Raw genomic sequence first — 57,671 nt, forward strand, 5'->3', positions numbered from 1 at the left:
TGCCGATCCCGGGGCCGGCCGAGCTGCGCGCCTGGGCAGCGGCCACCGGCCCGGCCACTCCGCTCATCCTGTTCGTCGCGTACTCGCTGCTCACCGTGATCCCGATCCCGCGGACGGTGTTCAACCTCGCGGCCGGCCTGCTGGTCGGCACCGCGGCCGGGATCGCGATCGGGCTCGTCGCCACCACCATCGCGGCCGGCCTGTCGTTCGGGCTGGCCCGGCTGCTCGGCCGGGACCTCATCACCCGGCACCTGCACCGCACGTCGGTGCGGGCGGTCAACGACCGGCTCTCCGACGGTGGCGTCCTGGCCATCACGTCGCTGCGACTCATACCCGTAGTGCCCTTCGCGCCCTTCAGTTACCTCTGCGGGGTGTCGTCCGTACGGCTGACCCCGTATCTGGCGGGTACGCTGCTGGGAAGCGTGCCCGGCACCGTCGCGGTGGTCGTGCTCGGGGACGTCTTGACCGGCGACACGCCGCCCGCGCTGCTCGCCTGTTACGGCGTCTTCGCGCTGGCCGGGGCGATCGGGCTGGTCAGGGTGTTCCGGAAACGGGCGCCGGTGGAGCCGGTACCCGAACCGGAGCCCGCCGGTCCGGCTGGCTGACGCGAACAGCACACGGCCGCCCGCTACACTCGATCGGGTGCGCGAAGCGGGTACGCGCTGAGCAGGGTCACCATCACCGGGAATTTCGTCAGGAGCAGTCGCCATCGACACCGGTCAGCTGATCGCGGGGCACTACCGCCTCGTCGAGCACGTCGGAAGCGGTGCCATGGGAGTCGTGTGGCGCGCGACCGACGTGCGCCTCGAGCGCACCGTGGCGATCAAGCAGATCCTGCCCCAGCCGGGCGTCTCCGAGACCGAGCGCGACAACATGCGCCAGCGCGCCATGCGCGAGGCGAAGAACGCCGCCCGGTTCCAGCACCCGAACGCCATCGTGGTGTTCGACATCGCCGAGCACAACGGCGACCCGTGCCTGGTCATGGAGTACCTCAACGGGCCGAGCCTCTCCACGATCCTCTCCGAGGAGGGCACGCTGCCCCTCGGCCGGATCGCGCGGATCGGCGAGCAGGTGGCGTCGGCGCTGGTCGCCGCGCACCGCGCCGGGATCGTCCACCGCGACGTCAAGCCCGGCAACATCCTCATCGACGAGACCGGCACCGCGAAGATCACCGACTTCGGCATCTCGCGCGCGGCCGGCGACATGACGCTGACGGCGACCGGCCTGATCGGCGGCACGCCCGCCTACCTGGCGCCCGAGCTGGCGCGCGGCGCCGACCCGGTGCCCAGCTCCGACGTCTTCGCCCTCGGCGCGACCCTCTACCAGGCCATCGAGGGCACCACGCCCTACGGCAACACGACCAACCAGCTCGCACTGCTCTACGCGGCCGCGAACGGCCAGATCAACCCGCCGGTGCAGGCGGGCGGGGCCACTGCGCTGCTGATGAGCCTGCTGCGCAGCGAACCGGGCGAGCGCCCGTCCATGGCCGAGGCCCGCGAACGGCTGGCCGCGCTGGCCCGGACCGAGCCGGGCGGCATGTCGGCGTCACCGCCGCTGCTCTCGGGTGGCGGGGGCCGCAGGCCCGCCGCTCCCCCCGCGGACAGCGGCGACCGTCCGCCGTGGCAGCGCTCCGACCAGCAGCAGCAGGCTCCGCCGTCACCGCCGGTCGGCACGCCGGTGCCCGCGGGCAAGGCGCCGTCGAACCCGCCGCGCCCGACCGCCGCGTTCATGCCGATGCGGTCCGCGGCCGCGCCGCCGAACACCCCGCCCAGGCCGGTGCCCGCGGCTTCGGCGCCGTCGGCCAGGGCGCCCCAGTACTCGTCGGGCACGGCCAAGCCGGACAACAAGCGCAAGTACGCGATCTTCGCCGGCGCGGGTGCCGCGGTCGTCGTGGTCGCCGTGATCATCTTCCTGATGGTCAACTCCGGCAGCGGCGGCACGGGCGGCGACCAGACCGCGCAGTCCCCGGGCGCGCCGACCAGCGCACCCGGCACCGCGCCGAAGAGCACCGGCGCCCCGAGCGCCACGGACGCCCCCGCCGGTCTGGGCAAGACCGCGCCGGAAGGCAAGATCAGCGACTACGGCGCCGCCGGCCGCGCGCTCACCGCGTTCTACGACAGCCCGTCGAGCGGCTGGTCGAAGCTCACCCAGGCCGCGCAGCAGGTGTACGGCGGCGAGCAGGCCTTCACCGACTACTGGTCGAGCAACAAAGCCCCCAACTACAGCACGGCCCGCGCCGACAGCGGCGGCGCCAACTCCGACGGCTCGATCACGATGAACCTGACGGTCAACGGGGTCCGCAGCGGTTACCGGATCGTCACGGTCGGCGGTCAGATGCTCATCGACGCCGACACCAGGCTCCCCGGCTCGGCCTCCCGCTAGTGAGACTTAACGCGCCGCTGGTGGGCTGAGCGGTCCCGATGGCCTACCGTGGTGGTATGGCCGAGAGCGGAGCTTCGCCGCCGGGCGGGAACCCTCGCTTCCACGAGGACCTGGTCGGGCTGGACCCGTTTGACCCGGAGGCGCGCGCGTTCGCCGAGCACCTCGACCGGATCGAACGATCCGGTCCGAACTTCACGATCGAAGCCGCGCTCGACGGCGTCGCCGACTTCGCCGATTCCAGCAACCGCCTCGGTGGCCTGCGCTACTGGGTGTCCGCCCTGATCGTCGTGCTCATCGTCCTGGGAGTGATAGTCGCCGCATGGGACATCGTGGTGCACGCCCTCGCGTGGCTCGCGGCGTAACGTGGATCGGGTGAAAGGTATGAAACCCGTTGTCGGCGCCACCCCTCGCGTCGTGAAGTCCGAGCAGGAATGGCGGGCGGAGCTGGGCCCGGAGGAGTACGCCGTACTCCGCCAGGCCGGCACCGAACGGCCGTTCACCGGCGAGTACACCGACACCAAGACGACCGGCGTCTACGCCTGCCGCGCCTGTGGTGCCGAGCTGTTCCGCAGCGACACGAAGTTCGAGAGCCACTGCGGCTGGCCGTCGTTCTACGACCCGGCCGACTCCGACGCCGTCCTGCTCCGGGAAGACCGGGCCATGGGCATGAAGCGGATCGAGGTGCTCTGCGGCTCCTGCCACAGCCACCTCGGGCACGTCTTCGAAGGCGAGGGGTACGCGACCCCGACCGACCAGCGCTACTGCATCAACTCGATCTCCCTGAAACTGGAACCGCAGGCCTAAATCGCAGTCCTAAATCCTCCTTAAGCCGGCAACCCTCCGCCCTTCCTCGAACGTAGTCTCCGCACACGGACGAGGGAGGGCGGAGTCATGACCGACACGTGGGGCATTCCCGGACCGCTGTTCACGGGCCTCTACCTGGGCCTGCTTCTCATTCCCCTGCTCTACGCGGTGGTGCGCACCAGCCTGCTGGCGCGTGGCCACGCGGGCGGGGCACCCCGGAGCGTCGAAGAGCTGGCCCTGCTGACGGGCGGGCCCGACCGCGTCGGCGAGGTCGTCGTCGCGGGGCTGCTGGAGCGCCAGTTCGTCCGGATGGACGGCACCGGCCGGCTGCACCGCGTCACGGGCCGGCCGGCGGACGAGCTGGGCCGCATCGCGGTCGACCGCGTCGGCAAGACCGGCAGCTCGGTCGACCGGGTGCGCACCGCCCTCTCCCAGCACCGGTCGGTGACCGAGCCGGCGGCCGGGCTGGTCGGCCGCGGCCTGCTCGCCGACACGCGGAAACTGCGGCTGACCTGGACCACCACGTCGATCGCGTACTGGGTGCTGATCGCGCTCGGCATCGCGCGGCTGGTCGCCGGGGCGAGCACCGGCCACGCCGTCGGCTACCTGCTCGGACTGCTCGTGCTGAACGTGGTCGCGGTGGTCGCCGTCACCGTGCGGGCCGCGAACGCGCCCGAGGCGAAGGCCACCGGCGCCGGGCGGATGGCCGTCGAAGAGGCCCGCCGGGCCGGGACGCTGCTCTCCGGCACGACCGGCGCCGTCGCGAGCGGCGGCCTCGCCGCCCACCCGGACAAGGACGTCCGCACGGCCGTCACCCGGGCCACGCACGCCGCCGCCAAGACCTACGAGCGCCGGGCACGCCGCTCGCGCTGGGCGAACGCCGGGGGCGGCGCGGCCGTCGGTTACTACGGCGGCAGTTCCTGCGGTGGGGGCGGCAGCTCCTGCGGCGGCGGTGGCGGTGGCGGCGGGTGTGGTGGCGGCGGTGGCGGCGGGGGCTGCGGCGGTTGAAACGCCGACGCGACCTGCTGCGTCTCACAGCTACGGTAACCGGCATCAACTGAGGGGAGACGGGCGATGGACGACCCGTGGGGCATCTCGGGACCCGATTTCGTGGTCCTCTACATCGCGCTGCTGGGCGCGGTCCTGCTGATCCGGCTCGTCGTGTCCGGCGTCATGGCCGGCCGCGCGATGCGCGCCGACCACGCCCAGCCCGGCCCGACGCCGAGCGTCTACCAGCTCGCGTTCCTGGCCGGCGGCCCGGACCGGGCGACCGACGCGGCGATCGCGGCGCTGGTCGAACGCGGCCAGCTGCGGGTCAACAGCTACCGGCAGATCAGCCAGGCCGGCGCGCGGCCGGTCGAGCCGCTGGAGCAGGCGGTCGCCGACGTCGCGCAGCTGAAGACGACCGCGACGATCCGGGCGAAGGTCCGCGGCTCCGCGGCCATGCGGGCGCTGGAGGACGGCCTCGACCAGCGGGGGCTGCTGACGTCGGCCGCGGCGCGGCGCCAGGCCCGGACGTTCGGCCTGGTCCTGCAGCTGGCCGTGCTCGCGCTCGGCGTGATCCGGCTGCTCAACGGCATCTCGCTGGGCCGGCCGGTCGGTGTCCTGGTGTTCCTGGTGCTGATCGCGGCCGTGCTGACGATCGTGGCCGCGGTCCGGCGGAACAAGGCCGGCATGCGGCAGCCGTCGGCCGCGGGACACCGCCTGCTCGGCCAGGCGCGCGCGGCGGCGTCCGGGCCGGTGCCGGCCGGAGCGCTCGCGGGCGGCGTGCTGCTCGGCGGCGCCGTGGCCGCGGTCGCCCTCGGCGGCCTGGCGATGTACCCGGACGAAGAGCTGAGCGCGGCCTTGATGCCGCCCGCGGGCGCGGTCGGCGGCGGTGGGTCGTCGGGGTCGTCGTGCAGCAGCGGGTCGTCGTGTTCGAGTTCGTCGTCGTGCAGCAGCGGTTCTTCGTGCGGTGGCGGCGGTGGCTGCGGAGGCGGGGGCTGCGGTGGGTGAGCTCGGCATCGGGATCGGCTGGCGGCACGAGCTCGACCTGTCCATCGCCCGGCTCCCGGGCGTGGACTGGGTCGAGGTCGTGGCCGAGAACCTGCACCACGACAACCTCCCGGAGACGCTCGTCGCGTTGCGGGAGCGCGGTCTGCCAGTGCTGCCGCACGCCGTCTCGCTCTCGCTCGGCGGGGCCGAGCCGCTCGACACCGGGCGTGTCCAGCACCTCGCGGAGATCGCGCGGGCGCTGGACGCGCCGCTGGTCAGCGACCACGTCTGCTTCGTGCGCGCGGGCGGGCTCGACTCCGGGCACCTGATGCCGCTCCCCCGCACCCGGGAGGCGCTGGACGTGCTGGTCGCGAACGTGCGGCTCGCGCAGTCCATTGTGGACGTCCCGTTCGCGCTGGAGAACATCGCGGCGGTGCTGGAATGGCCGCACGCCGAGCTCACCGAAGAACAGTTCCTCACTGAGCTCACCGAGCGGACGGACTGCCGGCTGATCATCGACGTCGCCAACCTGTACGCCAACGCCCGCAACATCGGCACCGACCCGGAGGCGTTCCTCGACGGCATCCCGTGGGAGCGCCTGGCGTACGTGCACATGGCGGGCGGCATCGAGCGCGACGGCGTCTACCACGACACGCACGCGCACCCGGTGCTGCCGGAAGTCCTCGCGCTGCTCGAGGAACTCCGCCGCCGGACGGACCCGCCGGGAGTCCTGCTGGAACGCGACGACGACTACCCGAGCGACGCCGAGCTGGCGGCGGAGCTGGCCGCGCTCCGGGCGGCGGTGACGGTGTGAGCCGCGAGGAGCTGGCGGCGCGGCAGGCGGAGCTGCTGCACGCCCTCTTGGCCGGCGGCGAGCCCCCGCCGGGTTTCGACCCTTCGCGGTTGAAGGTGGAGGCGAACGTGTTGCGCCGCAAGCACGGCAAGGTGCTGGCCTACCAGCGCCCGGAGCTGGCGGAGACGCTGGGCGAGCGGTACGGGCCGTTGTTCGCGGAGTTCGCGGCGGGCCGCCCGAAGAAGGCCACGGAGCATTCGCACGCGTACGCGGACGAGTTCGTCACGTGGCTGATCGCGGCGGGCCACCTGCCGAAACCCAAGCGGGGCCTGGTTTCCCGGCTCCGACGCCGCTAGCCGGCGCGCCGGCCGCCGTCGAAACGGCTCAGCCGGGCGGCGGCCGGAGGCCGTCCATCAGCAGGTCCAGCAGGCGACCGGCCTTGGCTTCCTGCTCGGGCCGGGGCGCCACGGTGAAGATGCCGATGAGGGAAGCGGCGATGTCCTCGGCGGTGACGTCGGCGCGGAGGTCGCCCGCCGCGCGGCCGGCGTCGAGGATCGTGGTGATGGCCGTCAGCAGCTCGGTCCGGGTCTGCGCGTGGGCGATCTCGCCGGCGTCGATCATCGCGAGCAGCGTGTCGAGCATGCCGTTCTTGGTCGCGATCCAGTCCCCGAACAGGTCCATCCAGCGCCGCATCGCGGCGGCCGGCGGCAGCGTTCCGGTCAGCTCGCGGGCGCCGGTCGTGAGCCGGCCGACCTGGTCGCGGTAGACCGCGTCGACCAGCGACTCGCGGGTCGGGAAGTGCCGGTAGAGCGTGGCGATGCCGACCCCGGCCTCACGGGCGATCGCCCGCATCGACGGCTCGGCGTCCGCCGTCACGAACACCCGGGTCGCCACCGCGAGCAGCTGGTCACGGTTGCGGGCCGCGTCCGCCCGCGGCACGCGTGTCTCCGCCTCAGCCAAAACGGATCACGCTCCGGTTGTGTTAGGGTCGTCCATGGAAACGGAGCATAGTCCGTTTCACCGCGTTCCCTGACCCGAGGAGACAGACGTCCATGCAAGAACAGAGCAGGGCGGTCCGGCTCGACGCCTTCGGCGGCCCCGAAGTCCTCGACGTCCGTGAGGTTTCCGCTCCGCAGGCCGGCCAGGTCCGCGTGCGGGTCAGCGCGGCCGGCCTGAACCCGATGGACTGGATCATGACCGCCGACGCAGACACCGCCGCCCGGTTCGGCCTGAGCCTGCCGGCCGGGTTCGGCACCGACTACGCGGGCGTGGTCGACCAGGTCGGCGCCGGGGTGACCGGCTTCGCCCCCGGCGACCGGGTGTTCGGGGGCGCGTTGTCCCGCGCGGTCGCCGACTTCGTGGTGATCGAGCCGGCCGGGGCGATCGCGGCGAACGAGGCCCACCACACCCCCGACGGCGTCGACGACCGCACCGCCGCCACCCTCACGATCGCCGGCCGCACGGCCTCCGCCGCCCTCGCCGTGGTCGCCCCGGGCCCGGTCGACACCGTGCTGATCGGCGGCGCGGCGGGCGGGGTCGGGGTGTTCGCCGTCCAGCTGGCCCGGATCGCCGGAGCGCGCGTGATCGGGACGGGATCGGCGTCGTCGGCCGATTTCCTGCGCGATCTCGGCGCCGAGCCGGTCGTCTACGGCGACGGCCTGGCCGACCGGGTCCGGGCCCTCGTGCCCGGCGGCGTCACCGCCGCCATCGACCTGCACGGGACGGAGACGGTGCACGTCGCACGGGATCTCGGCGTGCCGGACGGCCGCATCTGCACCGTCGCCGCGCAGGTCGACGGCGTGTCGGCGGCCAACGGCGCGAACGCCGCTCCCGGCGCCCTGGAAGAGCTCGCCCGCTTGGTCGCGGCGGGCCGGCTCCGGGTGCCTGTCGGGGCGAGCTTCCCGATCGGGCAGATCCGCCGCGCGGCCGAGCTGCAGGCCGGGCGGCACGTGCACGGCAAGGTCGTCATCGACCTCTAGGTCACGGCGTCCAGGTCGGCTTGTCGACACCCGGGGTGCGCGTCCCGAAGTCCCAGTGCGGTTCCGCGCCCGGCAGGCCGCCCGCCATCCGGACCCGGGTCAGCCGGCCGTAGCCGCTGTCGGTCTCCTCCAGCAGGTCGCTGAAGTCCACTTCGGACGACGCAGGATCCTTGCGGCCCAGGGAATCCAGCCAGCGGCCGGTGCCCGCGAGGGACAGCCGGACCCGCCAGGTGCCGCCGTCGGTGACCTGGCGGCGCAGGGCCGTCATGATCGCCGCCGCGGCGAGCCAGCCCGTGCCGTGGTCCAGCGCCTGGACCGGGAGCGGCGACGGCCCTTCCTCGCCCCACGCGATGCCGTTCGACATCTGGACCAGGCTGTCGAACCCGCGCCGCCGGGCCCAGGGGCCTTCCCAGCCGTAGGCGCTCAGGTCGGCGATCACCAGGCCCGGTCGCAGCTCGGCCAGATCCGCGGGGCCGAAGCCGATCCGCTCGAGCGCGCCCGGGCGGAACGACTGCACGAGCACGTCGGCGCGGCTGATCAGCTTCTTGAGCCGCGCGCGGCCGCCTTCGGTGTCGAGGGCGACGAACGCGGATTTCTTGCCCTGCCCGGTGTCCCGCACGAGCGTCTCGACACGCGGCAGGTGCGCGGCCCCGACGTGCAGGACGTCGGCGCCGTGCGCGGCGAGCACCCGGCCGGCCACCGGGCCGGCGAGGACGTGCGTCAGCTCCAGCACGCGGACGCCGCCGAGCGGGCGGTCCGAGTAGAACAACGTCCGCTTCGGCGCTTCGCCGATCGGCGCGAGGTCCACGAGCGGCAGCGAAGCCACCGCTTCGCCCTGCGGGTGCGCCGCCCAGTCCTCGGGCGAGCGCAGCTCCGCGGCCGCTCCCCCGGCGCTGACGACGGCGTGCTCGACCTCGCGCGCGATGCGCCCGGCGACCGTCTTCGTCACGACGTCGCGGCTGCCGGGGACGCCGAGTCCCCAGCACACCGCGGCTTCGTGACGCGGGTAGTTGCAGTGCAGGCGGACCCAGCCGTCGGTCGTGCGGTAGTTGCCCGACAGCGGCGCCCAGACGGACTCGGGCTCGGTGCCTTCGACGCGCGAGAAGGCTTCGCTCGCGAAGGCCGCCGCCGCGTGGCGGGTGTCCGCCGTGACGACGCCGGGGTCGATCTCGCGCAGCTTCAGCAGTTCGCCGGCGGCCAGGGTCGCCGCCGCGATGGTCGTGGTCGCGGCCGCCGCCACCCGGTACGGCCCGGGCAGCACATCTTCGGTCCCGGTCAGCTCGACCGGCCCCGGCGTCTCCCCGGTGAGGGTGTGCCAGACGCCGTCCAGGATCTCGGTCACTACGGCAGCGCCGCGACGAGCTCGGCGGGCGGCACGCGGGTGCCGGTGTAGAAGGGGATCTCTTCACGCACGTGCAGGCGCGCTTCGGTGCCGCGCAGGTGGCGCATGAGGTCGACGATCCGGTGCAGCTCGTCGGCCTCGAAGGCGAGGATCCACTCGTAGTCGCCCAGCGCGAACGACGCGACGGTGTTGGCGCGCACGTCCGGGTAGTCGCGGGCTTCCTTGCCGTGGTCGGCGAGCATCTTGCGGCGCTCGTTCTCCGGCAGCAGGTACCACTCGTAGGAGCGGACGAAGGGGTAGACGCAGATGAACTTGCGGGCCTCTTCCCCGGCGAGGAACGCGGGGATGTGGCTCTTGTTGAACTCGGCGGGCCGGTGCAGCGCGGTCTGGCTCCAGACCGGCGTCGACGCGCGCCCGAGCGGCGTCCGCCGGAACCCGGCGTAGGCGGCCTGGACCTGCTCGATCTCCTCGGCGTGCCACCAGATCATGTAGTCGGCGTCGGCCCGCAGGGCGGAAAGGTCGTAGACGCCGCGGACGACCACGCCCTTGGCCTCGAGCCCGTCGAGGTACTCGGTGGTCTCACGACCGGCGGTCCCGCGGTCCTCACCCAGCCTGCCGGGCTCGATCCGGAAGACCGACCACGTGGTGTACCGGATGGTGTCGTTGAGCTCGCTGAAGTTGACCCGCGCCATACGTCCATCCTGTCACCGAGGCCCGCAGGGCGCCCCCACGGGTAGCCGTGAGAGCACTCACGCGGAAAGGTGCGCCGCCACCCGCTGTGCGGCCGCTTCGGCCGTCGCCACGCACGCCGGCAGCCCGACGCCGTGCAGGGTCGCGCCCGCCACGGCCAAGCCCGGGATCCCGGCGATCGCCTTCTCGATGCGCTCCACCCGCTCCAGGTGACCGGTGCCGTACTGCGGCAGGCCGCCACCCCAGCGGGTCACCAGCGTCTCCACCGGTTCCGCCGTGACGCCCGTGAGGCGCGCGAGGTCGTCGCGGACCACGCGGACCAGCTCGACGTCGTCCGCCTTCAACGCGCCCAGCTCGCCGAAGCGGCCCACCGAGCCGCGGACCAGGACCGGGCCCGTGCCGAAGTGCGCCCACTTGCGCGAAGAGAACGTGAACGCCTTCGCCGCGTACGGCACGCCCGCCGCGTCACGCTCGCCTTGGCCGATCAGGATTCCCGACGCCGCGGGCAGCTCCGTGCCGGGCGGCAGGGCCAGCGCGACCACCGCCATCGACGCCAGCTCGACCTCGCCGAACGCCGCCGACGCCGCGGGCACCAGGTCCGCGAGCAGGCGGCGGGCCGACGGCGCGGGCACCGCGAGGACCACCGCGTCGGCGTCGATCGTGTTCTCCGCGGGCGCGTGCGCGGTCGGCGCCGCGCCGATCCGCAATCGCCAGCCCGTTCCGTGCCGCTCGATGTCGCACACCGGCAGCCCGGTCCGCAGGTCGGCGCCGGACAGCTCGGTCAGCCGGTCGACGACCGTGCCCAGGCCGCCGGGAACCGTGCCGAACACCGGGGCCGAGCTGGGTGACGCGGGCAGCTGGGACGCGGCCGCCGCGGTCAGCGAACCCGCGCCGGCGGCCACCGCCGCGGCCAGGCCCGGCATGGTCGCGCGCAGGCCGAGGCCGTCGGCCCCGCCCGCGTAGACGCCGCCCAGCAGCGGGTCGACCAGCCGGTCGACCAATTCGTCGCCGAACCGCTCGCGCAGCAGCGGCCCCAGCGGCACGTCCCCGCCCGGCAGCCGCAGCTCCGGCAGCGAAGCCTCGGCCTCGACCGCGCGGCGCCCCGCCTCCGACAGCACGCCGGCGACCGACTCCGCCGATGCCGGGACACCCATCACGGTGCCCGGCGGCAGCCCGGTCACGGTGCCGCCGGCGTGGATCTTCGCGCGGGCGCCGGTCGGGTGGACGACGTCGAGGCCCAGCTCGCGGACCAGCGCGAGCATCTCGGGCCGGCGGGCGAGGAACGCCTCCGCGCCGACGTCGTAGGGCACGCCGGCCAGCTCGGCCGTGCGCAGCTTGCCGCCCGGGGTCCGGGTCTTCTCGAAGACGACGATCTCGGCGCCGGCGCCGAGCAGCTGCCGCAGCCGGTACGCCGCGGTCAGGCCGGAGATGCCCGCCCCGACGACGGCGACCCGCGTCACAGCTCGTGCACCAGCCCGGCCACGCGGGTCAGGACCTCGGGATCGACGCTGGGGAGCACGCCGTGGCCCAGGTTGAAGATGTGGCCGTCGGCGGCGCGCCCCTCGGCGACGATGCGGCGCACCTGGGCCTCGAGCACCGGCCAGGACGCGTACAGCAGCGCCGGGTCCAGGTTGCCCTGCACCACGGCCTTGCCACCGAGCCGCCGGACGGCTTCGTCGAGCGGGATCCGCCAGTCGACGCCGACGACGTCCGCGCCCGCGTCGCGCATCGCGGGCAGCAGCTCGCCGGTGCCGACGCCGAAGTGGATCCGGGGGACGCCGTAGGCGGCGACGCCGTCGAGGACCTTCGCCGAGTGCGGCAGCACGAACTCGCGGTAGTCCCGCTCGGACAGCGCGCCGGCCCAGGAGTCGAACAGCTGGATCGCGTCGACGCCGGCGTCGAGCTGCGCGCGCAGGAAGGTCAGCGCGATGTCGGCCAGCCGGCCGGCCAGCTCGTGCCACACCGCCGGCTCGGAGTGCATGAGCGCCTTGGTGTGCTCGTGGTTGCGGCTCGGGCCGCCCTCGATGATGTAGCTGGCCAGGGTGAACGGCGCGCCGGCGAAGCCGATCAGCGGTGTGTCGCCGAGCCGCTCGACCAGCAGCGCGATGCCGTCGGCGACCTTGCCGACCTGGTCGGGGACCAGCTCCGGCAGCGCCTTCACGGCGGCCAGGTCGCGCACCGGCGTCGCGACCACGGGACCGGTGCCCGGGACGATGTCGATGTCGACCCCGGCGGCCTTGAGCGGCACGACGATGTCGCTGAACAGGACCGCGGCGTCGACCTCGTGCCGCCGGACCGGCTGCAGCGTGATCTCGGCGAGCATCTCGGGGTCGAAACAGGCGTCGAGCATCGCCACGCCCTCGCGCAGCGCGCGGTACTCGGGCAGCGACCGCCCGGCCTGGCGCATGAACCAGACGGGCGTGCGCGCCGGGCGTTCGCCGCGCGCGGCGGCCAGGAACGGGGCTTCGGGCAGCTCGCGGCGGGCGGACGCGGGGGTCCGCTGCGGCAGAGGCGTGGTGGGAGACATCGTCTTCAATCGTGCCACGAGCCCGGTGGGGCCCTTCTCTCGGCGCGCCTCCGCCCGCAACAGGGCGTGCCCGCCCTAAAGTCGATGCGTGACCGCGACGACTCCAGTGCCCGAACTCTTCCGCGAAGCCGTCGCGTCGCTGCAGTCCGTCCGGCCCCGCCGGGAGGTGCTGCTCGAGCGGATGCGGGCGCCGCAGCGGCTCGCACCGTTCTCCTACGCGGTGAGCTGTGAGGTCGCCGGCCCCGCCGACGTGCTGGCCTCGGGCCGGCTGGTCCTGCTGCACGACCCGGACGGCCAGGAAGGCTGGGACGGTGTCCTGCGCCTCGTCATGTACGTGCGCGCGGAGCTGGACCGCGAACTGGCGACCGATCCCTTCCTCCCCGGCGTCGGCTGGTCGTGGCTGACCGACGCCCTCGAGGTGTCCGGCGCGAACTGGAAGGCACTGGGCGGCACGGTCACCGAGACGTCGTCGGCCCGCTTCGGCGACATCTCCGGCCCGGCCCGCACCGACGACCTCGAGCTGCGGGCGTCCTGGACGCCCGCCGACGGCGCGCTGCTGCCCCACGGGCAGGCGTTCTGCCAGGTGATGGCGAGCGTCGTCGGCCTGCCGCCGGTCGGCGTGACGCTCTTCGGGCAGCGCCAGAACTCCTGAGCCGCGCCCTGCGGCCGTCCGGGCGACAGTCACGAGCGGAACCGCGACGCCGGGTCCTTCGCGAGCGTCCGCCGGGTCGCGTCTTGTACGAATGTGAGCAAAATTCGCGTCCGTCGAACGACGGCCAACCCCGGGCGGCCCGTTCGACGGCCGCTCAGCGGGCCGTCACGCGGTCGGAGTGGTCTATACAACACAAGACCCCGGCGGACCACCCGGAGCGTTCCCGAGGTCATTTCACGTCTCGCGCGGATGCCCCCGTTCGTGAGACAACGCCGTCACGCAGTGCGACAAGATCAACTTGCCCCGCGAACGCCGCCGGAACCGGTGAACACCCTTCACGGGATACGGACAGTCACCACGGGCAGCTGCGAAAGCCCTTCTGAAGCCGTTTCACGAAGTTGATCATGCCCCGGCCGAGACCGCTTTCCGGAGCAGTCGGACCCCCGTGGAGCCCCCGGTCGGCGGACGCACTGGAAGGTGCACGGCCCATCTGCACGGCCATTTGGGCGCCGGTAACTTCTTTGCATCGTGTTCGCTGGGCTATCCGTTAGCAACCGGCCGTGTACTAGCCCGATCGTGTTACCACGAACTCCCTGAGTGACTGTTCGTTTGAGATAGATACCCATTCGATCCCCCCGCAGCGGCCTCAGGGCGGCTACAGTGCCTTCGACGACACCACTTTCGGTCTAAAGCTGGCGCGGCTGAACGGCCGAAGGTCCCGGTGCCGGTCGGGGGGCACGACCGACTCCAGGGAGGTAGTGACGTGGCTACCGTCGGCATTTCTCAGGCCGTCCGATCCACGCCAGCCGGTGCTTTGCCGGCGAGCATGGTTCCGCACCCGCGGGAAGAGCTTTTTTCCGTGTTGGTGGTCGATGACCACCCGCTGTTGAGGGAGGCAATCGCAGCAAGACTCGCACAGATGGGTGCGGGTACCGTTCACGAAGCCGCCACGGTGGCCGAAGCGAGGGCGCGAGCACAGGCCACAGGGCCCTGTGACCTGGCGATCCTCGATCTCGGACTGCCGGACGGCAGCGGCATCGAACTGGTTACGGAACTTCGTAGCCACGGGTGGCCGCGCGTGGTGGTTCTCGCATCTTCGGACGACCCGTACGCGGTCCGCTCGGCCTTCCAGGCCGGGGCCCAGGCGTACCTGCTGAAGTCCGCGTCGCCGGTCGTAGTGACCGATGGCGTGCGGCGCGTGCTCGAAGGCGGCGTTTACGCCGACCCGAGCGTGGCTCCGGTGCTCGCCACCGGGACCCGCGTCGCCGGCACCGACAACACCCCGCGCGAGCTTTCCGCTCGTGAGGTGGAGGTGCTCCAGCTGGTCGCCGACGGACAGTCCAACAAGGAGATCGGCGAGGAACTTTCCCTCTCCGCCCTCACCGTCAAGTCCCACCTGTCTCGCATCGGGCGCAAGCTCGGCACGGGCGACCGGGCTCAGATGGTTGCGCTGGCCATGCGAGCCGGCGTCATCCGCTGACGGATAGACGAACCTCCCCACGGGGCGGGCGCACCAGGCGCGGTACGCCCGTCCCGTAGGGTCGTCAACCATGGAAAGCGCAGAAGCCGAGGACGCCGGGATGGAGATCGAGTCCGCAGGCGGACCCGTGCTGCTACGCGAGCCCGCCGAGGGCACACCTCCGGTGGTCACCGACCGGGCCGCACTGCTCGAAGCCTGTGAGCGGCTCGCCGCGGGCACCGGGGCCGTCGCCGTCGACACCGAACGCGCGTCCGGCTACCGGTACTGGCCCAAGGCCTATCTCGTCCAGCTGCGGCGTGAGGGTTCCGGCACGGTCCTGATCGACCCGACCGAGCTCGACGACCTCACCCCGCTGAAGAACGTCCTCAACTCCCTGGAGTGGGTGCTGCACGCCGCCTCCCAGGACCTCCCCTGTCTCGCCGAGCTGGACCTGCACCCGGCGGCGCTGTTCGACACCGAACTCGCCGGCCGCCTCGCGGGCTACGAGCGGGTCGCGCTCGGGACGCTCGTCGAGCTGCTGCTCGGTTACACCCTCGAAAAGGGGCACAGCGCGGCCGACTGGTCGAAGCGGCCCCTGCCGGTCGACTGGCTGAACTACGCCGCCCTCGACGTCGAGCTGCTCATCCAGCTGCGCGAAAAGCTGGAAGCGGAGCTGGGCGCCCAGGGCAAGCTGGAGTGGGCGCAGCAGGAGTTCGACGCCGTCCGCACCGCGCCGCCGCCCGCACCGCGGGCCGAGCCGTGGCGCCGGACGTCCGGGGTGCACAAGATCCGCAACCCGCGCGGTCTCGCCGTGGTGCGCGAGCTGTGGCAGGCGCGTGACGAGCTGGCCCGCAAGCGCGACCGCGCGCCGAGCCGGATCCTGCCGGACAGCGCGATCATCAACGCTGTCACGGCCGACCCGAAGACGGTCGAGGAGCTGCAGGCGCTGCCGGTGTTCAGCGGCCGCGTCCAGCGCAAGTACACCGCGAGCTGGCTGCGGCACCTGCAGGCGGCCAAGGCGCTGCCGGCGAGCGAGCTGCCGTCGCCGTCGCAGTCCACCGACGGCCCGCCGCCGGTGAACCGCTGGGCGGACAAGGACCCGGACGCCGCGGCCCGGCTGTCGGCGGCCCGTGCGGCCCTGTCGGCGATCGCGGAGGACCGCCGGCTGCCGGTGGAGAACCTGCTGCTGCCGGACCTGGTCCGCCGCACCTGCTGGCGGCCCCCGGCCCAGCTGGACGAGGACACCGTCGCCGACGTCCTGCGCGCGGGCGGAGCCCGCCCGTGGCAGGTCGAGCTGACGGCGTCCGCGCTGAGCAAGGCCCTGCACGCCGCCGCGGCTTCCTGACGCTAGTTCGCTGCCTCGCGGGCCGCGGCCAGGGCATCGGCCATCCGGAGCGTCTTCGGGTGGCCGGGTCCCAGCACCAGCTCGAACCCTTCGACCGTGTACTCGTACGCGACGACGGCGTCGGCCCATTCTTCGCGCCGGAAGTGCACCCGGGCCACCACGCTCTGGGCCCACAACAGCACCGGGTGGCCGGGCGGGAACGGCGCCGCCGCCAGGACGGCCCGCGCGTAGTGGTCCGCGTCGGCGAGGCGGTCGGTCTCGGCCAGCGCCCGGCTCAGCAGCAGGCGGGACTCCCACGTGAGCCGGTCTTCGGGACCGGGGAAGACCAGGCGCTCCTGCAGCCTGGATCTCGCGGCGGACGGCCTGCACCTGCGCGTTCAGCCCGAGCCCGGCTTCCCGCAGCGTCTGCTCCGCTCGTCGAACCGGCCCAGTTCCGCCTGCGCACAGGCAATCCACACCAGGAACTCCGGGTCGCTGTCGAGCAGAGCGCGCTAGGCGTCGATCGCCGCCGCGTACCGGCCCGCCCGGTGCAGCGTGCTCGCCGCCGCGACACGACAGTGGCGGATCATCGGGTGTTCCTGGCCCAGGATGTAGGCGAAGGCCCCTTGCAGCCAGGCGTGCAGCGCCAGCGCTTCGTCCGGCCGACCGGACCTCTCACAGCAATGGGCGATGCTCCACCAGGACGCCAGCGTGCACCGGTGCCGCGCGCCGAGTACCCGGCCCTGGTCCGCGACCAGCTCCCGCAGCCACGCCTCGGTGGCCGGGTCCCGGAGTTCGAACAGCCGTTCCGCGATGTCCTGCCGCAGCTATTCGGTCGGCGTCGCCAGGAGGGCGTGGCCCCGCGCTCGCAGCTCTTCGGTCGGCTCCGGCAGTCCGGCCAGCCGGACGACGCCGTCGGCGCCTTCGCGGGTGTGGGCCTCGACGTCCAGTTCCGGGTCGTCGCGGCGGATCACCGCGATGCTCTCCACCAGGCCGAAAACGAGGTCCGTGCGGACGGCCGCCGGGACGACGCCCGCTGCCGCGAGCAGGTCGCCGTAGGCCGCCTTCAGCTCCGCGCGCTCGGCGCGGAAGCGGGCCAGGTTGGGCGAGCTGACCTCGGGCAGCAGGTACAGCGCGCCCAGGTTGTGCCGGGCGCCGCCGAGCAGGCCGATGTCCGCGTAGGCCAGGGCCCACAGCCGGACGGCCACCGGCGCGTCCCCGGCGACCAGCTGCGCGGCCAGGACCAGCGACGGCCGGACCGTCCCGGCCAGCAGCGCGGCGAGGATGTCCTCCTTCGCCGGGAAGTGGTAGTAGAGCGACGCCTGGCGCAGCCCGGCCCGCTCGGCGATCGCGCGGGTCGTCGTCGCCGCGTAACCGGCTCCGGTGAACAGCTCCCCCGCCGCGTCGAGCACGGCCTGCCGCGCGTCCGGGCGGTTCGCCGCCGCGCCACTCGCCCTGGGTCTGCCGACCCCCGCCCCTTTGACCACGGCGTTGATCCTGCCAGGTCCCCTTCCCGCACCTGATCACCGAGGTGGCGTTACGGCCGCGTCTCCCCGTTGACGGTCGGTCGGCGGATCGGTTAACCGAGTGGCAACTCCGCGGAGATCATCGCGCACTGCCGTCGCCCTAATTTCTGTCGTACGATCGAAACCATGACACGGGGAGCGCCCATGATCGACGAGCCGACCGGCATCAGCTTCCCGCGGCGGCCGTCGTCCGCGGCCCGACGATGGTCGTGAACATCGGCCGGCGACGTGCGGAGATCTCCGATCTGTCCGGTTCGGGCGTCCTCGGACGCTCTTGTTCCCGCTAGAGTTCGTCGGCGGCGCGCCCGTGATCGGCGCGGTCCGCCGGCTGCGGCCACGCCCCGCTCCCGCCCTCGAACCGCTACCCGAGAGGACGTCCGATGAGCACGACCGCGACCACCTACGGCGCGCGTGACCACGCCCGCGCCCAGGCGGGCACCGTCGTCGACACGATGCCGTCGATCCCGGCGAGCACGTGGCCGTCACCGCCACCGGGGGTCGCACCCGAGGCGCTGACCTGGGCCGAGACGGTCGCCGGTGGCGGGTACACGCACAAGGTGCTGGCCCGGGGCACCCGGCTGCGGCTCACCGACGTCGAGGGCGACGCGTGCGCGCACCTGCTGCTGTTCAACGCCGATCAGCCCTGGGAGCGGCTCAACGTCGCCGACACGGTGAAGGTCCAGTGGAACGCCTACCTCGGCGGGTCCGTGGCGCTGCTGTCGGACCAGGCCCGGGTGCTCGCGACGATCGTCGCGGACTCCAGCGGCCGGCACGACGCGCTGTGCGGGACGTCCACTGTGGACGGCAACACCGAGCACTACGGCGACGGCGCCCCGCAGGGCCCCTCCCCCGCCGGGCTCCCGCTGTTCACGTTGGCCGCGGCGAAGAACGGGCTCGGCCCGCGCGACCTGCCGCCGAGCCTGTCGTTCTTCCAGGGCGTGCGCGTGGGTGCCGCGGGCGAGCTGGGGTTCACCGGCTCCGCGGGCGCCGGGAAGTCCGTCGACCTGCGGATCGAGATCCCGTCGATCGTGCTGCTCGTGAACGTGCCGCACCCGGTCGACCCGCGGCCGGACTACACGGCGACCAAGCTCGAAGTGCTCGCCTGGCGCGATCGGCCGTCCACTCCGGACAGTCCCGAATGGACGCACAGCCCCGAAGCCCAGCGCGCTTTCGAGAACACCGCCGACTACCTGGCCGCGAGGGGGATCGCGTGAGCACAGCGTACGAGTCCGAGCTGGAGCTCACCTTCGACGTCCCCGCGCGGGCGCCGTTCTCCCTCGTGCTGAAGCAGGGGCAAGAGCTGTCGATCGTCGACCTCGGCGGCAACCAGGCCGTCGACTTCCTCTGCTACGACGCGAACGACACGGCGAAGCGCTACAGCGCCGCGGCGACGATCGCCGCGCAGCGCAACATCTTCCTGACGACTGGCAGCGTGCTGCGCACCCAGGAAGGCGCGCCGCTGCTGACCGTCGTCGCCGACACCTGCGGGCGCCACGACACACTCGGCGGTGCGTGCAGCAAGGAGTCCAACAGCCTGCGCTACGGCCAGCACACCCGGTTCCAGCACGCCTGCGTCGAGAACTTCCTCGGCGAGGGCGCGAAGTGGGGGCTCGGCAAGCGCGACCTCGTCAGCAACGTCAACTGGTACATGAACGTGCCGGTCGAGGCGGACGGCACCCTCGGCATCGTCGACGGGATCTCCGCGCCCGGCCTGGAAGTCCGGCTGCGCGCCGAGACCGACGTCCTGGTCCTGGTGTCGAACTGCCCGCAGATCAACAACCCCTGCAACGGGTTCGACCCGACGCCGGTCCGGCTGGTCGTGACGGCTTCCGGAGGCGGGGTGTGAGACTGCTCGTCGCCAACCGCGGCGAGATCGCGGTCCGGATCCTGCGCAGCGCGAAGGAACTGGGCCTCGAAACCGTCGCGGTGTACTCGGACGCCGACCGCCTGACCCCGCACGTGAGGCTCGCCGACCGGGCCGTCCGGCTCGGCCCGGCGCCCGCGGCGGAGAGCTATCTGCGCTCCGACGCGATCATCGCGGCCGCGCTCGAAACCAGCTGCGACGCCGTCCACCCGGGCTACGGGTTCCTCTCCGAGGACGCGGCGTTCGCGCGGGCCTGCGAGGACGCCGGGCTCGTCTTCGCCGGGCCGTCGCCCGAGCACCTGGAGGTGTTCGGCAGCAAGCACACCGCGCGCGAGGCGGCGATCGCGGCGGGCGTCCCGCTGCTGCCCGGCACCGGCCTGCTGTCCGATGTGGACGAAGCGGTGGCCCACGCGGCGGAGATCGGCTACCCGGTGATGCTCAAGGCCACCGGCGGGGGCGGCGGGATCGGGATGCGCGCGTGCGCCACGCCCGGGGAGCTGCGGCTCGCGTGGGACGACGTGCAAAGCACCGCGGCCAAGAGCTTCGCCGGCTCGGGGGTGTTCCTGGAACGGCTGGTGCGCCGCGCCCGGCACGTCGAGGTCCAGGTGTTCGGCGACGGCTTCGGCGAGGTCCTCGCCCTCGGCACGCGCGATTGCTCGCTGCAGCGGCGCAACCAGAAGGTCGTCGAGGAGTGCCCGGCGCCGGACCTGCCCGACGCCGTCCGCCGTCACCTGGTCGACTCGGCCGTCGCGCTGTGTTCTTCGGTGCGGTACCGCTCGGCGGGCACGGTCGAGTACGTCTACGACCCCGAGCACGGCGAGGCGGCGTTCCTCGAGGTCAACACCCGGTTGCAGGTCGAGCACCCGGTCACCGAGGCGGTGTACGGCGTCGACCTGGTCGCCTGGATGCTGCGGCTCGCGCAGGGCGACCGCGCGATGTTCCGGGCCGTGCCGGTGGCGCGCGGGCACGCCGTCGAGGCACGCGTGTACGCCGAGGACCCGAGCGCCGGCCACCGGCCGAGCGCGGGCCTCGTCACGCGGTTCACGCGGCCCGCCGGCGCCCGGGTGGACACCTGGGTCGAGCCGGGCACGACCGTCACCACGCACTACGACCCGTTGCTGGCCAAGGTGATCTGCACCGGCACCGACCGCGCGGACGCCCTGGCGAACCTGCGGACGGCCCTCGAAGAGACGCGCGTCGACGGCGTCGCGACCAACCTCGGGCAGCTGCGAGCCGCGGCCGCCGACCCGGCGTTCGGCGCCGCGACGCACGACACGTCCACTTTGGACGACGTCGGGGACACCGAACCGCGGATCGACGTCGTGCGCGGCGGGACCATGACGACCGTGCAGGACTGGCCGGGCCGCACCGGCTACTGGCACGTCGGCGTGCCGCCGAGCGGGCCGATGGACGACCGTTCGCTGCGGCTGGGCAACCTCGCGCTGGGCAACCCCGAGGGCGCGCCCGGCCTGGAGTGCACTGTGGACGGTGTCACGCTGCGGTTCTCGCACGCCACGCAGGTGTGCGTCACCGGCGCGCCGGCGACCGTCCTCGTGGACGGCGCCGAGGTTCCCTTGTGGACACCGGTCGAGGTACCCGCGGGGGCGACCCTCGACGTCCGGGCGTGCACGGCCGGGCTGCGCAGTTACGTGCTGCTGCGCGGCGGCGTCGACGTGCCGGAGTTCCTCGGCAGCACCTCGACGTTCACCCTGGGCCGCTTCGGCGGGCACGGCGGCCGCGCGCTGGCCGCGGGCGACGTACTGCAGCTCGGCCCGGTGCCCGCGGATCCCGTCGTCGGGCCGGTGGGCGACCGTCCGGACTTCGCGCCGCACTGGACGGTCGGCGCGCTCGAAGGACCGCACGCGGCCCCGGAGTTCTTCACCACCGACGACGTCGACACGTTCTACGCCACGGACTGGCAGGTCCACTTCAACTCGGCGCGCACCGGCGTCCGGCTCGTCGGCCCGCGGCCGAAGTGGGCCCGCGCGGACGGCGGCGAGGCGGGGCTGCACCCGTCGAACATCCACGACACGCCGTACGCGATCGGCGCCGTCGACTACACCGGCGACCTGCCGATCCTGCTCGGCCCGGACGGCCCCAGCCTCGGCGGGTTCGTCTGCCCGGCGACGGTCGCCACCGGCGAGCGGTGGAAGCTCGGGCAGCTGCGCCCCGGCGACACCGTGCGGTTCGTGCCGATCGACGCCGATCACGCGGCGGCCCTGCGCACGCGGCCCGCGTCGGTAATCGAGCCGAGCCGGACCGCGCGCCACGACGTCGGTGTCCTCACGCGACTGTCCTCTTCGGACGACGAGCCGGCCGTCACCTACCGGCGCAGCGGCGACGACAACCTGCTCGTCGAGTACGGCGAGATGAAGCTCGACCTGGCGTTGCGGATGCGGGTGCACGCGCTCGCCGAGCGGCTCTCGGCCGAGGGCGTGCCCGGGATCGTCGACCTGACGCCGGGCATCCGGTCGCTGCAGGTCCACGTCGACCCGGACGCGCTGCCGGTCGGCAAGGCGCTCGGCCTGGTGCGCGAGCTGGAACGCGACCTGCCGCCGACGCACGATCTCGTGGTGCCCAGCCGCAGCGTGCGGCTCCCGCTGTCGTGGGACGACCCGGCGACGCGCGAGGCGATCGAGCGGTACATGACCGGCGTGCGTGACGACGCGCCGTGGTGCCCGTGGAACATCGAGTTCATCCGGCGCGTCAACGGACTGTCCAGTGTGGACGACGTCTACCGGACGGTCTTCGACGCCGAGTACCTGGTGCTCGGCCTCGGCGACGTCTACCTGGGCGCACCGGTCGCGACGCCCTTGGATCCGCGGCACCGGCTGGTCACGACGAAGTACAACCCGGCGCGGACGTGGACGGCGGAGAACTCCGTCGGCATCGGCGGCGCCTACCTGTGCATCTACGGGATGGAGGGGCCGGGCGGGTACCAGTTCGTCGGGCGGACCGTGCAGGTCTGGAACAGCTGGCGTGGTGCGAAAGCGCCGTGGCTGTTGCGGTTCTTCGACCGGATCTCCTGGTACCCCGTGTCCGCCGACGAGCTGCTGGACCTGCGGGCGCGTTCGTCGGCCGGTCAGCTGGAGCTCGACGTCACCGACGGCTCGTTCGCCCTCGCCGGCTACCAGGAGTTCCTGGCCGGCAACGCGTCGAGCATCGCGGACTTCCGCGCGACGCAGACGGCGGCGTTCGAGGCCGAGCGGCGGGCGTGGGCGGCGGCGGGCGAGTTCGACCCGAAGCCGGAACCGGTGACGCGGCCCCCGGCGCGCGTCGAGGCACCGCCGGGCGGCCACGTCGTCGAGGCGCCGTTCGCGGCGACCGTGTGGCGGGTGGACGTCTCGGTGGGCCAGCGCGTCGAGGACGCGCAGTCGCTGGTGACCTTGGAAGCGATGAAGACGGAGGCGCGGATCCCGGCGCCGGCCGGCGGGAAGGTGGTCGACGTGCTCGTGTCCCCCGGTGACCAGGTGGCGCCCGGCACGCCGTTGGTGGTGCTGGCATGAGACTGCTGGAACGCGTGCACGCGGCCTACCGGCGGATCGAGCAGGTCGACCGGCCCGAGATCTGGATCGACCTGCGGCCGGAAACCGACGTGCTGGCCGAGGCGGCCGCGCTGGAGGAGCGTGGGCTGCCGCTCTACGGGACGCTCGTCGCGGTGAAGGGCAACATCGACGTCGCCGGGCTGCCGACGACGGCGGGCTGCCCGGCCTACGCGTACCGGCCGGCCGCGGACGCACCGGTCGTGGCCCGGCTGCGGGCGGCCGGTGCGCTGGTGCTCGGCACGACGAACCTGGACCAGTTCGCGACCGGGCTGGTCGGCACGCGCAGCCCGTACGGCGCGGTCCGCAACGCCGTCGACCCGGCGTACGTCTCGGGCGGGTCCAGCTCGGGGTCGGCGGTGGCGGTCGCGCTGGGGATCGTCGACCTCGCTTTGGGCACCGACACCGCGGGTTCCGGACGGGTACCGGCGGCGTTCAACGGGATCGTCGGCCTCAAGCCGACGCCGGGCCTGCTGCCGACCGAGGGCGTCGTCCCGGCGTGCCGCAGCATCGACTGCGTCTCGCTCTTCGCGCGGACGGTCGAGGAAGCGGCGTTCGCGCTGACCTGCCTGGCCGAGCCCGCGCAGGTCCACACGGGACGGTTCCGCATCGGCGTGCCCGCGGAACTCGGCCCGCTCGCACCCGGCTGGGCGGAGGCGTTCGCCGCGACGGTGGAGGACTACGCGGCCGCGGGCGCCGAAATGACCACTGTGGACATCTCGGCGTTCCTGGACGCGGCGCAGCTCTTGTACGGCGGCGCGTTCGTCGCCGAGCGCTACACGGCGGTCGGCGAGTTCCTGGAGTCGCACCCGGACGACTGCGACCCGGTGGTGCACGGCATCATCACCGGCGCCCGGGACATCCGCGCGCACCGGCTGTTCGCCGACCAGGACACCCTGGCCGGGCTGCGCACCGAAGCCCTGGCCACGCTGGCCGGCGTCGACGCGCTCCTCCTGCCGACGACCACCGAGCACCCCACGCTCGCCGAGGTCGCCGCGGACCCGGTCGCCGTCAACGCGCGCCTCGGCCGGTTCACCAACTCCACCAACCTGTTCGGGCTGTCGGCCTTGGCGATCCCGGCGGGCACGGTGGCCGGGCGGCCGTTCGGCGTCATGCTGGTCGGCGCACCCCACGACGACTTGAAGCTGACGGCGCTGGCCTCGCTGCCGGGCGCGCGCGTACCGATCGTCGTGGTCGGCGCCCACCTTCGCGGGCAGCCGCTGAACCACGAGCTGACGTCCCGCGGCGGCCGGTTCGTGTCCGAAGTGGACACGGCGGCTTCGTACCGTCTGTACGCGTTGGACACTGTGCCGCCCAAGCCCGGGCTGGTGCGCGTCCCCGCGGACGGCGTGTCGGTGGCGGCGGAGGTCTGGTCGCTTCCCGTGCGGGGCTTCGGCGAGTTCGTCTCGCGGATCCCGTCGCCGCTGGCCATCGGCAAGGTCGAACTGGCGGACGGCCGCGAGGTGCCGGGCTTCCTGTGCGAACCGTCGGCTACCGAAGGCGCGAAGGACATCTCCGCCACCGGCGGCTGGCTCGCGTACCTGGCGTCGCGATAAATCAGGTGCGCGCCCGGCCACACTGGAGTGGTGAAAGCTCTATCGTGCGGCCATCTCGCACCGGCCGCCGGGGCGCGTGTCTGCGCCCATCTGACCACCGACAACGGACCTGACTGCTTCCGCGTGCTCACGGGCGTCGCGACCCGGTACGACCTGCTGTGCGAGGCGTGCGCCGACCTCGACGCCCCCGAACTGCTCGACGCGTGCGCCGGCTGCTTCGACCGGGCCGAGGCCGACGCGGACCTCGGCTGGCGCGGCACCCCCGGAATCCTCCGGCACGACCGGGACCTCGGCGGCGCCTGGACGACGACGGCCTGCCCGGTCACCCCGCTGAACGACCACTGCCTCGCGCCCCTGCCGGACGGCTGGCTCGCGCTCACCGCGGAGGGCCTGGTCGGGATCGGCGGCGAACCCCGGCCCATCGGGCCGGTCGACGTGCCGCCGGAACCCCCGCGCGAGTGGGCCGGTCACGTCCGTGGACCGGCGCTGTACACGAGCGGCGACGGCCGGTTCGCCGCCGTGGTCACCGACTACGGCCGATACGGCGCGGTCGTCGACCTCGCCTCCGGCGCGGTGACCCTGGCGCTGGACCGGCAGGACTACCACGCCGACACGACCCGGTTCCCGGTCGCGTTCCTCGACGGCGGCACCGGCCCGCTGGTCGTCGCGGCCACCGGCTGGAACCGGCTCGACGTCTTCGAAGCCGCCACCGGCGGTCTGCTCACCGACCGCGTCACGAGCCATGAGGAGAATCCCGAGCACTACTTCGACTACTTCTTCGGCGCGCTGCGGCCGAGCCCGTCCGGGCGCGTCCTGCTCGTCGACGGCTGGGCCTGGCACCCGGTGGGGGTGCCGCTGGCGCTCGACTGCGAGGCGTGGCTCGCGGGTGAGCGGCACGCGCCCGAACACGGTCGCCTGCTCGCCGACCGCGGCTACTGCTGGAACCGGCCGATGGCCTGGATCGACGAGAACACCGTGGCGCTGCAAGGCATCGGTGAGGACGAGCCGATGCTCGACGGCGTCGAGCTCCGCGACGCCGGGGCCGACCGTCGGATCGGGATGTTCGCCGGGCCCGCCGGCCAGATGTGGGGCCACCGCGGCCTGCTGTACGTCACCGCCGAGGCCGGGTTCGAGGTCTGGGATCCCGCCGCCGGCGCCCGGATCGGGTTCGCCGCGGGCTTCCGGCCCACCGCGCACCGCGACGGCACCTTCGCCGAGCTGGGTAACGATCGGCTGCGGATCTGGTCGTCCGCTCGGTAACGACCCTCAGACTCCGCCGCCGGTGTGCCGATGAATCACGGACGACTCCCGGAGGCGGCCATGACGACGGCGACCACATCCCCGCAGACCACGCTCGTCCACTCCTACCTCTACCTGCGGCGCGCCATCGGGCTGATCGGGCTCGCGCTGCCGCCCGTCCTGATCCTCGGCAAGCAGCTCGCGGACGGCGGCGGCCTCCTCGGCTCGCTCAGCGGCTACTACTACACCGACGTGGGGAACGTCTTCGTCGGCGCGATGTGCGCGGTCGGGGTGTTCCTGCTCGCCTACTACGGTCACGACCTCGTCGACAACGTCGTGAGCACCGTCGCGGGCCTCGGCGCGATCGGGGTCGGGCTGTTCCCCACCACGCCGGGCGGCGACGTCTCGGTCTGGGACCGGACCGCCGGCGTCCTGCACCTCACGTTCGCCACGGTGTTCTTCCTGAGCCTGGCCTGCTTCTGCCTGCGGCTGTTCCCGCGCGACGGCGAGCACTCCGCACAGCGAGGCACCTTCTACCGCGCCTGCGGCGTCGTGATCCTGGCCTGCCTGGTGCTCATCGTGCTCACCAGCGCCCTCGGCCTCGTCCCGGCGCTGCACCCGGCACTGTGGCTGGAGAGCGTCGCGGTGTGGGCGTTCGGGCTCGCCTGGCTCGTCAAGGGACAGACGATGACCCCGTGAGTGTGCCTTACCCCACTCGACCGGGCCACACCACTGGTTACCCACGGGTAACAAGGGCTATCGTGCGCTCAACACCGTCTACTTTCTGGAGCATTCGTGGCCGCACCAGCAACGCCGCTTGCGCCGAACGCGCGAGGGGTACGCAACGTCGCCTTCGTCGAGGGGGTACGGACCCCCTTCGGCAAGGCCGGCGACAAGGGCATCTACGCCGGGACCCGCGCCGACGACCTGGTCGTCAACGCCATCCGGGAGCTGCTGCGGCGGCACCCGGAGCTGCCGCCCGAGCGCGTCGACGAGGTGGCCATCGCCGCCACCACGCAGATCGGCGACCAGGGCCTGACCATCGGCCGCACCGCCGCGCTGCTCGCCGGGCTGCCCAAGTCGGTGCCCGGCTTCGCCCTCGACCGGATGTGCGCCGGCGCCATGACGGCCGTCACGACCACCGCGTCCGGCATCGGCTTCGGCGCCTACGACATCGCGATCGCCGGCGGCGTCGAGCACATGGGCCGCCACCCGATGGGCGAAGGCGTCGACCCGAACCCGCGGATCATCGCCGACAAGCTGGTCGACCCGACCGCGCTCGTCATGGGCCAGACCGCCGAGAACCTGCACGACCGGTTCCCGGACATCACCAAGCTGCGCACCGACGCGTTCGCCGCGCGCAGCCAGGAGCGCTACGCCGAAGCCGTCAAGACCGGCAAGATCGGCCCCGAGCTGGTTCCGGTCGCCACCCGTTCGAAGGAACTGGGCTGGGGCCTGGCCACCGAGGACGAGCCGCCGCGGCCCGGCACCACGCTCGAGACGCTCGCCGGGCTGAAGACGCCGTTCCGCCCGCACGGCCGGATCACCGCCGGCAACGCCGCGGGCCTCAACGACGGCGCGACCGCGTCGCTGCTGGCCGACGAGGAGACCGCCCGCGAGCTGGGCCTGCCCGTCGCGATGCGGCTGGTCGGCTACTCCTTCGCCGGCGTCGAGCCCGAGGTCATGGGCATCGGCCCGGTGCCGGCCACCGAGAAGCTGTTCAAGCGCACGGGCCTCTCCATCGACGACATCGGCCTGTTCGAGATCAACGAGGCCTTCGCCGTGCAGGTGCTGGCCTTCCTCGACCACTTCGGCATCGCCGACGACGACCCGCGCGTCAACCAGTGGGGCGGCGCGATCGCCTGCGGCCACCCGCTGGCCTCCTCCGGCGTCCGGCTGATGACGCAGCTCGCGCGCCAGTTCGCCGAGCGGCCCGACGTGCAGTACGGCATCACCACGATGTGCATCGGCATCGGCATGGGCGGCACCGTGATCTGGGAGAACCCGGCGTTCGAGGGGGCGAAGTAATGACGTTCACCGCTGAAGAAGCAAAGGCCGCGTTCCCCGACGAGGTCGTCACGGTCGCGACGACCCGGCTGGTCAAGGTGCCCGGGCTCACCAAGCCGGTCGCCCTGATCACCCTCGACAACGGCCACGACCACACCCGGCCGAACACCTTCGGCCCGCAGGGGCTCGTGTCGCTCGACACCGCGCTGGACAAGGCGTTCGAGGCCGAGCCGGCCGCGATCGCCGTCACCGGCAAGCCGTTCATCTTCGCCGTCGGCGCGGACCTCTCGGGTGTCGAGTCCGTCGCGGACCCGAAGCTGGCGCGCGAGATCGCCCAGACCGGGCACGACGTCTTCCGCCGCCTCACCGAGACGAAGATCCCGACGTTCGGGTTCGTCAACGGCGCGGTCATGGGCGGCGGCCTCGAGCTGGCGCTGTCGTGCCACTACCGGACGCTCTCGGAGAACACCGCCGCGATCGCGTTCCCCGAGGTCTTCCTCGGCCTGTTCCCGGGCTGGGGCGGCACGCAGCTGCTGCCGAACCTCATCGGGCCGGACGCCGCCGTCACGGTGATCATCGAGAACGCCCTGGCGCAGAACAAGATGCTCACCGTCAAGAAGACGGCCGAGCTGGGCATCGTCGACGCCGTCTTCGGCTCGGCCGACTACCTCGAGCAGTCGCTGCTGTGGCTGGCTCGCGTGGTCAACGGCGAGATCACCCCGCCCCGCCGCGAGATCGACCGCGGCGCGGAGTGGGACAAGGCCATCGCGCGGGCCAAGTCCATTGTGGACGGCCGCACGCACGGCGCGTCGCCGGGCGCGACCAAGGCCGTCGAGCTGCTGGAGCTGGCCCGGGAGAACGACCTCGACCGGGGTTACGCGGCGGAGACCGACGGCCTCGCCGAGCTGCTCATGTCCGACGTCCTGCGCGCCGGGCTGTACTCGTTCAACCTGGTCAACAAGCGGGCCAAGCGCCCGGCCGGCGCGCCGGACAAGAACCTGGCGCGCAAGGTGAACAAGGTCGGCATCGTCGGCGCCGGCCTGATGGCCAGCCAGCTCGCGCTGCTGTTCGTGCGGCGCCTCAAGGTGCCGGTCGTGCTGACCGACGTCGACCAGGCGCGTGTCGACAAGGGCGTCGGGTACGTCCACGACGAGATCGACAAGCTCCTGGCCAAGAAGCGCGTCTCCCCGGACGGCGCCAACCGGCTCAAGGCGCTGGTCTCCGGTTCGCTCGACAAGGCCGCGTTCGCCGACGCCGACTTCGTCATCGAGGCCGTGTTCGAGGAGCTGGGCGTCAAGCAGCAGGTGTTCGCCGAGCTGGAGCAGCACGTCTCCCCCGAAGCGATCCTGGCGACCAACACGTCGTCGCTGTCGATCACCGCGATGGCGTCGAAGCTGCAGCACCCCGAGCGCGTGGTCGGCTTCCACTTCTTCAACCCGGTGGCCGTGCTGCCGCTGCTGGAGATCGTCCGCGGCGAGCAGACCGACGACGCGTCGCTCGCGACGGCGTTCTCGGTCGGCAAGCAGCTGAAGAAGTCCAGCGTGCTCGTGAAGGACGCTTCGGCGTTCGTCGTCAACCGGCTGCTGCTGCGCTTCCTCGGCGAGGTGCTGGTGGCGGTCGACGAGGGCACGCCGTTCGAGGTCGCCGACGGCGCGCTCGAGCCGCTCGGCCTGCCGATGTCGCCGCTGACGCTGATGCAGCTCGTCGGCCCGGCCATCGCGCTGCACGTCGGCGAGACGCTGCACGAGGCGTACCCGGACCGGTTCACGGTCAGCGACAACCTCGCGAAGTTCGTCAAGGCGGGCAAGAAGGGCGTCTGGGTCTGGGATGCCCAGGGGAACCAGTCGCCCGACCCCGAGGTCGTCGAGCTGTGGACGCAGGGCGACAAGCCGTCGACGGCGGAGCAGGTGCGTGAGCGCGCCCTTTCCGCCATCGCCGAGGAGATCCGGATCATGCTCGACGAGGGCGTCGTCGCCGAGGCGCAGGACATCGACCTGTGCCTGGTCCTCGGCGCCGGCTGGCCGTTCTGGAACGGCGGCATCACGCCGTACCTGGACCGTTCGGGTGTGTCCGAGCGGGTGAACGGCAAGCCGTTCCTCGCCCCGGGCGTCGCGTCGGTTCCGGCTTCCTGACCAATGCCGTGAGGGGCACCTTCAGGGCTTATATGTCCCTGAAGGTGCCCCTCACGGCTTTCAGTACTCGCCCTCGCGCGGGCACTTCGGCGGCGGTGCGGTGACCTTCAGCCGCGTCGCCGCCGCGTTCAGGTCGTTGACCTGCACCTGGTCGGCGTTCGGGAAGCGGGCGTGCAGCTCCCGGGCCCAGGCGTCCAGGTCCGTGCCGGGCACCGCGAGCAGCGACACCGACGCGGGCAACGCGTCCGGCGTGGTCAGCTGCAGCAGTTCGGGCTGGTCCTTGAAGACGTCCTTGAACCGGGCGAACGCCTCCGCTTTGGTCTGGACGAACACCCGCCGCGCCTTCGGGTCGTCGCGGAACTTTCCCGCGGCGTCCCGCATCTCGTCGTCGGTCCGGAAGTACACCGAGACCGACGCGCACAGGTTGTGCCCGGCCAGCGGCCCGGGGTTCGTGTCCACCGGCAGATCGGGCGGCCGCAGCAGCGCCGCGACGAAGAACGCCAGCCCGACCCCGGCGGCCAGGGCCGCGACGACGACCGGCACCAGGATCCGGGGCAACGACCGCGGTTTCGCGTCCACGCCAGGAATCACAGCACACTCCGCGGTTCGGCGCGCCCCTCCTGCTCGGGCCGGGTCTCGAGGATGAGGTCGGTGGTCAGCCGGATGTGACCGGCCAGGGCGGCCACCGCGCCGTCCGCGTCACCGGCCAGCGCGTGATCGGTGATGGCGGCGTGCTCGGCCGCCGGGTCGCGCTCGCGGTCCTGCTCGTCGAGGGCTTCGGACCACCGCCGGTAGAGCTTCGCGCTGTCGCGCAGGGCGCGCGCGATGCCGTAGAGGCGTTCGCTGCCGCACCCGGCGAGCAGGACGTCGTGGAACTCCGCGTGCGCGGCTTCCCAGTCCGGCGTCACGCGCCCGGGATCGGCCGGGTCACGGCGGCGCGTGTTCGCCAGGGTGTAGTGCGCCGCGACGACTTTCGAGCGCCAGGCCAGGTCGTTGCGCTCGACGGACCGCCGCAGCGCCAGGCCTTCGATGTCGACCCGGGTGGCGGTCAGGTCCCGCAGGTCCGCCTCGGAGATCGGCGTCACCTGGAACCCGACCTGCGGGCTCGCGCGCACCAGTCCCTGCTCGGCGAGCCGGCTCAGCACTTCGCGGACGAGGCTCACGCTCGCGGTGTACCGCGCGCACAGCGGCCGGAACTTCAGCCGCTCACCGGGCACCAGGACGCCGCCGAGGATGTCGGCGCGCAGCCACTCGTACACGTCGTCGGTGCGGGTCTTCGCGGCAGCGGGCGTCGCCATGGCCTCACCCTACACATCTTCGAGTTCATCTCAGATGTTCGAACATCTCTTGACTTATCGAGAATCTGAATCTAGAACTGGGTCATGACCTCTTCCCGCACCGTCGTCATCACCGGTGGTGGCACCGGCATCGGCGCCACCACCGCCGCCCTCTTCGCCGCGGCGGGCGACACCGTCACCATCACCGGTCGCCGCGAGGACGTCCTGGCCGGCACCGCCGCGAAACTCGGCGTGCGCTACCTGGCTTTCGACGCGGCCGACCCGGGCTCGGTCCGGGCCGCGCTCGACCAGTTGCCCGGCTCGGTCGACGTGCTCGTCAACAACGCGGGCGGCAACACCGACCGGCAACGCCCGGCCGTCGAGCCCGGTGACCTCGACGGCGTCGCGGCCGCGTGGCGAGCCAACTTCGAGGCCAACGTCCTCACCGCCGTGCTCGTCACGGAAGCCCTGACGCCGCGACTGGCCGACGGCGCCCGGATCGTCACCGTGGGCTCGATCGCGGCGAAGCAGGGCTCCGGCTCCTACGGCGCGGCCAAGGCCGCCATCGAAGCCTGGAACGTCGACCTCGCCCGGAAACTGGCCGGACGCGGGATCAGCGCGAACGTCGTCGCCCCCGGTGTCACGCTCGACACCGAGTTCTTCCAGGGCACCGTGACCGAGGACTGGGTCCGGGCTCGTGTCTCGGTGGCGTTCGACAAGCGGCCCGGCACGCCCGCCGAGACCGCCGACACGATCTTCTTCTTGGCGGGCAAGGGATCCGGCCACCTCACCGGGCAGGTCGTGCACGTCAACGGCGGCGCGTACACCGCCCGCTGACGCTCAGCCGACGGGCAGGTGCACCGTCACCGCCAGCCCACCGCCGACGATCGGCTCCGCCGCCACGCTCCCGCCGTGCGCCGCGACCGCCGCGCGGACGATCGACAACCCCAGTCCCGCACCGAACCGGGCCGTGCGGGCCACGCCCGCGCGGCGGAACGGCTCGAACAGCTCCGGCACCGCGGCCGGGTCCACGAGGCCGCCCGACGAGCGGACCCGCAGCACCGACCACTGCGGGCCCGGCTGGGTGACGACGTCCAGCCAGCCGTGCTCGACGTTGTGGCGCACGGCGTTCTCCAGCAGGTTGCCCGCGATCCGTTCCAGCAGCGCGGGATCGCCGAACGTGGGTGCCGGCGCCATCGTGAACGACGCCCGGATCCCGCGCTGCTCGGCCTCGACGCGGGCCGAGCGCCAGGCGCGGTCGACGACCACCACCAGGTCCACCGGCTCGAGGACGCCGAGGCCCGCGCCGTCCGTGCGGGCCAGCAGCAGCAGCGAGTTGACGAGCTGGCCGGCGCGTTCGGTCGCGTCGCGGACCACGCCGCCCATCCGGCGCAGCTCGGCCACGTCGGCTTCCTCGTCGGCGAGCGTGACGTCCAGTTCCGTGCGGATCACCGACAACGGCGTCCGCAGCTCGTGGCTGGCGTTCGCGACGAAGTGGCGTTGCGCGTCGAACGCGGCCTGCAGCCGGTCGAGCATGTCGTCGAACGTGCCGGCCAGCTCGGCCAGCTCGTCACGCGAGCGGACCTCGCCGATCCGCGCCCCGAGCGACTCGACCGACAGCCGCCGCGCCGTGCCGGTGATCTCGCGCAGCGGCAGCAGCACGCGCGAGGTGAACGTCCAGGCGAGGATCGCCGCGGCCGCCACCACCAGCAGGAACGCCAGGGAGCCGAACAGCAGCATCCGGTTGCGGGCGTGCACGCGCAGGTGCTCCGCGAGCGTCGAGGCGTCCACCTGGACGCCGTCGACGACCACGGTGCTGCCCGGCGGCATCTGCGGGACCGCGTCGAGCGAGTCCCGCACCAGCGTCCAGGCCAGCCAGAGCAGCAGCAGGCTGACGGCGGCGACCAGCACGGTCGCCAGCAGGGTGATCCGGGCGCGGAGGCTGCGGGTGCCCGGCAGGTTCACGCGCGCGGCGTGCCGGGCTCCGGCACCCGGTACCCGGAGCCGACGACCGTCTCGATGATCCCCGGCTCGCCGAGCTTCTTGCGCAGCGTCATGACGGTGACCCGGACGGTCGTGGTGAACGGGTCGGCGTTCTCGTCCCAGACCCGTTCGAGCAGCTCTTCGCTGCTGACCACCGAACCGGCGGCCGAGAGCAGCACCTCGAGGACGCCGAACTCCTTGCGGGTCAGCTCGACCGGCCCGCTCGCGCGGCGCACGGTGCGCTTCGCCGGGTCCAGCTCGACGTCACCCGCGGTCAGCAACGGCGGCGCGGCCGGCGTGGCGCGGCGGCCCAGCGCCCGCACCCGCGCGACCAGCTCGGGGAAGGCGAACGGTTTCGCGAGGTAGTCGTCGGCACCGAGCGACAGCCCCTCGACCCGGTCCGACACCGAACTGCTCGCGGTCAGCATCAGCACCCGCGTCAGCTCGCCGGACGCGACGATCTCGCGGCACAGCTCGTCACCGGACATCCCGGGCAGGTCCCGGTCCAGCAACACGACGTCGTACCGCGTGACGGCGGCCTTCTCATGACCGTCATCACCCGTGAGCGCGACGTCCACCGCCATGCCTTCGCGGCGCAAGCCACGGGCGATCGCGTCGGCCAGGGGTTCTTCGTCCTCGACTACCAAAACTCGCACCGGACCACAATCCCATATTTTCCTGAGAGTGCCCTTTAAGGACTGAGGCTTGTTCTGGTCAGGCCGCCGCGACCTGCCCCGGATGCCGCGGATTACCGCGAAGTCATGCGGCGGCCGACGGCTGAACAAGCCTCACCGTGCGTCGTGTGTGGCCCAGCGCAGGGCGAACCACAGCCGCATCCGGGTCTCCGGGTCCGCCAGGTCCACGGCCAGCGCGCGCTCCACCTGGGCGATCCGGTGCCGGACGCTGTTGCGGTGCACGCCCAGGGCCGTCGCGGTTGCCTCCCAGCCGCCGTGGTGGGCCAGCCACGTGCGCACCGTCGGCACCAGCTCCCGGTCTCCTGCCCGGTCGAGGGCCAGCAGCGGTTCCAAAGCCCGGGCCGCGAACGCCCGGGACGCGTCCGGCGCCACCAGCGCGTCGAAGTCGAGCGGGCCGCTGCCGGCGAGCACCGGGCGGCCGAGGGCCACCGCCCGCTCCAGCAGCAGGTCCACCTCGGCCACGGCGTCGGCCAAGCGCTCGGCCGGGACCGGCGACCCGGCCGCCGCGAGCCAGCCGTGTGCGCGCAGGTCCTCCAAGTCCCCCGGCGACGGGCCGGTGATCGCGACGAACCGCGGGCCGGGCCGGACCTCGACCAGCGGCGTGTCCAGCCGCGCGCGCAGCCAGTCCGGGCGCAACGCCACCTCGCCGGGCCCGCGGCGGTACGGCGCACCCGCGACCAGCCGGCAGACGTCCGATCCCAGGACGGCCCGCGCGACGCCGTCGGCCGACGCCCGCCCGAGCAGCAGCCCGGTCGCCGCCGCGCCCAGCTCGGCCGCGTCCGAACCAGCGCGGCCGACCAGGCCGAGCAGGGCCGCGCCGACGGCGAGGATCGCGCGGTCGGCGCTGTCGAACCGGCGGGCGCGGCCGGTCACCACCAGGTGCGACGCCGTCGCCTGCGGGTACACCGGCTGGACCACTACCAAAACGCCGCCGGCCAGCTCGGTCGTCGCGCTGCGGATCCCGCTGCTTGCCCGCACGGTGGCGACCAGCTCACGCACCTCCGGCGGCAACGGCGTCGGCGCGTCGTGGGCCGAGGCCAGCACGTCCCCGGCGCCGACCAGCGCGACCCAGGATCGCAGCCGGTCCGCAAGCGCTTCCGTCAGCTCGCCGAGCCCGCCGCCCGCCGCGCGCGTCAAGGCTTCCCGGGCCGCGGTGATCCGCCGTTGCTCCCGCTGGCCCGCCTCGGTCAGCGCGACCGAGACGGCCCGGTTGATCGCCAGGAACGGCGTCCGCGGCGGCACCACCAGCAGCGGCAGCCCGTGCCGCGCGCAGGCCCGGCGCAGCGGTTCGGGCAGCGTCTCCGAGACGGTCGGGGTGAGCCCGAAGCCGAGCGCCGTCACGCCCGCCTCGCGCAGTCCGCGCACGTACCGGTCGACGTCGTCGGGCAGGTTCACCCCGGCGGTGAGGATCAGCTCCTCGCCGATCAGGTACGGCGCGGGGTCCCGCAGCTCGCTGACGTGCGCCCAGCGCACCGGGGCGTCGAGCGCGCCCGGCCGCAGCGTCTCGGGGACGACGTCGAGCGCGAGCTCCCGGTTGCCGACGACGTCCCGTAACGGGACATTCACTTCGGTGGACCACGGATCCGCGTTCTGGGTCATTACGTCCTCACCTACAGCAAACAGAGGATGGATCGTCCCATGCCGGCGGGGTGGCCCGCGAACCTACGGTGACCCGAACACCACCCGAAGAGGTAAGGAGGACCGCCGTGACCGGGGACTATGTGGTCATCGCGCTCTACATCGCGGGGATGCTCGGGGTCGGCTGGTACGGCCTCCGGCTCGCGAAGACGAAGTCCGACTACCTCGTCGCCGGGCGGCGGCTGGGCTGGTTCATGTACTCCGGCACGATGTCGGCCGTCGTGCTCGGCGGCGCGTCGACCGTCGGCGGCGTGAAGCTCGGCTACACCTACGGCATCTCGGGCGCCTGGCTGGTGCTCTCCATCGGCGTCGGCATCCTGGTGCTGCACGCGGTGTTCGCGCGGCGGCTGGTGCGGCTCAAGGTCTACACCGTCGGCGAGATGCTCGACCTGCGTTACGGCGGCAACACCAGCGCGGTGTCCGGCGTCGTGATGTGGGGCTACACCCTGATGCTCACGGTGACCTCGACGCTGGCCTTCGCCACCATCTTCAAGGTGCTGTTCGACCTGCCGAACTGGGCGGGCATCGCCGTCGGCGGCGCGATCGTGGTGCTCTACTCGGTGCTCGGCGGCATGTGGTCGATCACGCTCACCGACATCGCCCAGTTCGTCATCAAGACCATCGGCATCCTGGCGATCCTGCTGCCGGTCGCGATCAGCTCCGCCGGCGGCTTCAGCGGCATGAGCGAGAAGCTCGACGCGAGCTTCTTCAGCTTCACCTCGATCGGCACGGACACGATCGTCACGTACTTCGTGATCTACACCTTTGGCCTGCTCATCGGCCAGGACATCTGGCAGCGCGTGTTCACCGCCCGCACGCCGGCGATCGCGACGTCCGGCGGCATCACCTCCGGCGTCTACTGCCTGGTCTACGGCGTCGCCGGCGCGCTGATCGGGATGGCCGCCCACGCGCTCTACCCGGACCTCGGCAGCGCGCAGGACGCCTTCGCGACGATCGTCGAACGCCTGCTGCCGACCGGCGTCCGCGGGCTGGTGCTGGCCGCCGCGCTCTCGGCGATGATGTCGACCGCCAGCGGCGCGCTCATCGCCTGCGCCACCACCACGACGTCGGACCTGCTGACCAAGCTGGGCCTGAAGAACAGCGAAACCGGCGAGGTCCGCCGCAACCGGATCACCACGCTCGTGCTCGGCCTGGTCGCGATCGGCATCGCGATGATCGTCGACGACGTCGTCAACGCGCTCACCATCGCCTACGACATCCTCGTCGGCGGCCTGCTGGTGGCGATCGTCGGCGCGCTGTTCTGGAAGCGCGGCACCCGCCAGGGCGCGTACGCCTCGATGATCGCGGGCACGGTGTCCGTGGTGACGTTCATGATCATCGACGGCGTCGAGGCCAACACCCCGATCTACTGGGGACTGGGCGCGAGCCTGCTGGTCTACCTGGCCGTCAGCTTCGCCACGCCCCGCACGGCCGACTCGATCCTGACCACCTGGACCCGCCGTCTCAACGGCGAAGACACGTCCGTCCCGACCCGCGAACAGGAGCCTGCCAGTGCCTAACGTCGGACCGCTCGACTCGTCGCGGATCCCCCGGTTCGCCGGGTTCGCCACCTTCGCGCGGCTGCCGCGGATCGACCAGGTCCCCCACGCCGACGTCGCCGTCGTCGGGGTGCCCTTCGACTCCGGGGTGTCCTACCGGCCCGGCGCGCGGTTCGGCCCGGCCGCCGTCCGCGAGGCGAGCCGGCTGCTGCGGCCCTACCACCCGGAGCTGGACGTCTCGCCGTTCGCCGAGATGCAGGTGGTGGACGCGGGTGACATCGCCGTCAACCCGTTCAACATCGGCGAGGCGATCGAGGTCCTGCAGCAGGAAGCCGAGGCGCTGCAGGCGAACGGGACGCGGCTGGTGACCGTCGGCGGCGACCACACGATCGCGCTGCCGCTGCTGCGCGCGGCGGCCAAGCGCCACGGACCGGTGGCGCTGCTGCACTTCGACGCGCACCTCGACACCTGGGACACCTACTTCGGCGAGCCCTACACCCACGGCACCCCGTTCCGGCGGGCGTCGGAGGAAGGCATCCTCGACACGAGCGCGCTGTCGCACGTCGGCACGCGCGGGCCGTTGTACGGCAAGCGGGACCTCGAAGAGGACCGCCGCCTCGGCTTCGGCATCGTCACCTCCGGCGACGTCATGCGCCGGGGTGTCGACGAGACCGTGGACGCGCTGCGGCAGCGGATCGGCGACCGGCCGCTGTACGTCTCCGTCGACATCGACGTCCTCGACCCGGCCCACGCCCCCGGCACGGGCACCCCCGAAGCCGGTGGGATGACCAGCCGCGAGCTGCTGGAGATCCTGCGCGGGCTGCGCGACCTCAACCTGATCGGAGCCGACGTCGTCGAACTGGCCCCCGCTTACGATCACGCCGAGATCACCGCCATCGCGGCCTCCCACGTCGCCTACGACCTGGTGAGCCTGCTGACCTTGGGGAAGAGCGCATGACGGACACCGAACGCATCGGCGGCGACGTCGTCGTCGAGACGCTGCGCGCCCTGGGCGCCGACACGGTCTTCGGCCTGCCGGGCCAGCACGCACTGGGCCTGTTCGAGGCCCTGCGGCGCGCCGACGACCTGCGCGTGATCAGCGGGCGCGTCGAGAACAACCTCGCCTTCGCGGCCGACGGGCACGCCCGCGCGCGGCTCGCGGCGAACCCGGACGGGCCGGTCCCGGTGACGCCGCTCGTCGTCTCCACCGGCCCGGGCGCACTGCTGACGCTGGCTTCCCTGCAGGAGTCCCGCGCGGCGTCGGTGCCGGTGCTCGGGATCTCCAGCCAGATCCCGGTGGCCGGCCTCGGCGGCGGCCGGCACGGGTACCTGCACGAGCTGCCGGACCAGCAGGCCAGCTTCGCGGGCGTCGTGAAGTCGGTGCACGTCGTGCGTCGCGCGAGCCAGATCCCTTCGGCCCTGCGCGAAGCCTGGACGTCGGCCTCGACCGCGCCGTACGGGCCGGTGTGGGTCGAGATCCCCCAGGACGTGCTGCTCGGCCCGGCCGGGGTCCCGCCGATCACGTCGGTAGCCGCCGCGCCCGCTCCCCTGGCGCCGCTGCCCGAGCTGGTCACCGCGGCGGCGGATCTGCTGGCCGCGGCGTCGAATCCGGTGATCCTGGCCGGTGGCGGCGCGCTGCGGTCCGGCGCCCACGCCGAGCTGGAGGCGCTCGCCGAAGCCCTGCGCGCGCCCGTGCTGTCGACCTTCGGCGGCAAGGGCGTCTTCGGCTGGGACCACGAGCTGTCCGGGCAGTCGTGGCTGGAGGACTGGCACAGCACGGAGTTCCTCGCCGACGCCGACGTGCTGCTCGTGCTGGGCTCCGGGCTCGGCGAGCTGTCCAGCAACTACCGCGAGTTCGCCCCGCGGGGGCGTGTGATCCAGGTCGAGGCCGACCTGGGCAAGCTGGAGTCGAACTACCCGGGCCTGGGCATCCACGCCGACGTCCGGCTCACGCTGCAGGCGCTGCTGGAGTGGGTGCCGATGCGGCGTTCGGACGGCCGGGCGGAAGCGGCGGTCGCTTCCTTGCTGTCACGGGTGCAGTCGCGTTTGGACGGTCAGGATCTGGCCGTCGAACGCAAGCTCGTCGACGACGTCCGCGCGGCCGTCCCCGACGGCACGCAGACGTACTGGGACATGACGATCGCCGCGTACTGGGCCTGGTCGGTGTGGAACCCCGAGGGCGCGCCGATCCACACGGCGCAGGGCGCGGGCGGGCTGGGCTACGGCCTGCCCGGCGCGCTCGGCGGCGCCGCCGCGACCGGCGGGCCCACGCTGGCCGTGTCCGGCGACGGCGGCGCGATGTACAGCGTCGCCGAGCTGGCCACCGCCGTCCAGCACGGCCTGGACGTCACGTGGCTGATCGTCGACGACGGCGGGTACGGCATCCTCCGCGAGTACCTCACCGGCGCCTTCGGGCAGTCGACGGCCACCGAGCTGGCCCGGCCCGACTTCGTGGCGCTGGCGCAATCTTTCGGCGTCGCCGCTCGATTGTCCACTTTGGACACCGTCGGCGCCGATCTCGCCGAGGCGTTGCGCACGCCGGGGCCGTCCGTCGTGGTCCTGCCCGCCCTGCTGAAGATGTTCGAGCCAACCCACCTGGAGCAGTCATGACGCTCGACCTGACCGACCCGGCGACCGGCGAAGTGTTCGGCACCAGCCCGATCGCCACGCAGTCCGATGTGGACAACGCTCTCGAATCGGCCGCGCGGGCGTTCAAGGTGTGGCGGCGCAGCACCCCGGCGCAGCGGCAGCTCGCCCTCCTGAAGATCGCGGACGCGCTGGAAGCGCGTGCGGCGGAGTTCGCCGACCTGGAAGTGCGCGAGACGGGCAAGATCCGGTCCGTCGTGCTGGAGGAGGAGATCCCGGAGTGCGTCAGCGCCCTGCGGTTCTTCGCGGGCGCCGCGCGGCAGCTGGAAGGCACCGCGGCCGGGGAGTACACGGCCGGCCACACGTCGGTCATCCGCCGCGAGCCGGTCGGGGTCTGCGCGCAGATCGCGCCGTGGAACTACCCGCTGATGATGGCGATCTGGAAGATCGCCCCGGCCCTGGCCGCGGGGAACACCGTGGTGCTCAAGCCCGCCGAGACGACCCCGTCGACGGCCGTGCTGCTGGCCGAGGTCGCCGCCGAGTTCCTGCCTTCGGGTGCGTTCACGGTCCTGACCGGCGACCGCGACACCGGCCGCGCCCTGGTCAAGCACCCGATCACGGCTCTGGTCTCGATCACCGGGTCGACGCGGGCGGGCATCGACGTCGCCACCATGGCGGCCGCCGACCTCAAGCGCACCCACCTGGAGCTGGGCGGCAACGCGCCGCTGCTGGTCTTCCCCGACGTCGACCTCGCCTCGACGGCCGAAGGCATCGTGGGCGCCGCGTTCTACAACGCCGGGCAGGACTGCACCGCGGGCAGCCGGGTGCTGGTGCACGCCTCGATCCACGACGACTTCGTCGCGGAGCTGACCAAGGCCGCCGCCGCGCAGACACCGGGCGTCGACTTCGGCCCGCTCAACAGCCGCGCGCAGTTCGACCGCGTCCGGGGTCTGCTCGAGCGGCTACCGTCGCACGCCCGCGTCGAAACCGGCGGGGTTCAGCACGGCGACCGCGGGTTCTACTTCTCCCCCACGGTGGTTTCCGGGCTGCGTCAGGACGACGAGATCGTCCAGGAGGAGATCTTCGGGCCGGTCGTCACCGTTCAGTCCTTTTCGGACGAAGACGAGGGTGTCGCGCTGGCCAACGGCGTGCCGTACGGGCTGGCGTCGTCGGTCTGGACGCGGGACCTCGCGATCGCCGCGCGCGTCTCGGCCGAGCTGGACTTCGGCTGCGTGTGGGTCAACACGCACGGCCCGCTGGTCGCCGAGATGCCGCACGGCGGCTTCGGCCACTCGGGGCACGGCAAGGACCTGTCGGCGTACGCCTTCGCCGAGTACACCCGCGTCAAGCACGTGATGACGCGGTTCGCGTGAGCGGCGGGATCACCGAGGTCGAGCAGCACGGGATCGCGCCGATCCCGCCGGAGGAACAGACTTCGCGCCCGCGTGACCTGTTCCGGATGGCGTTCGGCGGCGCGAACACGTTCGCCACGATCATCCTCGGCACGCTGCCGATCGCCTACGGCCTGAGCTTCCGGGCCGCGCTGGCGGCGACGGCGATCGGCGTGGTGCTCGGCGGGCTCGTCCTCGCCCCGATGGCGTTGTTCGGCCCGCGCACCCGCACGAACAACGCGGTGTCGTCCGGCGCGCACTTCGGCGTCGTCGGCCGGTGCGTCGGCTCGTTCCTGTCGCTGCTGACCGCGATCACGTTCTTCGCGATCTCGGTCTGGGTCAGCGGCGACGCCGTCGCCGGCGCCGCGCAACGGCTCTTCGGCTTCGACGGCGGCGCCGTGCTGCGGGCGGTCGCGTACGGCGTCATCGCGATCGCGACGCTCGTCGTCTGCATCTACGGCTACCGGTTCATGCTGCTGGTCAACCGGGTCGCGGTGGTCCTCGGCACGGTGATCATGCTGCTGGGCGTCCTCGCCTACGGCGGCACGTTCGACCCGGGATTCAGCGGCACGGGCACGTACGCGCTGGGCACGTTCGGGCCGACGTTCATCCTCGCGGTGGTCACGGCCCTGGCCAACCCGATCTCGTTCGGCGCGTTCCTCGGCGACTGGTCCCGCTACATCCCTTCCCACCACAGCAAACGCTCCCTGCTGGCGGCACCGTTCCTCGCGCAGGTGGCGACGCTGCTGCCGTTCGGCTTCGGCATCGCGACGGCCACGCTGGTCGCCGACCCGGCCGACTACATCACCGGCCTGACGGCGATTTCCCCGCTCTGGTACGCGATCCCGCTCATCGTGGTGGCGCTGATCGGCGGCCTGTCGACGGGCACGACGTCGCTCTACGGCACGGGGCTGGACTTCAGCTCGATCTTCCCGCGGCTCTCGCGGGTCCAGGCGACACTGCTGATCGGCACGCTCAGCGTGGTGTTCATCTTCGTCGGCAACTTCGCGCTCGACATGGTGTCCAGCATCAACGCGTTCGCCACGCTGATCGTGCTGTGCACCTCGCCGTGGATGGTGATCATGATGATCGGCTTCGTCCAACGACGCGGCTTCTACGACGTCGCCGACCTGCAGGTCTTCAACGAGGGCCGCCGCGGCGGACGCTACTGGTTCACCCGCGGGGTGAACTGGCGCGCAATGGCGGCCTGGATCCCGGCAACGGCGCTGGGCCTGCTGTGCGCGAACACCCCGATGATCGCCGGCCCGCTACGCAACATCGCGGGCGGCGTCGACATCAGCCTGCTGGTGACGCTGGGCACCGCGGCAATCGCGTACCCGGCGCTGGTGAAGCTCTTCCCGGAACCGGCGGAGGTCTTCGCGTCGGCGCCCGCCCCGGCAACCATCCCTGCGGTCCCCGCCGAGGCCTGACCCGCGAGGTCGGCGGTAAAGCCGTGAAGGCCTCCTTACCGTCTCTTATGGCCGGTAAGGAGGCCTTCACGGCTTTACACTCAGCTGCGGTCGGCGCTCTTCTCGGACCGTTCCGCGGGTGCGCCGATGCGGCCCGACGCCCACTCCGTCACCCGGCGGGCGACGTCCTGGGCAGTGAGGCCGATGCGGGTCAGGACCTCGTCGCGGCTGCCCAGGTCGTGGAACGTCTGCGGGACGGCCAGGTCGCGCAGCGGGACGTCGCACTCGGCGTCGCGGAAGACCGCCGCCAGGGCCGAGCCGAAGCCGCCGTGGCGGCCGCTGTCCTCGACCGTCACCACCAGCTTGTGCTGCTCGGCCAGCGCAACCAGCTCCGCGGGCACCGGCAGCACCCAGCGCGGGTCGACGACCGTGACGCCGATGCCCTGGTCGGCCAGCCGGGCCGCGGCGGCCAAGCCGAGCGTGGCGAACGCGCCCACCGTGACCAGCAGGACGTCGGCGCCCTCCTTCGGGCGGCGCAGCACGTCGACCGTGCCGAGCCGCTCGACGGCGGTGACGTCCGTGCCGACCTTGCCCTTGGAGAACCGCAGCGCGGTCGGGCCGTCGGCCACCGCCACCGCTTCGCGCAGCTCCTCGCGCAGCGTGGCCGGGTCGCGCGGCGCGGCGACGCGCATGCCGGGCACCATGCCCAGCAGCGACAGGTCCCACATGCCGTGGTGGCTCGGGCCGTCCGGCCCGGTGATCCCGGCGCGGTCCAGCACCAGCGTCACCGGCAGGCGGTGCAGCGCGACGTCCATCAGGACCTGGTCGAACGCGCGGTTGAGGAACGTCGAGTAGATCGCGACGACCGGGTGCAGCCCGCCCATGGCGAGGCCGGCGGCCGAGGTGACGGCGTGCTGCTCGGCGATGCCGACGTCGTACCAGCGGTCCGGGAACGCCTCGGCGAACTTGTCCAGCCCGGTCGAGCGCAGCATCGCCGCGGTGATCGCGACGACGTCGTCGCGATCGGCGCCGATCTTCGCCAGCTCGTCGCCGAACACGCCGGTCCAGCTGGGGCCCTTCACCGGCGGCAGGCCGGTCTCCGGGTCGATCGGGTCGGTCTGGTGCATCTGGTCGTGCTCGTTGTTGACCGCGGGCGCGTAGCCGTGGCCCTTCTCGGTGACCACGTGCACGATCACCGCGCCGCCGAACGCCTTCGCGCTCTGGAACGCCTTCTCCAGCGCGGCGAAGTCGTGGCCGTCGACCGGGCCGAGGTACTTCAGGCCGAGGTCGGAGAACATCGCCTGCGGGCTCAGCGCGTCCTTCAGGCCGGCCTTCGCGGCGTGCAGGGCGGCGTAGATCGGCTTGCCGACGACGGGGGTGTGCTTGAGGAGCTCGCGGCCGCCGTCGAGCAGGCGCTCGTACCCGGGTTGCAGGCGCAGCGCGGCGAGGTGGTCGGCGAGCCCGCCGATGGTCGGCGAGTAGGACCGGCCGTTGTCGTTGATGACGATCACGACCGGGCGGTCCCGGTGCGCGGCGATGTTGTTGAGCGCTTCCCAGCACATGCCGCCGGTGAGCGCGCCGTCGCCGACGACGGCGACCGCGTGCCGCTCGTCGTCGCCCAGCGCGAACGCCTTCGCCAGGCCGTCCACATAGGACAGTGCCGAGGAGGCGTGGCTGCTCTCGACCCAGTCGTGCTCGCTCTCGGCGCGCGACGGGTAGCCGGTGACGCCGCCGGTCTGGCGCAGCTTGTCGAAACCCTCGGCGCGGCCGGTGACGATCTTGTGGACGTAGGCCTGGTGCCCGACGTCCCAGACGATCGCGTCGCGCGGCGAGTCGAACACGCGGTGCAGGGCCAGTGTCATCTCGACGACGCCGAGGTTCGGCCCCAGGTGCCCGCCGGCCCTGCGGACCTTGTCGACGAGGAAGTCCCGGATCTCGGCCGCCAGTTCGCCGAGGTCCTCGACACTCATGCGCTTCAGGTCCGCCGGTCCGCTGACGGACTCCAGCATCGTCACTCGTCTCCACCTCGCTCATCCACGACCACGTTCCGGCCAGTCTACGGAGACCCGCCACCGAGGTTCCGCCCGCCGCGTCCGGCGTCACAGGCGGAGCGCGACCACCCGTCATCACGCGGGGTGAACCTCGTCTCCCCGCGCTGCTGTGGCGGTTACGCCGCGTGGCCACGAGAATGGGCGGCATGGCGGACTTCTTCATCGGCGGCGACTGGGTGGACGCGGTGGCCGGCGGGCGGCGCGAAATCCGCTGCCCGGCCGACGGCACCCCGGTCGCGACGGTCGCCGAGGGCACCGCCGCGGACACCGAGGCCGCCATCGCCGCGGCGCGGCGCGCGTTCGACACCGGGCCGTGGCCCGGCACGCCCGCGCACCTGCGCGGTGACCTGCTGTTGCGTACCGCCGACCTGCTCGACCGCGACGCCGAGGCGTTCGCCAGGGCCGAGTCGCTCGACACCGGCAAGCGCCTGGTCGAGAGCCGCTACGACATGGCCGACATCGCCGCCTGCCTGCGGTACTTCGGCAAGCTCGCGGCCCAGGACGCGGGCCGCGTCGTCGACACCGGCAACCCGGACGCCTTCAGCCGGATCGTGCACGAACCGGTCGGCGTCTGCGGGCTGATCACGCCGTGGAACTACCCGCTGTTGCAGACCGTGTGGAAGATCGCACCCGCGCTGGCCGCGGGCAACACGTTCGTGCTCAAGCCCAGCGAGCTGACGCCGCACACGGCGATCCTGTTCCTGAAGCTGCTCACCGAGGCGGGCCTGCCGCACGGCGTCGCGAACCTGGTGCTCGGCGCCGGTGCGGAGGTCGGCGCGCCGCTGGCCGAGCACCCGGACGTCGACCTGGTGTCGTTCACCGGTGGCCTGGCGACCGGCCGGACCATCGCCGCGGCGGCGGCCGCCACGGTCAAGAAAGTGGCCCTGGAGCTGGGCGGCAAGAACCCGAACGTGGTCTTCGCCGACGCCGACTTCGAGACGGCGGTCGACTACGCGCTGACCGCGGTGTTCCTGCACTCCGGCCAGGTCTGCTCGGCCGGCGCGCGGCTGATCGTGCAGCGCGAGTGGCACGACGAGTTCGTCGCCGAGCTGGTGCGCCGGGCGGAGCGGATCCGCCTCGGCGGGCCGTTCGACTCGCAGGCGGAAACCGGCCCGCTGATCTCGGCGGCCCACCGCGACAAGATCGAGAAGTACGTGGCGGCGGCGCTGGCCGAGGGCGCGGTGCTGCGCACGGGCGGCCGCCGGCCTGCGGATCCGGCGCTGGCCGACGGCTTCTACTACCTCCCGACCATCCTGGACCAGGTGGAACAGGGCTCGTCGGCGGTCGTCGACGAGTCGTTCGGGCCGGTGCTGACGGTCGAGACGTTCACCGACGAGGACGACGCCGTCCGCATCGCCAACGACACCCACTACGGCCTGGCCGGCGCGGTGTTCACGCAGGACGCCGGGCGGGCGCAGCGCGTCGCGGGCCGGCTGCGCCACGGCACGGTGTGGATCAACGACTTCCACCCGTACCTGCCGCAGGCCGAGTGGGGCGGCTACAAGCAGTCCGGCTTCGGCCGCGAGCTGGGCCCGGCGGGCTTGGGCGAGTACACCGAGACGAAGCACATCTACCAGAACCTGCGCCCGGCGCCGCAGCGCTGGTTCGCGGGCTGAGCTGTCGCCCGATCGGGATCCACCGAACGGCCCAGCCGCGGAAGGTGACCGGAAAGCCAGCCGTGGGCCAGGTACTCGTTCACGCGCATGTGGACCAGGAACTCCCCAGCACCTCACCCAACGGCCACCTTCACGCGGTGACCAGGCCGGCCACCATCGCCGCAGCGCGGTCGAAAGCGTCGAGAACGGTCACCGGGACAGTGTGACGACCACCACCGGCAAAACTCAGGACAGCAGCGCCACGCACTCCACGTGGTGCGTCATCGGGAACGCGTCGAACGCGCGCAGCGCCGTCAGCGCGTAGCCGTGCGACGTGAAAGTCGCGAGGTCGCGGGCCAGGGCCGCCGGGTCGCAGGCGACGTACACGACGCGGTCCGGCTGGCCGGCCACGATCGACTCCACCACCGCCTTGCCCGCGCCCTTGCGGGGCGGGTCCAGGACGACGACGTCGACGGGCTTGTCCGCCGCGGACAGCACGTCCTCCACCCGCCCGGCCTGCCACGACACCTGCGGCAGGTCCGCGAGGTTGTGCTGGCCGTCGGTGACCGCGCGGCGGCCCGACTCGATCGCCAGCACCCTCCCGGATTCGCCGACCTGCGAGGCCAGCACCGACGCGAACAGCCCGACGCCCGCGTAGAGGTCCCAGGCCGATCCGCCCGCCGGCGCTTCCGCCCACTCCGCCACGACCGCGGCCAAGGTGGACGCCGCCGCCGGGTGGACCTGCCAGAAGCCGTGCGCGTCGAGGCGCCAGTCGCGGCCCGCGGCGTGCTGCACCGCCACGCCGCCCGACAGCTGCCGGGCGCGGACCTTGCCGCGCACCGTCGACAGCTCGCGGACGTGGGTGCGGCCGTCGCCGTCGCTGGTCACCTCCAGCTCGCTGCCCGGCCGCCAGCGCCGCGCGAGGACGTCTTCGAGCTCGCCCGGGACCGCGATCGGGCAGTTCTCCAGGGCCACCACGCGGTGGCTGTGGTGGGCGCGCAGGCCCGCGCGCCCGTCCCGCCCGGCGACCAGCCGGACGCGGCTGCGCCAGTCCAGCACCCCGCCGTCGAGGGCTTCGACGACGACCTCGCGCTCGATGCCGGCCAGCCGCTGCAGCTGCTCCGCGACCACCGCGGCCTTCAGCTCACGCTGGTACGACGGCGACGCGTGCTGCCAGTCGCAGCCGCCGCACGCGCCGGGCGCGGCGAGCGGGCACGGCGGTGTGACGCGGTCCGGTGACGGCTTGAGCACCTCGACCGCGTCGCCACGGCAGAACGAGCCGCCGTTGTCCTCGGTGACCTCGACGCGCACGTGCTCGCCGGGCAGCGCGTGCCGGACGAACACCACCCGTCCGTCGGCGCGGGCCACGCAGTGGCCGCCGTGCGCGACCGCACCGACCTCCACCTCGAGTACTCGGCCTTGCCAGGACGTCATTCAGCGGGCTCCTTGGGTTTCGCGACGGGCTTGGAAACGGGCTTCGAGACGGGGGTGACGGGCGGGACGCCGCCGGGTGAGAACCCGCGCCGGACGTCGCCCGCGGCGGGCCGTTCGTTCCGGACGCGCGCGGCCGCCTTGGCCGAGGACTCCAGCTGCCACGGCACGCTCGCCACGATCACGCCGGACTGGAACAGCAGACGGCCCTTGAGCCGCAGCGCGCTCTGGTTGTGCAGCACCTGCTCCCACCAGTGACCGACCACGTACTCCGGGATGAACACGGTGACGACGTTGCGCGGGTTGTCACCGCGCACGCGCTTCACGTAGTCCAGCACCGGTTTCGTGATCTCGCGGTAGGGCGATTCGACGACCTTCAGCGGCACCTTGAAGTTGTGCGCGTCCCATTCGGCGGTGAGCCGGCGGGTGTCCGCGTCGTCCACGTTGACCGTGACGGCTTCGAGGACGTCCGGGCGCATCGCCTTGGCGTAGGCCAGCGCGCGCAGGGTCGGCCGGTGCAGTTTGGACACCAGGACGATCGCGTGGTTGCGCGACGGCAGCACGGTCGGGGTGTCGCCGAGGTCCTTGAGCTCGTCGGCGACGCGGTCGTAGTGCTTCCGGATCGCGGTCATCAGCACGAAGATCGCGATCATCGCGGCGATCGCGATCCACGCGCCCAGCAGGAACTTCGTGATCAGCACGATCACCAGCACGACGCCGGTGCAGGTGAGGCCGACCGCGTTGACCGTCTGCGAGCGCCGCATCCGCCGCCGCTTGGCGGGGTCGGTTTCCTTGGCCAGCAACCGGTTCCAGTGCCGGATCATGCCCGCCTGGCTCACCGTGAACGACACGAACACACCCACGATGTACAGCTGGATCAGCCGGGTCACCTCGGCGTCGAAGGCGATGATCAGCACCAGCGCGAACGCCGCCAGGAACAGGATCCCGTTGGAGAACGCGAGCCGGTCGCCGCGGGTGTGCAGCTGCCGCGGCAGGTAGCGGTCCTGCGCCAGGATCGAGCCCAGCACCGGGAAACCGTTGAACGCGGTGTTCGCGGCCAGCAGCAGGATGATGCCGGTGGAGAAGGAGATGTAGTAGAACGCCGGCGGGAAGTCCGCGAACACCGCGTGCGCGATCTGCGCGACGATCGTCTTCTGCTGGTAGCCCGCGGGCGCGCCGGCGAGCTGCTCCGCCGGGTCCTCGGCGAACTTGACGTCGGTGATCGTGGCGAGCGTGATGATGCCGACCAGCATGGTGACGGCGAGCAGGCCCATCATCAGCAGCGTGGTGGCCGCGTTCTTCGACTTGGGTTTCTGGAACGCCGGGACGCCGTTGCTGATCGCCTCGACCCCGGTCAGCGCCGCGGCGCCGGAGGAGAACGCCCGCAGCACCAGGAACGCGTACGCGACACCCGCGAAGGATCCTTCGGCGCTCAGCGTGAACCCGGCGCTCTCGGCCTTCATCTGGGTGCCGGTCGCCGCCTGGAACAGGCCCCAGACGACCATGATCATGATGCCGATGATGAACCCGTACGTCGGGATCGCGAAGGCCTTGCCCGACTCGCGGATGCCCCGCAGGTTCAACGCCGTGAGCACCGAGACGATCACGATGGACGCCAGCACCTTGTGCTCGGCGACCCACGGGACAGCGGACCCGATGTTGGCCACACCGGACGAAGTGGACACCGCGACCGTGAGGACGTAGTCGACGAGCAGCGCGCTCGCGACGGTCAGCCCGAACTTGCCGCCCAGGTTCGTGTTGGCGACCTCGTAGTCACCGCCGCCGCTCGGGTAGGCGTGCACGTTCTGCCGGTAGGACGCGACGACGACGAGCATCACCAGCGCGACCATGATGCCGATCCACGGCGCCAGCGCGTACGCGGACAGCCCCGCGACGCTGAGCGTCAGGAAGATCTCTTCGGGCGCGTACGCCACGCTCGAGAGCGCGTCGGACGCGAAGATAGGCAGCGCGATGCGCTTCGGCAGGAGCGTGTGAGCGAGCCTGTCACTGCGGAACGGACGTCCGAGGACCAGGCGTTTCAGCACGGTCGGGAACTTCGACACCACCGGACAGTACAGCGGAGCGGCGCTTCTCCGTCGAGGGCGGTGGCGGGGAGGACGGTGGAGCTGACCGGCGGGGCGCAGGGTAGGTTCGGCGCTGGCATGTCGGGGTAGGTACGGACGGGAAACCGCCGAATGAGGAGGCAGGGCGTGCACGTGGTGATCATGGGATGCGGCCGGGTCGGCGCGTCCCTGGCCGCTGCGCTGGAGCGGCTCGGCCACGAGGTGGCCGTCATCGACAAGAACCAGCAGGCGTTCCGCAGGCTGGGCAGCGACTTCCACGGCCAGCAGGTCGTCGGGGTCGGGTTCGACCGCAAGGTGCTGATCTCGGCCGGGATCGAGCGGGCCGGCGCGTTCGCCGCGGTGTCCAGCGGCGACAACTCGAACATCATCTCGGCGCGGGTCGCGCGCGAGAACTTCGGCATCGAGCACGTCGTGGCGCGGATCTACGACCACAAGCGCGCCGCCGTCTACGAGCGGCTCGGCATCCCGACGGTGGCGACCGTGCCGTGGACCACCGACCGGTTCCTGCGCACCCTGCTGCCGGACGGCGTCGCGTCGGCGTGGCGGGACCCGTCGGGCAACGTCGCGATCCTGCAGCTGCCGCTGCACGAGGGCTGGGTCGGGCACTCCGTGAAGTCCCTGCAGGAGGCGAGCGGCGCGCGGGTCGCGTTCATCATGCGCTTCGGCACCGCCGTGCTGCCGGAACCCAAGACCGTGCTGCAGGCCGACGACGACGTGTGGGTGGCCGCGCGCTCCGGCACCGTCAGCGACGTGGGCAGCGTGGCCAACCGCGAACCGGAGGACGAGGCATGAGGGTCGCGATTGCCGGTGCGGGCGCCGTGGGCCGGTCCATCGCCGCCGAGCTGATCGACGGCAGGCACCAGGTGATGCTCATCGAGCGGGAGGCCGACCAGTTCGAGCCGCACACCGTCGAGCAGGCCGACTGGGTGCTCGGCGACGCCTGCGAGGTGTCGATCCTGGAGGAGTCCGGGATCGAGCAGTGCGACGTCGTGATCGCGGCGACCGGCGACGACAAGGCCAACCTCGTGGTGTCGCTGCTGGCGAAGACCGAGTTCGCGGTGAAGCGCGTCGTGGCCCGGGTGAACAACCCGGCCAACGAGTGGCTCTTCACCGACGCCTGGGGCGTCGACGTCGCGGTGTCGACCCCGCGGATGCTCGCGGCGATGGTCGAAGAGGCGGTCAGCGTCGGCGACCTCGTGCGGCTGATGACGTTCCGGCAGAGCAACGCGAACCTCGTGGAGCTCACCCTCCCGGAGGAGACGCCGCTGGCCGGGAAGCCGGTGAGCGAGCTGGACCTGCCCCGCGACGCGGCGCTGGTGACCATCCTGCGCGGCGACCGCGTGATCGTGCCGCAGCCGGAGGACCCGCTCGAGCCGGGCGACGAGCTGCTGTTCGTGGCGACGTCCGACGTCGAGCCGGAGATCCGCACGGCCCTGGGCTACTGACAAAAGCCGTGAAGGCCTCCTTACCGGCTCTTATGGCCGGTAAGGAGGCCTTCACGGCTTTCGGGAACTTCAGGCCTCGGGGGCCGCGTACTTTTCGCGGAGCCGGGCTTCGACCTCGGCGTCGGTCTCCGGGGCCGGCTCGTCCTCGGCCATGGCCTTGAGCCGCTTGTCGGACCGGCGCACCGCCCAGACGACCACCAGCAGGCCCAGCGCGTAGAGCGGGTAGCCCATGGCGATCTTCGCGAAGGCCAGCCAGCCGGTGTAGTCCTCCTGGTAGAGCCACCGCTGCACGACGAACCGGGCGGCGAAGATCGCCGCCATGGCCAGCGTGGCGACGTCGTAGCCGTAGCGGGACGGCTTGTCCTTGCGCCACGCCTGGCCGGTGCCGTTGAGCATGTTCCAGACGACGCCCGCGATCGGGTAGCGCACCACCACCGACAGCACGAAGATGCCGCAGTAGACGAGGCTCGCGTAGATCCCGAAGAGGAAGAACCCCTTCGCGGACCCGGTGCGGTAGGCGATGAACGCCGCGATGGCGACGCCGAAGAACCCGGAGATCGCCGGCTGCAGCGGCTCCTTGCGCACCAGCCGCAGCACGGTGATGGCCACCGCGCTGCCGATCGAGGTCCAGATGGCCGCGGTCAGGCCGAAGAAGGAGTTCGCCAGGACGAACACGATCACCGGCAGCGACGAGTAGATCAGGCCGGACACGCCGCCCATCTGCTCGAGCAGGGTCGGCTGCGGTTCATCCGCGTCTTCGGTCTTCTTCTCGCTCGGGGCGGGATCAGTCACGATAGGTGATCAACTCACTGGGCTCTGGAGTTCGTAATAGGGGTTGTACAGCACCTTCTGGCCGTCACGGGTGGCCATCCGGCCGCGCACCTTGATCGTCCGGCCCGGTTCGATGCCCGCGATCCGGCGGCGGCCGAGCCAGATTAGCGTCACGCCCTGTGTCCCGTCGAACAGCTCCGCCTCGAGCGTGGCGGCTTCGTTGGTCGGGCAGAGCTCGACACTGCGGAGTCTCCCCAGCACGGTGACCTCTTCGCCGGAGCGGCAGTCGCAGGCGCGCTGCGCGCCTTCGGCGTCCGACCTCATCGACATCTCGTCGGCGTCGAGATCCTCGACGTCGCTGGTCAGCTTGCGAACCAACCGGCTGAAGTAGCCGCCGTCTTTGGCGGACATAGGTGCTCCTGTGCTCCGGGGCCCCCGACTTGGTCTTTGCGGCCCGAACGTTTCCAGCGTACTGCGGTCCCCGTCAGGGAAACGCCTTTGCGCAAAGATCGCAACGTGACGTCCGCAATCCCCGCTCCCGCCGCCGTGCTGCTGCCCGGCACCGGCTCCGACGAGGTGTTCGTCCGCGCCGTCTTCGCCGGCCCGCTGCGCGCCCTCGGCGTCCCGCTCCTCACGCCGGCGCCGCCACCGGGGGCGACGCTGGCCGACGGCTACCTGGCGATCCTCGACGCGCTGGCGGACGAACACGGCGAACTGCTCGTAGGCGGCATTTCGTTCGGCGCCCACCTGGCCGCGGAGTGGGCCGTGCGCAATCCCGGCCGTTGCGGGGGCCTGCTGGCCGCGCTCCCGGCCTGGAACGGGGCTCCGGGCCTAGCACCCGCGTCGCTCGCCGCGTCGCTGTCGGCGGATCTGGTGGCCCGTTCCGGGGTCGACGGCGCACTGGCGCAGACCGCCGGCAGCCCGGACTGGCTGCGAGCGGAACTGGACCGCGCCTGGCGCCGCCACGGCGACGGCCTGGCGGCGAGCCTGCGCGTCGCGGCGGCCCGCCCGGCGCCGTCACTGGCCGAGCTGGCGGCGCTGAAGGTGCCCGCGGGCGTCGGCACGTGCACCGACGACCCGATACACCCGACGAAAGTCGCATCCGAGTGGGCCGCGACCCTCCCTCGAGCGTCGCTGGGCGAGACGACCCTGGCCGCGCTGGGCGCCGACCGCGAGTCACTGGGCCGCGCGACGGTGCTCGCCTTCCTGCGGGCCCTCGAAAAGCCGTGAAGGCCCCCTTCCCGGCTCTTATGGCCGGTAAGGGGGCCTTCACGGCTTTTGCCGAGCGGTCAGCCCTGTTGCTGGGCGGCGATGTGCTCCGCGACCGCCTCGGGGAGCGTGATGGTCAGCGGCGTCCGGACCGGCATCGGCGCGTCACCGCGGTCGACGATCGTGCGGCGGACGATGTCGCGCAGCACCTCCACCGCCGCCGCGGCCTCCGACTGCGGCCCGGCGATGACGCCGCGCAGCATCCAGCGCGGCCGGTCGATGCCGACGAAGCGCAGCGAGACGTCGCCGACGATGGCCGAGATCTCCAGGCCCCACGCGCCGCGGCCGATGTTGACCTTGGCGCCGTCGGCCCGCAGCTGGTCGGCCAGCTCGGTGCTGACCTCCCGCCACAGCCCGCCGGTGCGCGGCGCGGCGTACGCGCTGACCGTGATCTGGCCCTGCTCGGTGACGACGTGCACGGCCCGCACGCCGCTGGTCTCCGGGTCCATCTCGACCTGGACCTGCGACCCGTCGGGCACCGGCACCTTCACCGAGCCGAGGTCGATCCGCGGGACGCCGTCGTCCTCGAAGTCCGCGACGTCGAACGGGCCGTCGGAGACGTCCGACAGCTCGGAGTCCTCGCTGAACTCGTCGTCCTCGATCGTGTCGTCGGCATCGGGCGCGGCGTGCCGTCCCGCGGACCCGCCCTCGGTCCGCCGCTTGCGTCCGAAAATCCCCACTACTTCTCCGTTCCTTCCCCAGCCACGGCGCTCGCCGCGAGCGCGTCTGCTCCCAGTGTGGCGTGTCCGCCCGTGGAGCCGTAGCCGCCGGCGCCCCGTTCGGTCGCGTCGAGCTCGGCGACCTCGACGAACTCGGCGTGTTCGACCCGCTGCACGACCAGCTGGGCGATGCGGTCCCCGCGGGTGAGCTTCACCGGGTGCACCGGGTCGTGGTTGATCAGGCAGACCTTGATCTCACCGCGGTAGCCCGCGTCGATCGTGCCCGGGGTGTTGACCACCGAGAGACCGACCCGGGCGGCCAGGCCCGAGCGGGGGTGGACGAACCCCGCGAAACCCGGGGGGAGCGCGATCGCGACACCGGTGCCGACCACCCCGCGTTCCCCGGGTTCGAGCACGATATCCGAGGTCGTGACGAGATCGGCGCCCGCGTCGCCCGGTCGGGCGTAGGCGGGCAGCGGGACATCCGGGTCGAGCCGGGAGAGGAGTACCTGAACGCTGGACACGGGCGGCGAGATTACTCTCTACCCGTGGGTGAATCAGCGAAGACGGCCTCGAGCGCCGCGGTCCGGCACTCCGAGCGGCTCTACGTCCCGTGGTGGGGCTGGCCGCTGCCGGTCCTGGGCGCGATCCTCCTGGCGGCCGAGATCGACCTCGGGTACCCGGGGATCCGGGCCTGGCTGCCGTACGTGATCGCGTTGCCGGTGGTGGTGGCGCTGCTGCTGTCGCTCGGCAAGTCCCGGATCCGCGTCACCGGCGGTGACGAGCCCGAGCTGTGGGTGGGCGACGCGCACCTGCCGCTGCGCTACGTCGGCGAGGTGGAGATCTTCGACAAGGACGCCAAGCGCAAGGCGCTCGGCCGCGACGGCGACCCCGCGGCGTACGTGCTGCACCGCGGCTGGGTCGGCCCGGCCGTGCGGATCCGGCTCACCGACCCCGCGGACCCGACGCCGTACTGGCTGTTCAGCACCCGGCACCCGGAGCGCGTCGCCGAGCTGCTCAAGGGCGCCTGACCGCCCGGAGACGTGGAAGGGGGCCGGCCTGCCGGCCGGCCCCCTTGTCCCCAGCGCGCTTCGAGCCCTCCCTTGATCCCTCAGGGCTCTCCGTCGCGTCTGTTCGTCCCGAACCCTGGTCCGAGCTCCCGCGCCCTCAGGCGCAGTCGCGGCAGATCAGGCGTCCACCGCTCTCCTCGGCCAGCCTGCTGCGGTGGTGCACCAGGAAGCACACGGAGCAGGTGAACTCGTCCGCCTGCTTCGGCACCACCTTCACGGTCATGTCCTCACCGGAAAGCCCGGAGAGGTCGGCACCCGGAAGCTCGAAGTTCTCGGCGGTCGCGTCCTCGTCGACGTCGACGACGCCGGACTGGTTCTCGTTCCGCCGGGCCTTGAGCTCCTCCAACGAGTCTTCGGCCAGCTCGTCGGCTTCGCTGCGGCGCGGAGCGTCGTAGTCGGTAGCCATGTGTCCCTCACCCCTGCGATCAGCTTGTGTAGTCGTTTTCCCGGACCCTCGGGTGCGCCCGCGAGTCCGCCGTGCCGCTGGTCAACGTTCCAGGGCCGCTGTTTGTGCCCGACGGCCGGAGTGACCGAGGTCTCTCTCGTTTTGGGCCTCGTCCTGCGGCCGGAGCCCGGGAAGGGTAGCTCACGCCTTCGCGGCTTCTGCAACGAGTCAGACATTGCCGGGGATTCGTCACCCGACAGGGGGAACCCGCAGGTAAGACGCGTTGTCGTCCATTCGGGTTGCCCCCGGGTGGAGAACCTCACGGGGGGCCCGTGTCCGCTTGCCCCGGCCGACCCCCGCGTGGTGCGATCGCCGCACGGGGACAGGCCTCCGGGCGGCGCCCGGGACCACGGCGGCGCCCGGGAAACCGGCGGGGTGACCCGGACCCGCGCACGCGGGTCGCAGCGCCTAGGCTGATCGGCCACGACGGTGCCGACGAGCTGCCGTCGGGTTCTGGGTTCGGGAAGGGACGGGCAGGTGGCGTCGGGGAACGGCATCGGGGACCGTGCGGCGCGGCCGTACCGCAGGCACAAGCCACTGCCGGCGCTGATCGTCATCGGCGTGCTGGCGCTCGGCGCGATCATCGTCTGGATCAACGCCGCGGTCGGCAAGGGCGACGTCGACGAGGCCGTCCGGTGCGACCCGCAGGCCAGCCCGCCGCCGGGTGTCACGTTCAGCACACTCCCCCACAACGCCCTCGACGACCGCGCGCCGGTGCCGCCGGACAAGGTCGCGGTGAAGGTCCTCAACGCGTCGAGCACGCGCGGTCAGGGCAGCATCACGACGACGGCGCTGCACGAGCTCGGGTTCACCAACACCGGCGAGCCGGCCAACGACCCCGCCTACGAGAACCGCGAAGCGAAGTGCCGCGGCCAGATCCGCTTCGGCGAGAACGGCATCACCGCGGCCCGCACGCTCGGCCTGGTGGTGCCCTGCGCCGAGCTGGTCCAGGACAACCGCAAGGACGCCAGCGTCGACCTCGTCACCGGCACCAACTTCGGCGACATCCGCCCGCGCGCCGAGGCCCGCCAGGTCCTCACCCAGCTCGCCGAGTGGTCCAAGGCCCACCAGGGCGGCGGCGGCAACGAGCAGTCCGCGGGCGCCCAGGCCCCGGTCATCGACCAGACCCTGCTGGCCTCGGCCCGCGACGTCCAGTGCTGACCCGCTGACCCGACCCCCTGCGTACGCGACCCGACCCTCTGGGTACGTGAGCCGACCGCACAATCACGCGAGTCGACCGCCCAATCACGCGAGTCGACCCTCCAATCACGCGTGATGCCTCTCCAGACACGCGCGATGCCCTCCCGATCACGCGTGTCCGGCCCTCAGGGGCCCCGCAACGGCCTCTCAGACGTCCGCGGCCCCGCACTCCCCCAGCGCCTTCCGCAGCGGCTCCGCGATCGACGGCGCCGCCGCGTACGTCGCGTCCGCGCCGAGGTCCGGTGCCGAACCCGGCAGCACGACCGTCGCGCCCGCCTCCGACGCGATCAGCGCGCCCGCGGCCCAGTCCCAGCGGTGCAGGCCGTGCTCGACGTACGCGTCCAGCCAGCCCGCCGCCACCGCGCACAGGTCGAGCGACGCCGCGCCGTTGCGGCGGATGTCGCGCACCCGCCCGAGCAGCCCCGCCGCGAACCGCGCCTGCCGCGTCCGCCGCTCCGCCGAGTACGCGAACCCGGTCCCGACGAGCGTCAGCTCCAGCCGCGACGGCGCCGAGACGCCCAGCCGGCGGCCGTCGAGCCACGCGCCGTGGCCGCGCGCGGCCGACCACACCCGCCCGCTCGCCGGCTCGACGACGGCGCCGGCCACCGACACCCCGCCGACCTGCGCGGCGACGGACACGCCGAACCACGGCAGGCCGTAGAGGAAGTTGACCGTGCCGTCGATCGGGTCGACGACCCACGTGACGCCGTCGTCACCCGCCGTCCCACCGCCCTCCTCGCCCAGCACCGGCTCGCCGGGCCGCAGTTCGGCGAGCCGGGCGCGGACGAGCCGCTCCGACTCGTGGTCGACGGCGGTGACCACGTCGGTGTCCGCGGACTTGGTGTCCACGGCGACCGACCGGCCCGCCGCCATCCCGGCCCAGGCCTCGCGGACCAGCTCGGCGGCGTCCGTCGCGACCTGCACCGCGACGCTTTTCAGCAACGACTCGTCAACTCCCACGTCCGCCATGTCACCACATCCGGTTAAAGTCTCCGAGGCAGGCTTCTGAATCGTGCGAGAAGGGACCACGTCCGTGGTGGAGGCGACCCGCCGAGGTTTCGGCATCGACATCGGCGGCAGCGGGATCAAGGGCGCGTTGGTCGACCTGGACCGGGGGCAGCTCATCGGCGACCGGATCCGGATCGAGACGCCCAAGCCGTCCACCCCCTCGGCGGTGGCGGACGTCGTCGCCGAGATCGTGGCGCAGGCGGGCTGGGGCGGGCCGGTCGGCGTGACCCTGCCGGCGGTCGTGAAGAAGGGCGTCGCGCACACCGCGGCCAACATCGACAAGCAGTGGATCGGCACCGACGCCGACGCGCTGTTCGCCAAGCGGCTCGGGGTCGGCGTCGACCAGGTCGCGATGCTCAACGACGCCGACGCG

Annotated in this window: 54 protein-coding genes (2 of these 54 only partly in view); 33 read left to right on the plus strand and 21 right to left on the minus strand. The window is 72.5% G+C overall.

Annotation, left to right across the window (positions count from 1 at the left end):
* The 8 genes from OG570_RS45300 to OG570_RS45335 form a co-directional block, all read left to right on the plus strand.
* Window positions 1-605, plus strand: the 3' portion of a protein-coding gene (locus OG570_RS45300; RefSeq protein WP_326954776.1) for a TVP38/TMEM64 family protein. 70 nt of this gene lie to the left of the window's left edge; only the last 605 of its 675 coding nucleotides appear in the window; its start codon lies off the left edge, out of view; its stop codon occupies window positions 603-605.
* A 118-nt stretch (window positions 606-723) separates the two neighbouring features.
* Window positions 724-2,382, plus strand: a complete 1,659-nt coding sequence (locus OG570_RS45305) for a serine/threonine-protein kinase (protein WP_326960339.1) — start codon at window positions 724-726, stop codon at window positions 2,380-2,382.
* Window positions 2,383-2,438: 56 nt separating this feature from the next.
* Window positions 2,439-2,744, plus strand: a complete 306-nt coding sequence (locus OG570_RS45310) for a hypothetical protein (RefSeq protein WP_247049058.1) — start codon at window positions 2,439-2,441, stop codon at window positions 2,742-2,744.
* A 19-nt stretch (window positions 2,745-2,763) separates the two neighbouring features.
* Window positions 2,764-3,186: a peptide-methionine (R)-S-oxide reductase MsrB gene (gene msrB / locus OG570_RS45315; RefSeq protein WP_326947740.1), complete on the plus strand. Its 423-nt coding sequence runs from the start codon at window positions 2,764-2,766 to the stop codon at window positions 3,184-3,186.
* Between the two features lie 87 nt (window positions 3,187-3,273).
* Entirely contained in the window at window positions 3,274-4,194 is a 921-nt protein-coding gene (locus OG570_RS45320) for a TIGR04222 domain-containing membrane protein (protein WP_326954777.1), read from the plus strand.
* A gap of 66 nt (window positions 4,195-4,260) precedes the next feature.
* Window positions 4,261-5,181, plus strand: a complete 921-nt coding sequence (locus OG570_RS45325; RefSeq protein ID WP_326947738.1) for a TIGR04222 domain-containing membrane protein — start codon at window positions 4,261-4,263, stop codon at window positions 5,179-5,181.
* A complete protein-coding gene (locus tag OG570_RS45330; RefSeq protein WP_326954778.1) occupies window positions 5,174-5,974 on the plus strand; it encodes a DUF692 domain-containing protein in 801 nt (266 codons plus the stop codon). Before OG570_RS45325 ends, OG570_RS45330 begins: the two co-directional genes overlap by 8 nt.
* Window positions 5,971-6,309, plus strand: coding sequence for a hypothetical protein (locus tag OG570_RS45335; RefSeq protein ID WP_326947736.1), 339 nt, complete (start codon window positions 5,971-5,973; stop codon window positions 6,307-6,309). Before OG570_RS45330 ends, OG570_RS45335 begins: the two co-directional genes overlap by 4 nt.
* A gap of 28 nt (window positions 6,310-6,337) precedes the next feature.
* On the opposite strand, the gene OG570_RS45340 is transcribed toward OG570_RS45335, so the two are convergent.
* Window positions 6,338-6,913: a TetR/AcrR family transcriptional regulator gene (locus tag OG570_RS45340; protein WP_326954779.1), complete on the minus strand. Its 576-nt coding sequence runs from the start codon at window positions 6,911-6,913 to the stop codon at window positions 6,338-6,340.
* A 92-nt stretch (window positions 6,914-7,005) separates the two neighbouring features.
* Here OG570_RS45340 and OG570_RS45345 point away from each other — a divergent pair, with 92 nt between their 5' ends.
* The gene (locus OG570_RS45345; protein WP_326954780.1) at window positions 7,006-7,932 is read left to right on the plus strand and encodes an NADP-dependent oxidoreductase; all 927 of its coding nucleotides are present in this window, start codon (window positions 7,006-7,008) and stop codon (window positions 7,930-7,932) included.
* A gap of 1 nt (window position 7,933) precedes the next feature.
* Here the strand turns inward: OG570_RS45345 and OG570_RS45350 are convergent, their stop codons facing one another.
* The 4 genes from OG570_RS45350 to hemE are packed head-to-tail and all read right to left on the minus strand — an operon-like array spanning window position 7,934 to window position 12,491.
* Window positions 7,934-9,274, minus strand: a complete 1,341-nt coding sequence (locus tag OG570_RS45350; protein ID WP_326954781.1) for a CoA transferase — start codon at window positions 9,272-9,274, stop codon at window positions 7,934-7,936.
* Entirely contained in the window at window positions 9,274-9,966 is a 693-nt protein-coding gene (gene hemQ, locus OG570_RS45355; protein ID WP_247049049.1) for a hydrogen peroxide-dependent heme synthase, read from the minus strand. The genes OG570_RS45350 and hemQ overlap by 1 nt, the downstream gene beginning before the upstream one ends.
* A gap of 57 nt (window positions 9,967-10,023) precedes the next feature.
* A complete protein-coding gene (hemG, locus tag OG570_RS45360; RefSeq protein WP_326954782.1) occupies window positions 10,024-11,424 on the minus strand; it encodes a protoporphyrinogen oxidase in 1,401 nt (466 codons plus the stop codon).
* Window positions 11,421-12,491 carry a uroporphyrinogen decarboxylase gene (gene hemE / locus OG570_RS45365; RefSeq protein WP_326954783.1) on the minus strand — a complete coding sequence of 357 codons (1,071 nt, stop codon included), beginning with the start codon at window positions 12,489-12,491 and terminating at the stop codon, window positions 11,421-11,423. Before hemE ends, hemG begins: the two co-directional genes overlap by 4 nt.
* 88 nt (window positions 12,492-12,579) lie before the next feature.
* Between hemE and OG570_RS45370 the strand changes: the two genes are divergently transcribed.
* The 3 genes from OG570_RS45370 (at window position 12,580) to OG570_RS45380 (ending at window position 15,947) form a co-directional block, all read left to right on the plus strand.
* The gene (locus OG570_RS45370) at window positions 12,580-13,143 is read left to right on the plus strand and encodes a DUF3000 domain-containing protein (protein WP_326954784.1); all 564 of its coding nucleotides are present in this window, start codon (window positions 12,580-12,582) and stop codon (window positions 13,141-13,143) included.
* Between the two features lie 763 nt (window positions 13,144-13,906).
* On the plus strand, window positions 13,907-14,623 hold the full coding sequence (locus OG570_RS45375; protein ID WP_033261886.1) for a response regulator: 717 nt from the start codon (window positions 13,907-13,909) through the stop codon (window positions 14,621-14,623).
* Window positions 14,624-14,723: 100 nt separating this feature from the next.
* Entirely contained in the window at window positions 14,724-15,947 is a 1,224-nt protein-coding gene (locus tag OG570_RS45380; protein ID WP_442788357.1) for an HRDC domain-containing protein, read from the plus strand.
* Window positions 15,948-15,949: 2 nt separating this feature from the next.
* Here the strand turns inward: OG570_RS45380 and OG570_RS45385 are convergent, their stop codons facing one another.
* Both OG570_RS45385 and OG570_RS45390 read right to left on the minus strand, forming a co-directional pair.
* The gene (locus tag OG570_RS45385; RefSeq protein WP_326954786.1) at window positions 15,950-16,096 is read right to left on the minus strand and encodes a hypothetical protein; all 147 of its coding nucleotides are present in this window, start codon (window positions 16,094-16,096) and stop codon (window positions 15,950-15,952) included.
* A 657-nt stretch (window positions 16,097-16,753) separates the two neighbouring features.
* Window positions 16,754-17,413 (minus strand): TetR/AcrR family transcriptional regulator, encoded by a 660-nt coding sequence (locus OG570_RS45390; protein ID WP_326954787.1) that lies wholly within the window; start codon window positions 17,411-17,413, stop codon window positions 16,754-16,756.
* A gap of 419 nt (window positions 17,414-17,832) precedes the next feature.
* On the opposite strand from OG570_RS45390, the gene OG570_RS45395 reads away from it, so the two are divergent.
* The 8 genes from OG570_RS45395 to OG570_RS45430 all read left to right on the plus strand — a co-directional run bounded on the left by OG570_RS45395 (window position 17,833) and on the right by OG570_RS45430 (window position 29,792).
* Complete coding sequence (locus tag OG570_RS45395; RefSeq protein ID WP_326954788.1) at window positions 17,833-18,666, plus strand: urea amidolyase associated protein UAAP1; 834 nt, start codon at window positions 17,833-17,835, stop codon at window positions 18,664-18,666.
* The gene (locus tag OG570_RS45400; protein ID WP_326954789.1) at window positions 18,663-19,298 is read left to right on the plus strand and encodes an urea amidolyase associated protein UAAP2; all 636 of its coding nucleotides are present in this window, start codon (window positions 18,663-18,665) and stop codon (window positions 19,296-19,298) included. The genes OG570_RS45395 and OG570_RS45400 overlap by 4 nt, the downstream gene beginning before the upstream one ends.
* Window positions 19,295-22,822, plus strand: a complete 3,528-nt coding sequence (uca, locus tag OG570_RS45405) for an urea carboxylase (protein WP_326954790.1) — start codon at window positions 19,295-19,297, stop codon at window positions 22,820-22,822. The genes OG570_RS45400 and uca overlap by 4 nt, the downstream gene beginning before the upstream one ends.
* Window positions 22,819-24,414 (plus strand): allophanate hydrolase, encoded by a 1,596-nt coding sequence (locus OG570_RS45410; protein ID WP_326954791.1) that lies wholly within the window; start codon window positions 22,819-22,821, stop codon window positions 24,412-24,414. Before uca ends, OG570_RS45410 begins: the two co-directional genes overlap by 4 nt.
* 123 nt (window positions 24,415-24,537) lie before the next feature.
* The gene (locus tag OG570_RS45415; protein ID WP_326954792.1) at window positions 24,538-25,674 is read left to right on the plus strand and encodes a hypothetical protein; all 1,137 of its coding nucleotides are present in this window, start codon (window positions 24,538-24,540) and stop codon (window positions 25,672-25,674) included.
* A 60-nt stretch (window positions 25,675-25,734) separates the two neighbouring features.
* Window positions 25,735-26,352, plus strand: a complete 618-nt coding sequence (locus OG570_RS45420) for a DUF998 domain-containing protein (RefSeq protein WP_326954793.1) — start codon at window positions 25,735-25,737, stop codon at window positions 26,350-26,352.
* A 96-nt stretch (window positions 26,353-26,448) separates the two neighbouring features.
* Window positions 26,449-27,681 (plus strand): thiolase family protein, encoded by a 1,233-nt coding sequence (locus OG570_RS45425; RefSeq protein ID WP_326954794.1) that lies wholly within the window; start codon window positions 26,449-26,451, stop codon window positions 27,679-27,681.
* Entirely contained in the window at window positions 27,681-29,792 is a 2,112-nt protein-coding gene (locus OG570_RS45430; protein ID WP_326954795.1) for a 3-hydroxyacyl-CoA dehydrogenase NAD-binding domain-containing protein, read from the plus strand. The genes OG570_RS45425 and OG570_RS45430 overlap by 1 nt, the downstream gene beginning before the upstream one ends.
* A gap of 60 nt (window positions 29,793-29,852) precedes the next feature.
* Here OG570_RS45430 and OG570_RS45435 read toward each other — a convergent pair whose 3' ends face one another.
* Together OG570_RS45435 and OG570_RS45440 are read right to left on the minus strand one after the other, a co-directional pair.
* On the minus strand, window positions 29,853-30,371 hold the full coding sequence (locus OG570_RS45435; protein ID WP_326954796.1) for a permease-like cell division protein FtsX: 519 nt from the start codon (window positions 30,369-30,371) through the stop codon (window positions 29,853-29,855).
* Window positions 30,372-30,379: 8 nt separating this feature from the next.
* Entirely contained in the window at window positions 30,380-31,090 is a 711-nt protein-coding gene (locus OG570_RS45440; protein ID WP_326947715.1) for a GntR family transcriptional regulator, read from the minus strand.
* Between the two features lie 84 nt (window positions 31,091-31,174).
* Here OG570_RS45440 and OG570_RS45445 point away from each other — a divergent pair, with 84 nt between their 5' ends.
* Window positions 31,175-31,906, plus strand: coding sequence for an SDR family oxidoreductase (locus tag OG570_RS45445; RefSeq protein ID WP_326954797.1), 732 nt, complete (start codon window positions 31,175-31,177; stop codon window positions 31,904-31,906).
* Between the two features lie 3 nt (window positions 31,907-31,909).
* On the opposite strand, the gene OG570_RS45450 is transcribed toward OG570_RS45445, so the two are convergent.
* From OG570_RS45450 to OG570_RS45460, 3 genes are all read right to left on the minus strand, one after another.
* Window positions 31,910-33,034 carry a sensor histidine kinase gene (locus OG570_RS45450; RefSeq protein ID WP_326954798.1) on the minus strand — a complete coding sequence of 375 codons (1,125 nt, stop codon included), beginning with the start codon at window positions 33,032-33,034 and terminating at the stop codon, window positions 31,910-31,912.
* Window positions 33,031-33,708, minus strand: coding sequence for a response regulator transcription factor (locus OG570_RS45455; RefSeq protein ID WP_247049032.1), 678 nt, complete (start codon window positions 33,706-33,708; stop codon window positions 33,031-33,033). The genes OG570_RS45450 and OG570_RS45455 overlap by 4 nt, the downstream gene beginning before the upstream one ends.
* Window positions 33,709-33,840: 132 nt before the next feature.
* The gene (locus OG570_RS45460) at window positions 33,841-35,346 is read right to left on the minus strand and encodes a PucR family transcriptional regulator (protein ID WP_326954799.1); all 1,506 of its coding nucleotides are present in this window, start codon (window positions 35,344-35,346) and stop codon (window positions 33,841-33,843) included.
* Between the two features lie 107 nt (window positions 35,347-35,453).
* Here OG570_RS45460 and OG570_RS45465 point away from each other — a divergent pair, with 107 nt between their 5' ends.
* Genes OG570_RS45465 through OG570_RS45485 form a run of 5 tightly spaced genes read left to right on the plus strand, consistent with a single transcriptional unit; the run spans window position 35,454 to window position 42,291 of the window.
* A complete protein-coding gene (locus OG570_RS45465) occupies window positions 35,454-36,905 on the plus strand; it encodes a sodium:solute symporter (protein WP_326947711.1) in 1,452 nt (483 codons plus the stop codon).
* Window positions 36,898-37,842, plus strand: a complete 945-nt coding sequence (gene speB, locus OG570_RS45470) for an agmatinase (protein WP_326947710.1) — start codon at window positions 36,898-36,900, stop codon at window positions 37,840-37,842. Before OG570_RS45465 ends, speB begins: the two co-directional genes overlap by 8 nt.
* Window positions 37,839-39,494 (plus strand): thiamine pyrophosphate-binding protein, encoded by a 1,656-nt coding sequence (locus OG570_RS45475; RefSeq protein WP_326954800.1) that lies wholly within the window; start codon window positions 37,839-37,841, stop codon window positions 39,492-39,494. The genes speB and OG570_RS45475 overlap by 4 nt, the downstream gene beginning before the upstream one ends.
* Window positions 39,491-40,843, plus strand: a complete 1,353-nt coding sequence (locus OG570_RS45480; protein WP_326954801.1) for an aminobutyraldehyde dehydrogenase — start codon at window positions 39,491-39,493, stop codon at window positions 40,841-40,843. The genes OG570_RS45475 and OG570_RS45480 overlap by 4 nt, the downstream gene beginning before the upstream one ends.
* On the plus strand, window positions 40,840-42,291 hold the full coding sequence (locus tag OG570_RS45485; protein WP_326954802.1) for a purine-cytosine permease family protein: 1,452 nt from the start codon (window positions 40,840-40,842) through the stop codon (window positions 42,289-42,291). Before OG570_RS45480 ends, OG570_RS45485 begins: the two co-directional genes overlap by 4 nt.
* 80 nt (window positions 42,292-42,371) lie before the next feature.
* Here the strand turns inward: OG570_RS45485 and dxs are convergent, their stop codons facing one another.
* Window positions 42,372-44,285, minus strand: a complete 1,914-nt coding sequence (gene dxs, locus OG570_RS45490; protein ID WP_326947706.1) for a 1-deoxy-D-xylulose-5-phosphate synthase — start codon at window positions 44,283-44,285, stop codon at window positions 42,372-42,374.
* A 182-nt stretch (window positions 44,286-44,467) separates the two neighbouring features.
* On the opposite strand from dxs, the gene OG570_RS45495 reads away from it, so the two are divergent.
* Window positions 44,468-45,937, plus strand: coding sequence for an aldehyde dehydrogenase family protein (locus OG570_RS45495; protein ID WP_326954803.1), 1,470 nt, complete (start codon window positions 44,468-44,470; stop codon window positions 45,935-45,937).
* A gap of 225 nt (window positions 45,938-46,162) precedes the next feature.
* On the opposite strand, the gene OG570_RS45500 is transcribed toward OG570_RS45495, so the two are convergent.
* Entirely contained in the window at window positions 46,163-47,350 is a 1,188-nt protein-coding gene (locus tag OG570_RS45500) for a class I SAM-dependent RNA methyltransferase (RefSeq protein ID WP_326954804.1), read from the minus strand.
* Complete coding sequence (locus OG570_RS45505) at window positions 47,347-49,410, minus strand: APC family permease (RefSeq protein WP_326947701.1); 2,064 nt, start codon at window positions 49,408-49,410, stop codon at window positions 47,347-47,349. Before OG570_RS45505 ends, OG570_RS45500 begins: the two co-directional genes overlap by 4 nt.
* Before the next feature lie 147 nt (window positions 49,411-49,557).
* Here OG570_RS45505 and OG570_RS45510 point away from each other — a divergent pair, with 147 nt between their 5' ends.
* Complete coding sequence (locus tag OG570_RS45510; protein WP_247049021.1) at window positions 49,558-50,223, plus strand: potassium channel family protein; 666 nt, start codon at window positions 49,558-49,560, stop codon at window positions 50,221-50,223.
* Window positions 50,220-50,876 (plus strand): potassium channel family protein, encoded by a 657-nt coding sequence (locus tag OG570_RS45515; RefSeq protein ID WP_247049020.1) that lies wholly within the window; start codon window positions 50,220-50,222, stop codon window positions 50,874-50,876. The genes OG570_RS45510 and OG570_RS45515 overlap by 4 nt, the downstream gene beginning before the upstream one ends.
* Window positions 50,877-50,945: 69 nt before the next feature.
* On the opposite strand, the gene OG570_RS45520 is transcribed toward OG570_RS45515, so the two are convergent.
* The gene (locus OG570_RS45520; RefSeq protein WP_247049019.1) at window positions 50,946-51,668 is read right to left on the minus strand and encodes a DUF3159 domain-containing protein; all 723 of its coding nucleotides are present in this window, start codon (window positions 51,666-51,668) and stop codon (window positions 50,946-50,948) included.
* A 9-nt stretch (window positions 51,669-51,677) separates the two neighbouring features.
* On the minus strand, window positions 51,678-52,058 hold the full coding sequence (locus OG570_RS45525) for an OB-fold nucleic acid binding domain-containing protein (RefSeq protein WP_247049018.1): 381 nt from the start codon (window positions 52,056-52,058) through the stop codon (window positions 51,678-51,680).
* Between the two features lie 135 nt (window positions 52,059-52,193).
* On the opposite strand from OG570_RS45525, the gene OG570_RS45530 reads away from it, so the two are divergent.
* On the plus strand, window positions 52,194-52,877 hold the full coding sequence (locus tag OG570_RS45530; RefSeq protein WP_326960342.1) for an alpha/beta fold hydrolase: 684 nt from the start codon (window positions 52,194-52,196) through the stop codon (window positions 52,875-52,877).
* 59 nt (window positions 52,878-52,936) lie between these two features.
* On the opposite strand, the gene OG570_RS45535 is transcribed toward OG570_RS45530, so the two are convergent.
* Entirely contained in the window at window positions 52,937-53,596 is a 660-nt protein-coding gene (locus OG570_RS45535) for a DUF3710 domain-containing protein (RefSeq protein WP_326947698.1), read from the minus strand.
* Complete coding sequence (gene dut, locus OG570_RS45540; RefSeq protein WP_326947697.1) at window positions 53,596-54,099, minus strand: dUTP diphosphatase; 504 nt, start codon at window positions 54,097-54,099, stop codon at window positions 53,596-53,598. The genes OG570_RS45535 and dut overlap by 1 nt, the downstream gene beginning before the upstream one ends.
* 24 nt (window positions 54,100-54,123) lie before the next feature.
* On the opposite strand from dut, the gene OG570_RS45545 reads away from it, so the two are divergent.
* The gene (locus OG570_RS45545) at window positions 54,124-54,606 is read left to right on the plus strand and encodes a DUF3093 domain-containing protein (RefSeq protein WP_326947696.1); all 483 of its coding nucleotides are present in this window, start codon (window positions 54,124-54,126) and stop codon (window positions 54,604-54,606) included.
* A gap of 136 nt (window positions 54,607-54,742) precedes the next feature.
* On the opposite strand, the gene OG570_RS45550 is transcribed toward OG570_RS45545, so the two are convergent.
* On the minus strand, window positions 54,743-55,051 hold the full coding sequence (locus OG570_RS45550) for a DUF4193 domain-containing protein (RefSeq protein ID WP_086676737.1): 309 nt from the start codon (window positions 55,049-55,051) through the stop codon (window positions 54,743-54,745).
* Window positions 55,052-55,567: 516 nt separating this feature from the next.
* Here OG570_RS45550 and cei point away from each other — a divergent pair.
* The gene (gene cei / locus OG570_RS45555) at window positions 55,568-56,251 is read left to right on the plus strand and encodes an envelope integrity protein Cei (protein WP_247049014.1); all 684 of its coding nucleotides are present in this window, start codon (window positions 55,568-55,570) and stop codon (window positions 56,249-56,251) included.
* Window positions 56,252-56,437: 186 nt separating this feature from the next.
* On the opposite strand, the gene OG570_RS45560 is transcribed toward cei, so the two are convergent.
* A complete protein-coding gene (locus tag OG570_RS45560; protein WP_326954805.1) occupies window positions 56,438-57,259 on the minus strand; it encodes an inositol monophosphatase family protein in 822 nt (273 codons plus the stop codon).
* A 64-nt stretch (window positions 57,260-57,323) separates the two neighbouring features.
* Between OG570_RS45560 and ppgK the strand changes: the two genes are divergently transcribed.
* On the plus strand, window positions 57,324-57,671 hold the 5' end (the start) of the coding sequence (ppgK, locus tag OG570_RS45565; RefSeq protein ID WP_371827686.1) for a polyphosphate--glucose phosphotransferase. The gene runs 420 nt beyond the window's last position; the window shows 348 of its 768 coding nt (coding positions 1-348); its start codon is at window positions 57,324-57,326; its stop codon lies beyond the right edge, outside the window.

Origin of the sequence: Amycolatopsis sp. NBC_01286 (assembly GCF_035982555.1) — a bacterium.
In the GTDB taxonomy this organism is placed as follows: Bacteria; Actinomycetota; Actinomycetes; order Mycobacteriales; family Pseudonocardiaceae; genus Amycolatopsis.

Bases quoted from the DNA above. Each gene is read 5' to 3' on its own strand.
- OG570_RS45495 (WP_326954803.1), top strand. From the start codon at position 44,468: ATGGCGGACTTCTTCATCGGCGGCGACTGGGTGGACGCGGTGGCCGGC.
- OG570_RS45440 (WP_326947715.1), bottom strand. From the start codon at position 31,090: ATGGCGACGCCCGCTGCCGCGAAGACCCGCACCGACGACGTGTACGAG.
- OG570_RS45310 (WP_247049058.1), top strand. From the start codon at position 2,439: ATGGCCGAGAGCGGAGCTTCGCCGCCGGGCGGGAACCCTCGCTTCCAC.
- OG570_RS45430 (WP_326954795.1), top strand. From the start codon at position 27,681: ATGACGTTCACCGCTGAAGAAGCAAAGGCCGCGTTCCCCGACGAGGTC.
- OG570_RS45325 (WP_326947738.1), top strand. From the start codon at position 4,261: ATGGACGACCCGTGGGGCATCTCGGGACCCGATTTCGTGGTCCTCTAC.
- OG570_RS45320 (WP_326954777.1), top strand. From the start codon at position 3,274: ATGACCGACACGTGGGGCATTCCCGGACCGCTGTTCACGGGCCTCTAC.
- OG570_RS45410 (WP_326954791.1), top strand. From the start codon at position 22,819: ATGAGACTGCTGGAACGCGTGCACGCGGCCTACCGGCGGATCGAGCAG.
- hemQ (WP_247049049.1), bottom strand. From the start codon at position 9,966: ATGGCGCGGGTCAACTTCAGCGAGCTCAACGACACCATCCGGTACACC.
- OG570_RS45445 (WP_326954797.1), top strand. From the start codon at position 31,175: ATGACCTCTTCCCGCACCGTCGTCATCACCGGTGGTGGCACCGGCATC.
- hemE (WP_326954783.1), bottom strand. From the start codon at position 12,491: ATGTCTCCCACCACGCCTCTGCCGCAGCGGACCCCCGCGTCCGCCCGC.
- OG570_RS45420 (WP_326954793.1), top strand. From the start codon at position 25,735: ATGACGACGGCGACCACATCCCCGCAGACCACGCTCGTCCACTCCTAC.
- OG570_RS45525 (WP_247049018.1), bottom strand. From the start codon at position 52,058: ATGTCCGCCAAAGACGGCGGCTACTTCAGCCGGTTGGTTCGCAAGCTG.
- OG570_RS45380 (WP_442788357.1), top strand. From the start codon at position 14,724: ATGGAGATCGAGTCCGCAGGCGGACCCGTGCTGCTACGCGAGCCCGCC.
- OG570_RS45480 (WP_326954801.1), top strand. From the start codon at position 39,491: ATGACGCTCGACCTGACCGACCCGGCGACCGGCGAAGTGTTCGGCACC.
- OG570_RS45560 (WP_326954805.1), bottom strand. From the start codon at position 57,259: ATGGCGGACGTGGGAGTTGACGAGTCGTTGCTGAAAAGCGTCGCGGTG.
- OG570_RS45500 (WP_326954804.1), bottom strand. From the start codon at position 47,350: ATGACGTCCTGGCAAGGCCGAGTACTCGAGGTGGAGGTCGGTGCGGTC.
- OG570_RS45395 (WP_326954788.1), top strand. From the start codon at position 17,833: ATGAGCACGACCGCGACCACCTACGGCGCGCGTGACCACGCCCGCGCC.
- OG570_RS45515 (WP_247049020.1), top strand. From the start codon at position 50,220: ATGAGGGTCGCGATTGCCGGTGCGGGCGCCGTGGGCCGGTCCATCGCC.
- OG570_RS45460 (WP_326954799.1), bottom strand. From the start codon at position 35,346: ATGACCCAGAACGCGGATCCGTGGTCCACCGAAGTGAATGTCCCGTTA.
- OG570_RS45345 (WP_326954780.1), top strand. From the start codon at position 7,006: ATGCAAGAACAGAGCAGGGCGGTCCGGCTCGACGCCTTCGGCGGCCCC.
- OG570_RS45550 (WP_086676737.1), bottom strand. From the start codon at position 55,051: ATGGCTACCGACTACGACGCTCCGCGCCGCAGCGAAGCCGACGAGCTG.
- msrB (WP_326947740.1), top strand. From the start codon at position 2,764: ATGAAACCCGTTGTCGGCGCCACCCCTCGCGTCGTGAAGTCCGAGCAG.
- OG570_RS45475 (WP_326954800.1), top strand. From the start codon at position 37,839: ATGACGGACACCGAACGCATCGGCGGCGACGTCGTCGTCGAGACGCTG.